The following is a 57,671-nucleotide window of genomic DNA, read 5'->3' on the forward strand; positions in this document are numbered from 1 at the left end:
ACAGTTCGAGCTGCAGCTTGTTGGAGAGCAGGTTCCGGTGCGTCAGCACCGCGCCCTTGGCAATGCCGGTCGTGCCACCGGTATATTGCAGAAAGGCGATGTCGCCCCCCGTCAGGCTTACAAGTTTGAAAGGTTGGCCGGCACCTTCCGCGAGCACCTGCTTGAAGGTCTTGTGCTGCGGAATAGACCATGAAGGAACGAGCTTCTTGACCCTGCGCACGAGCAGATTGACGATCAGCCCCTTGGCGCCCAGCATCTCGCCGAGCGACGTGACGACGACATGGCGCACATCGGTTTTGACCAGTACCTGCTCGACCGTTCGCGCGAAGTTTTCGAGCACGAAGATGGCCTTGGCGCCCGAGTCGCGCAGCTGATGTTCCAGTTCGCGGGGTGTGTAGAGCGGATTGACATTCACGACCACGAAGCCGGCCCGCAGGATCCCGTAAACGGCGACCGGATTCTGCAGAACGTTCGGCATCATGACGGCAACGCGGTCACCCTTCTCGAGGCCGATGCTCTGCAGCCACGCTGCAATCTTGCGGGTCTGGCTCTCAAGCTCGCCATAGGTCAGCGTCTTGCCCATGCTGGAAAAGGCGATGCGATTGGCATAGCGCGCGCAGGATTTCTCGAGCAGTTCCGCAAGCGATTCGTATTCCAGCGGTGGAAGCTCTGCCGGCACGCTGTTGGGATAGGTCGCAAGCCAGGGCTTTTCGGGCTTCGCACCGCCTGGATGGACGGAAATGCTGTTCATATGGTCTCTCTCCCTGTCGCTGCCGGCCGGTCCCACCGGCAAGCCGATTGGACGATCCTCCATCTTCCAACGCGGCAGCTTATGTCATCGCCTGAATGGTTCAAGCTGAGAATAGAGCTACACTAACCTTAACGTAAACGTCAATAATCATGTATTGGCGGTTGCTGTGAGTAAATTGGGAACATCGAGTGCGGGGCAGCGTTTTTTCTCCGTGGGCCAACCACGAGGAAACAAAAGGAGGTGCACCATGCTGCATCAGGACGCTGACAAAACCCGCCGTGACCCAAATGTGAAGGACACACCGACACTGATTGCCAGCGACCGCGTGGAAGGCACCCGCGTCTATGGAGCCGATGGCAAGCATATTGGCTCTATTGAACGATTGATCCTCGGCAAGCAGGATGGCCGCGTTGCCTATGCCGTACTCGAGTTCGGCGGCTTCTTGGGCATCGGCCACGATCACTATCCGCTGCCGTGGGAAAAGTTGACCTACGATACCCAGCTGGACGGCTATCGCATCGATCTGACGAAGGATCAGATCGAGGGCGCGCCGAGCTATGCGGACGATGACGACACCTGGTACAACGATAATGGCCGCCGAGTTTACGACTACTACGGCGTGCCTCCCTACTGGATGTAACGTCGTCCGCACACGCGCGGTCCCTTGATCGCGCGTAGATGCGCTGCGCCGCACTCTGCCCACTTGGCGCGCGGCGTGGTAAAACGACCTGGATGGGCCCCGTCGCAGACGGGGCCTTTTCAGTGTGTGGCGACGAGATCGTTGGCGGAGCGCAACACGGTGCCAATGCTGATGTCGCTTACCGACATCGCTTTTGCAGTCCGTAGCGCGAATATGTGACTTTCCCCCGGCAGCAGCGTTACCAGCATCGAATCGACGACGCCATCAGGATCGAGCCGGTCGGCCATCAGGCAAAGGTCCTTCAGCAGGGTCTCCGCTGTCACCTTCACCGCATATCCATCCGTCGTGGCAGTCAGCTCGATTGACGCCCGCGGTGCCGGGAGCTTCAAATCGATGTCCTCGACAAAATAATGGAATGCGCGCCGGTCGAGCATCTGCACGACGATCAGCTCGTCACCGGCATTGTCCGGCGTTGCGATATCCGCCGGCAGCGGAAACTCCCTCGCTTCGAAGCGGTCGCAGAGCAGCCGCCAGAACTCGAATTCGGCGAGCACCGTACCATCAAGCCGCAGGCGCTTGCCCGATATCTTCGCCCGCCAGAACAGCGTGCGCTCGTTGACGGCGACGGCTGCCAGCCCGCCATTGCGTGGCTGGATGGTCAGCAGTCTGGGATCGAATGCCTGTTGCATCGCATACCAGAGCGGTTTGCGCCGTCCTGCCGAGTCGAGCGCCGCCCATGAGGTCACTGGCCAGCAGTCGTTGAACTGCCAGACGACGGCGCCCTTGCAGATGGCGCGGTGCGAGCGCATGTGCTCGATCGCGAAGCGGATGGCGCGTGCCTGGTTGAGCTGCGTCGCGAAATGCCAGTCGTCCATCGTCCGTGGCACCGGCAGATGCCCGGCGAGACCGCGGATCAGCTTGTCGTTGCCCTGTGTCGCCTTCTGATGATGGAATACGCCGTTCGAAACAGGTGTCAGCGGCGTGTCATGGACGCTTTCCTCGATCGTCGCCCAGTTCGGAGGCGCCTGCCAGCCGAATTCCGAGCAGAAGCGAGGGATGTAGTTGCGATAGACCTCGTAGCCGACATCGTTCCAGACATCCCAGATATGCTTGCAGCCGTGCTCGTCCGCGTTCGGCTCGATCTCCATTGTCCCGGAGTAGGGGCTGCCCGGATAATACGGCCGATCTGGGTCCAGCTCGGCGCAGAGCTTTGGCAGAACATCGAGATAGTAGCCGAGCCCCCAGCTTACGCCCTCCTTGATGATCGGGCGCCAGCCCCATTCGTCGAAGCCCCAGATGTTCTCGTTGTTGCCGTTCCAGACAATCAGCGACGGATGTGGCATCAGGCGCACCACATTGTCGCGCACCTCCGCCTCGATCTCGCTGTGCAACGGTTCTTCTTCCGGATAGGAGGCGCAGGCAAACAGGAAGTCCTGCCAAACGAGCATCCCCGCGCGGTCGCAGGTCTCGTAGAACTCGTCTCGCTCGAAGATGCCGCCGCCCCAGACGCGCAGCAGATTGATGTTTGCAGCCTTCGCCTCCTCGATCTGGGAAGCATAACGCTCGGCGGTTACCCGTGGCGGAAAGCAGTCGTCCGGAATCCAGTTGGCGCCGCAGAGGAAAAGCGGCACGTCGTTGATGACGAAGGTAAAGGCGGAGCCGTGTTCATCGGGTGCTGTGTCGAGTCTGACGGAGCGGAAGCCGATCTGCTTAGAGTAGCTGTCGAGTAAGTCGTCGCTTACGCTATTCCGCAATTCGACCTGAAGCGGGTAGAGTGGCTGTGCGCCAAGATGATGCGGCCACCAGATCTGCGGCGCTGGAACAGTCAGCTGGAACTCGACCGCATCGGCTCCTTCCGCCAACTCGGCGACGTGGCTGACGCCGGCAATGCTCGCGACGATCTTCGCGCCAGCGCCGTCGCGGCGCTCGATACGAGCGCGAACCGTCACGAGCCCCTCGCCGCCTGCAAGCGTCGCCGAAACCCGCGTCTCCGCAAGCCGCGCCCGCTCCCAGCTTTCCAGCCGCACCGGGTTCCAGATCCCCGAGGTCACCAGCGTCGGACCCCAGTCCCAGCCGAAGTTGCAGGCCATCTTGCGCATCAGGTTGCCAGGGCCGGGATAGTTATTCGGCCGGTAACCGTAATGCGCCTCCATCTCGGCGCCGTAGGCATAAGGGGAGCGGAAGGTCACAACGAGTTCATTCGCGCCCTGCTTCAGCCGCTCCGACACGTCGAAGCGATAGGTGCGGTGCATGTTGAAGGTGCGGCCTAACTCTTCGCCGTTCAGCACGATCGTCGCGACCGTATCGAGGCCTTCAAACACCAGTCCCTGGACTTTTCCGGCATCCGGCGCTGCATCGAAGCTGCAGCGATAGGTCCAGTCTTCCTTGCCGATCCAGTCGTTGGTGATCTCGTTGACGTCGAGATAGGGGTCCGGGATCAGACGGTTGGCCAGAAGGTCGAGATGTACGCAACCCGGCACCTGTGCAGGAATTTCGGCCGGCAGGTCGCGTCGACCGGCAACGTTGCAGGAGAGCGTCCAGCCACGGTTCAATTCGGTCTTTTCAATCATGTGAAGCTCTTAGAGATAACGGCCGTGACGCTGCAGGACTTCGATCTTGTAGCCGTCGGGATCTGTGATGAAAAAGAACAGCGCCAGCAACTTGCCGTCGCGATTGAGCTCGACGATCTTGCCGGGGTTCAATCCCGCCTCCGTCAGACGCTTGTGCTCCATCTCCACTTCCTGAACCGAGAGGGCAAGATGCCCGTAGCCGTTGCCGAGGTCATAAGGCTCGATGCGCCCCTTATTGACCGTCAGCTCCAGCTCGAAGCCGGTCTCGTCATTGCTCATGTAAATCAGGGTGAAGGTGTCGAAATCGATACGATCGGCGACCTTGAGGCCGAAGACCTTGCCGTAGAACTCGACCGAGCGCGCCTCGTCGAGAACGCGGATCATGGAGTGGATCATCTTGGCCAAGGCTGCCTCCCATTGCCGATATCACGGCAGCCTTGGTAGCCGTCGCCTCATGCCGGGCGCAAGCCAATTCTTTCAGTGATGGCGTTTTCGATCAGCCCCATCGCATCATAGATCAACACCGCCATCAGGCCGACGATCAGGCCGCCTTGCAGGATGAAGGCGGTATTGTCGGAGATCAGCCCGGCAATGATGACTTCGCCCAAGCCCTTGGCGGCCACCGTCGAGCCGATCGTTGCCGTGCCGATGTTGATGACGGTCGCAACCTTCAGACCCTCGAGGATCAGCGGCAGGGCGAGCGGCAATTCCACCTGAAAGAGCCGCTGCGTGCCATTCATGCCCATGCCGTCGGCGGCATCCAGCACGGAGGGAGAGACTTGCTTGAGGCCGGAGACGGTGTTTTCGAAAATCGGCAGGAGGCCGTAGAGAAAGAGCGCGATCAACGTTGGCCCGGCGCCGAAGCCGGTTGCAGGCACGGCAAGGGCGAGCACTGCCACCGGCGGGAAGGTTTGGCCGGCATTGGCGATCGCCCGGGACAGCGGCAGGAAGTCCTCGCCGCTTTTGCGGGTGACGAATATGCCGCCGAGGATCGCGAGAACGGCGCTGCCGACGATCGAGATCGCCACGAGAAACAGATGCGAGGCGGCAAGATGCGGAAGGCTGTTTTGGGTATAGACCGCCGGCGCATTGTTGCTCGTCAATGGTAGGAGCAGGAAGGACAGCCACTCCGTCCGGAACAACAGGATCAGCAGCAGGACCAGTGCAGCAGCACGGAAGAGGTTCGCAAGGACGAGCTTCATGCCTTCCGGCCCAGTTCGAGCAATCGCGTCATCGAGATCGAGCCGACAGGCGCCTTGTCCGCATTCTGGACGGCGGCTTCGCCAACGCCCTGCCAGATCATCTCTGCCAGGGCATCTCGCAGGCTGAGCGACTGCGGCAATGCGTAAGCGAGGCCTGACTTTGCCGGCTCCATGCTTTCCTTCAGCGGCAGCAGCGACATCAGCTTCAGCGCCCGGTCGGAGGTGCCGGTCAATTGTTGCACGAAGGGATCGGCCGGCTCGGTCAGGATCTTTTCCGGTGTCGAGCATTGCAGCAGCTTGCCGGCGCTCATCACGGCGATCTGGTTGCCGAGATGGAAGGCCTCGTCCATGTCGTGCGTGACGAGGACGACGGTCGTACCGAACTGCTTCTGGATCGCCAGCAAATCGTCCTGCGCCTTGCCGCGGATGACGGGATCGAGCGCCCCGAACGGCTCGTCCATCAGCAGCAGTTCCGGCTCCGCGGCAAGCGCCCGCGCAACGCCGACTCGCTGCTGCTGCCCGCCGGAAAGCTGGTGCGGATACTTTTCGGCAAAGGTCGCGGGATCGAGGTTGAACAGGCCGAGCAGTTCCTCGACGCGGCGCTTGATTTTCGCCGTATCCCAGCCAAGAAGCTGCGGCACCGTCGCGATGTTTTGCGAAACGGTCCGATGCGGAAAGAGGCCGTGCCCCTGGATCGCGTAGCCGATCTTGCGGCGTAATTCTGTCACCGGCACGTCCATGATGTTCTGCCCGCCGACGAAGATCTCGCCCGATGTGATCGGCACGAGACGGTTGATCATCCGCATCAGCGTCGATTTGCCCGAGCCGGAGGTGCCGACAACAGCCGTGATCGAACCTTTCTCGACTTCCATTGAGACGTTGTCGACGACGGCCGCCGTGCCGTAGCGCTTGGTGACGTTCCTGATTTCGATCATGCTCATGCGGCGGATCCCCGTATGCTGTCGATGACCGCATCGAGGATGACGGCCGAAGAAAAGGCGAAGAAGACGGTCGGCACGGCGCCGAGCAGAACGAGGTCCATGGCTGTTTGACCGAGCCCTTGGAAGATAAAGATGCCGAAGCCGCCACCGCCGATCAGGGCCGCGACCGTCACCAAGCCGATCGCCTGTACCAGGACGATACGAATGCCCGTCAAAATGACGGGAAAGGCAAGCGGCAAGTCGATGCCGGTCAGAATTTGGCGACGCGTCAATCCCATGCCAGCAGCTGCATCACGTACCGAGGGATCGACTCCCTGCAGACCGACGACGGTGTTGGCCACGATCGGCAACAAAGAATAAAGGACAAGCGCGATCAGCGCCGGCGCGGCGCCGATGCCGCGAATGCCGATCGAGGCGGCGGCGGGCACGTGCGTCGCGAGATAGCCGAGCGGCAGCATCAGGATGCCGAAGAGCGCAAGGCTCGGGATCGTCTGGATGAGGCTGAGGCCCTGCAGGACGACGGCACGCAACTTTGGAACCCAGAAACACAGGATGCCGAGCGGTAGACCGATGACGACGGCGATCGCCAGTGAACCGAGTGCCAAGAGCAAATGGGCGACCGCTTCCGTCCAGAACTGCGCGGATCGGGTCGCGAATTCCTTCATGATCGAGAGATCGTCGAGCAGTCCGGAAGCAAGGAAGATGCCGAGCAATCCGGTGTAGACGACAAGGGCCGCAATACGCATCCACGGCGTAAGCTTGATCTTCACGAGCGCATCCGAGACGACGAGCCCGATCACCGCAAACAGCACCCAGAACCCACCACCCGGCGTCATGCGTGCGGCATTGCTGGCTGGTGGCGTGAAGGCCGATGCTGCAAATCCGATGGTCGCGAGCAGCGCCGCAAAACAAAGGGTGGCGATAACCAGCCGCAGCAGCGCGTTTTGAAGAAAAAGCACGGCAAAGGCCGTGGCCAGTAGGAGGATCGTCAGGATGAGGGCGGAAGGTTGATTGAGCAGCTGCGTCAGCAGCATGGGCTTTCCGGCGGCGATGCGGTTTGCCTTCACATAGATGAAAGGCAGGAGCGCAGTTGCGGCAACGCTTGTTGTCACCAGCACCACGCCGAGCCGGTCCAGTTTGCGGACCGCTAAGGTTTCTTCCATCGATCCATCCTGTCCGGTCGAAAGGCTGCTCCGCCCGCGAGCAGGCGGAGCATCGGGCAACGAGATTACTTCAGGAAGCCCTTTTCCTTCAGGTAGCCTTCGGCAACCGACTTGGCCGGTTCGCCATCCACCTGGATCTTGCCGTTCAGCTTGCGCAGTTCATCGGCGCTCAGGCTCTTAAAGATCGGTGCGAGCACTTCCTCGATCTTCGGGTTTGCCTTCAGTACTTCCTCGCGGATGATCGCGGTCGGCGCATAGACTTGTTGCACGTTCTTGTCATCCTCCAGAACCGTCAGTTCCGCGGCCTGGATCGCACCATCCGTACCATAGACCATGGCGGTGTTGGCGCCGTTTGTCTGGTCGGCTGCAGCCTTGATGGTGGCGGCGGTGTCACCGCCCGAAAGGACGATTTCCTGGTCTGGCTTCAGCGTGAAGCCGTAGGTCGTCTGGAATGCCGGAAGCGCGCCAGCCGAGTTGACGAACTCGGCGGATGCCACAAGCTTGGCAGCACCACCGCCTGCGACCCACTTGCCGAAGTCCGACATGGTCTTCAGGTTGTTCGGGCCGGCGACGTCGTTGCGGACCGCGAGCGCCCAGGTGTTGTTGGCGGGGGAAGGCGCCAGCCAGACAATCTTGTTGGCATCGTAATCGAGCTTTTTGGCCAGTTCGTAGCCCTGTTCGAGGTTCTTCCAGGCTGCATCGTCGGCCTTGTTGAAGAAGAAGCCGGCATTGCCGGTATATTCCGGATAGATGTCGATTTCGCCTGATGTGATTGCCTTGCGAAGAACCGGCGTCGTCCCAAGCGCAACACGGTCCTGCGTCTTGATGCCGTTTGCGTTGAGCGCGAGCACGATCACGTTGCCAAGCAGCGTGCCTTCAGTATCGATTTTCGATGAAACGACGACGTCTGCAGCATGGGCCGCCCCTGCCGCAAAGGCGGAAAGCGTGACGGCAAGAGCGAATTTCTTCAACATGGATTGTCCCCTTGATTTACACCGTTTGACCTCGTGGCGGGCCCTGGCGGGAGCCTTCCACGTATAAAATCACCGGCGAAAGCAGCCTGGCTGCGATCATGCCGGAAATACGTGCGTCATGGAAATAGCGTTCGCGTTCGAAAAATCGATGCAAGCCTCTCCAGTTTTGCGGTCGCGGCGCGATTATGGCGGTGAATGCAAATGCTTGCGTGAAAATGCATTTCCTTTTCCATCGCTGCCGCGATTTGTTTTTGTTCCCTTGCGTGTTTCCGCAGATGTCCGGTGCTCTTCAGTGCTTTTACTGTCCAACCCGGTTTTGTTCTTGGCGGGAACGATAGCCGCCGGATTCCCCGACAGGGATATCTTTTTTCGCGAACACATCATATCGTTCGATTTTTCATACTGTTACGGAGAAAGCGATTGCAGCTCGGCACGTTGTTTGTCGCCAGTCACGTGCTCACATCGGGTTCGGTCAGAGAGACGGCACGAAGCCTTTCGCTTGCAGCATCGACGGTCTCGACTGCAGTCCGCAATCTCGAAACGGAGCTTGCCCTGAAGCTGACAGAGCGCAGCTCCGGCGAGCTTGCGACGCTCCTCGCCAGCAACGACGTGCGCGAAAAGCTCGCCCCGATCGTGCGGGCAGCTGAAGAGCTCGCGAACTGGATGGGGACCAACGAACCGTCGCGTCTGCCGATCAAGATCACCACGATGGAGCGGTTCCTTGAGGTCGCTGACCAAGGCAGCATCAACCGGGCGGCGCGACGGCTGAAGCTCGGTCAGCCGCAGCTTTCGCTTCAGATCGCGACTTTGGAGAAGGCGCTCGGTCATCGCCTCTTCGAGCGGCAGGCTAATGGCTCCGCGCTGACGGAGCAGGGTAGCCGGATCTATGCAATCTTGCAGGCCATCACGCAGGAGTGGAATGATCTGAAAGCGTCCGCTGACGAACGCTATCAGCGCACGGCGCGGGCGCTGCGCATCGGTTCGATCATTCCGACAGGATCGGAAAGTTGGGTTGCACGATGCCTTGGCGCTCTCGTCGCCGAATGGAACGCCCGCCGCAGCAAGAATGCCCTGTCTCTGGTGTTGATGACGGCGGATGACTTGCGGGAAGCTTTGAAATCCGGCCGGATCGACGTTGCCATTCTCGACTCCGTTTTTGGTCTTGAGCGCTTCCAGCATCGCGAGTTGCTGAAGACCGAGATGGTCCTGATAGCACCGCTGCAAAGCCGAGAGCGGACAGTGGCCGAGCTTGTCGAGGGTCACGCGATCTGCACGCCGAGTTCGAGGACGGGGCTTGGACACGCCACGATGGCGCTAAGCCACGAGCGCACTGCCAATCGCAGGCACCGCAACCAGGATATCACTGCCGCCGACTCTCTGCCTGTGATCGTCGACCTTGTCGCCAACCATGGCTATATCTCGTTTCTTGGCCGCGTCAGCGCCATGCCCATTGCCGACAAGGTTCGCATCGTCGAACTTGAGGAGTCCATCCCGATGTCCTATCACGTCGCCTTCAACCATCGGAAAGCCTCGGCTGACGCAAGTGCCGTGATTGTCGCCGCCGTTGCCGAAATAATTGCCGAACCCGTCGCGCAAGAAAACGCTTTCGCTTAAATGGACGGCGCGGCGGACAAGGAGATTCGAGCGTGAGCGTTTTGCTGGAAGTGTGCGTGGACAGCCCGCAGGGGCTTGCGGCTGCAATTGCCGGCGGTGCGGGCCGTATCGAACTCTGCTCGGCGCTGGAGCTTGGCGGGCTGACGCCGGTCGCCGGGCTGATGAAAGCTGCCGCCGCTGCGCCCATTCCGGTCTATGCAATGATCCGCCCGCACGCCGGCCCTTTCGTGTTCGATGCGGCTGACGAAGAGGCGATGATGGCCGATATCGATGCCGTGCGCGCCTTCGGCCTTGCCGGCGTCGTCATCGGCGCCAATCGCCAGGACGGCAGGCTGGACATGCCTCTGATCAGCCGGCTAAGGGCGCGTGCCGCGGGACTTGGATCGACCCTCCACCGTGCCTTCGATCTCGTCCCTGATCCCGGTGCAGCACTGGAACAGGCGATCGAACTCGGCTGCGAGCGCATCCTGACGTCAGGCTGTGTGCCGAAGGCGATCGACGGCCTGGAAACGCTGAGCCGTCTCTCCCGCAAGGCGGCTCGCCGTATCTCGATCATGCCCGGCAGTGGCGTGCGTCCAGGCAACGTCGCTGAGATACTGCGGGCCACCGGCACAAGCGAGGTTCACGCCTCCTGCAGCTCACGGGTCGACAGCATCGACCCACGGGCGGTTACCTTCGGCTTCGAAGCAGCGACAACGAACCGGACGGATGCCGACGTCGTTCGCCAGATGCGGGCGGCGATCGACGCGCTTTAAGCGCCGACCTTGATGACCGCTTTGATCAGCCCGCTCTTTTCATGAGCCCAGCGTGCCAGGTCCCGTGGCGCATTCTCCAAAGTCGTACGGTGGGTGATCAACTGCTCGACCGGTACGAGGCCCTTGGCGATCGAATCCGCGACATGTTCGAAGTCCACGCGGGTCGCGTTGCGGCTGCCGATGACCATCATTTCGCGCTTGTGGAACTCCGGATCGGAGAAGAGAATATCGTCCTTCACGACGCTGACCAGCACCAGCGCGCCGCCATGGGCGACGAAGCCGAAGGCTTTCTCCATCGATGGGCCATAGCCGGTGGCATCGAAAACGACGTCAAAACCGTCGCCGCCAGTCATCGCCCTGACAGCATCGGCGGCACCTTCGCCTGCAACGATGCTAGAGGAAAAGCCGAACCGATCAACGGCCATCTGGAGCCGTTCCTGACTGGTGTCGAGCAATGTCACCTCATGCCCTGATATCCGCGAGAAGATTGCGGCCCCGAGCCCGATCGGGCCGGCACCGATGACGAGCGAGCGTGATCCGGTCGGCGCCATCGAACGGCGAACGGCATGGGCGCCGATTGCCAGAAACTCCGTTGTGGCTGCAGCTTCCAGGCTCACGCCCTTCATCGCATAGAGATTGCCGGCAGGCACCGTGATTTCGTCGCAGAAAGCACCGTCGGTATGAACGCCAAGCACCTTGATATTGGTGCAGCAATTCGGCTTGTCTTGGCGGCAAGCGACGCAGGTGCCACAAGAGAGATACGGGTTGACGACCACAGGCGTTCCGACCGCCATGGCAACGCCTTCGCCCGCTTCGACAACCGTCGCCGAGATCTCGTGCCCCATCACGCGGGGATATTCCAGGAACGGGTGCTTGCCCTCGAAAATGTGGTAGTCCGTGCCGCAGATTCCGACATGGCTCACCGCAAGCCGTACCCAGCCGGATTCAGGCGCGCCGGGTGAGGGACGTTCCACGAGTTCGAGGACGCCAGGTTCTTGGCAGAGCACTGCTTTCATAATGATCTCGCATTCCCTAGATGGAAGAAGCCGGCCTTTGGGCCGGCTCCCTATCTCGCTGCCGGCTTACGGCGTGCGGCGGCGGCGCAGCTGGTCGAAGTAGACGATGACGATGATCAGCAGGCCGGTGATGATGCGCTGCCAGAACGAATTGACGTTCAGCAGGTTCGCACCGTTGTTGATGGTCGCCAGAATGAAAGCGCCGATGAGCGGTCCGTGCACGGAGCCGATGGCGCCGAACAGGCTGGTGCCGCCGATAACGGACGAAGCGATCGCCTGCAGTTCCCATCCGTCGGCCTGTGTGGCGTTGCCGATCGCGATACGGGAGGCAAGCAGAACACCGACGAAGGCGGCAAATGTCGCCGATAGAATATAGGCGAGATAGATGATGCCGTTCACCCGGACACCCGACAGACGGGCCGCTTCGCGGTTCGAACCGACGGCGAAGAGATAGCGACCCCACCGGCTCAAGTGCAGGAAGACGTAAGACGGGACGGCGACAAGAATAACCATCCAGAACAGGCTCGGCACGCCAAGGAAGTCGGCGCGGGCAAAGTTCGTGAAGGGCTCGTTGACGATGTTGATCGTCGAACCATTGGTGATCAAAAGTCCGATGCCGCGCAGCGAGGTCAGCGTTGCCAGCGTGATAATGAAGGGCGGCAGTCCCATCTTGACGATGCCGAAGCCGTGGAATACCCCGATGCCGACGCCGATCAGCAGTGTGATCAGGATGGACGCCCAGACCGGCACGCCTGCTTGCAGCAGCCAAGCCAGGATAACGGTGCAGAATCCGACGATCGCGCCGACCGAAAGGTCGATGCCCGCGGTGATGATTACGAACGTCTGGCCGAGCGCCAGAATGGCCGTCATTGCGCCCTGCCGCAGCAGGTTGGAAATGTTCAGCGGCGTCCAGAAGCTCGCTGTGACGAAGCCGAGTACGATCCAGAGGAAGGCCAGGAGACCGATGAGGGTCAGGCCAAATAGGATGTTGACTTTTCGGCGCGGCGGCGGCGCGGCGATATCGGTGGGGGTTACGGTCATTGGTTCTCTCTCCCTCTTATTCTTTTAGACACCGATCGCTTCGCTGAGCACTTCTTCATGTGTTGCCGCGTGGAAGTCGTGGCTTGCAACAAGCTGGCCGCGGCGGAAGACGTGCAGCCTGTCGGCGAGCTCATAAACCTCAGGCAGATAGGAGGAGATCAGGATGATACCCGCGCCTTGCTTGAGAAGCTTTGCAAACAGCCGGTAGATTTCCGCCTTCGTACCGACGTCGACGCCCACCGTCGGCTCATCGAAGATGAAGAGGCGAGCGCCGTAGCTCAGCCACTTGCCGATGACGACTTTCTGCTGGTTCCCGCCCGACATGGCCGAAACCAGGACACGCCGGCTCGGCGTCTTGATCGCCAGGTCACGGATCTGTTGGTCGGCATTCTGCGATTCCTCGCTGTGGCTGATGACAGGACCCTTGCTCAGCCGTTTGAAGACCGGAAGATTGATATTCAACCCGATCGGCAGGTTGAGGCAAAGTCCCTGGTCGCGGCGGCTTTCCGGCGCCAGCGCGATCCCGAGTTCCATTGCAGTGCGCTCGTTGGTGATGTCGACCTTCTTGCCCATCCAGTGGATCTCGCCGGCCGTGGTCTTTTCCCGCCCGAACAGGCCGAGCGCGAATTCGCTGCGCCCTGCGCCGATCAGGCCATAGAGGCCCACGATCTGGCCGGCCTTGACCGAGAGCGAGACGCTCTCGAAGCCCGGTCCGGAAAGCCCGCGCACGTCAAGGATAGTGTCTCCAATCGGGATCTCTTCCTTGTGATAGATCTGCTCGATCGAGCGGTTGATCATCAGCGCGATCAGCTCGGCTTCATTCGTCTCGCCGATGGTGCGTGTGCCGACATGCGTGCCGTCGCGCAGCACCGAAACGCGGTCCGCGAGTTCGAACACTTCTTCCATGCGATGACTGATGTAGACGATCGTGACGCCTTCGCTTTGAAGGCGGCGGATCAGCTTGAAAAGCTGCGCCGATTCCTGGCGGGTCAGGTAGGCTGTTGGCTCGTCGAAGATCAGGAATTGCGTGCCGCGCATGGCCGCGCGCGCAGTCGCAACGAGTTGTTGTTGGCCGATCGTCAAATCGGCGAGAGGCACGCCGGCAGGCAGTCCGAAGCCGAGATCGTCGAGGACGGCCTGCGCCATCTTCTCCATCTCTTTCTTGCGCATCAGCCCGTATTGATTGACCTCGTCGCCGAGAAAGAGGTTGGCCGCTACCGTCAAGTGCGGGCAGAGAACGACTTCCTGGTGGACGGCGTTGATGCCGCGCGCGATCGCTTCGTTGGGCGTTGCCAGGGCGACGGGGTGGCCGCACCAGAGAATCTCGCCCGCCGTTCTGGCAATCACACCGGTCAGAAGCTTGATCAGGGTCGACTTGCCAGCCCCATTCTCGCCGACGATCGCATGTATCTCGCCGGCCAGGAACGTCATCGTCGCCGGCTTCAGCGCCTGGACGTAGCCGTAATTCTTTTGAAGTCCTTTAAGTTCGAGGATCGGGGCGCCCGCAGGAATGCGGCTTGCCTCCGTCAGCGTGGCGCTGTCATCGTGGCGATGACTGACCTCTTCCAGGCTCATGGGCGTCTCCTCCTCGCGAATTGCCGTCTCTCCACCAGCAGTCCGCGCTCCTCATGCGGACGATAACACAGGTGAAGGAAAGGCCGCGCGGGATTTCTCTCGCGCGGCCACGTCGTGTGATTTACTTGATCTTGGGGTTCAGCAGAGCGTCGATCTTCGGGTCGCTCATGTTGGCCTTGGTGACCAGGTTTGCGCCGGTGTCGACGTTGGCCTCGACCTTCTCGCCCTTGGATACGGCGAGCGCCGTCTTCACGCCGTCATAGCCCATGCGGTAGGGATCCTGCACGACGAGACCTGCGAGCGAGCCGTCCTTGAGGAAGCCGACCGTCTTGTCGTCGCTATCGAAAGCGATGACCTTGATCTTTTCGCCGAGCTTGTTCTCCGCGATTGCCTGGCCGACGCCCTGTCCCAAGATGAGGTTCGAGGCGAAGGCGCCAACAAGGTTCGGGTTAGCCGTGATCAGATCGGTCATCATGTTGAGACCGGTCGTGGCCTGGCCGTCGCCGTACTTGTCAGCAATGACCTTAAGGCCGGGATGCTTCGTCTTGATCTGATCCAGGAAACCTTCACGGCGCTGCTCGAGCGAGCCGACGCCCGGCAGGTTGGTGAGGATGACGACTTCGCCCTCCTCCTTGCCGGTCATTTCCTTAATGGCGGCAGCAAGGCCGTCAGCCGCGATCCGGCCGCCCTGGACGTTGTCAGTCGTCAGGAACGACTTGAAAGCCTTGGAATCGGCGGCCGAGTCGATGCCGACGATCGGAACGGACTTTGCAGCTTCGTCGATCGGTTTGCCAAGCGCCTTGAACTCGGTCGGCGAGATCACGATTGCAGCCGGCTTACCGGCAACGGCGTTTTCAAGAATGCTGATCTGGCCGTTGATGTCGGATTCGGCCTGTGCGCCGAGTTCCGGAACGTTGACACCTAGATCCTTACCGGCAGCGCGGGCGCCGGCCAGAACGATCTGCCAGTAGAAAGAGGTCGTGTCCTTGACGATGATCGGAATCGTCACGTCAGCTGCAAACGACGTTACCGGCATTGCGGTGGCGATAGCGGCAGCACCCGCGAGAGCCGTGAAGGCTCGGCGCGACAAAATGGATTTCATGCGCATGTAGTTCTCCTCCTAGGTGCGTTCTCCTCCAAGAAACCGTACCGCTGAACGCAGGCGGGCGATTTTTATCGATAAAAAACAGTTACCACGAGAAGCTAGCCGAGCGAAAGTCAAATTGCAAGTACTGCAAGAGGCTCGCTCATTGTTTCTTTATCTATCGCAAGTAATTGTTTTTCCAATCGTTCAGTCGCAGTCTAAAGTGGTGTCAGCCGCGATAGACTTCGTCCGGGCGAACAACACCTTTCTTCAAAATCAGGTTACCGTACAGCCGGAATTCTGTCGTCGCGACAATATAGGCGGCCGTGCGGGCACGCTCATAAAAGGCGAAGCGTTCGAGGGATGCGATCTTGAAGTCGCCGGCGCGCCTCGAAACGATTTCCTGAAATTCGGCGCAAACGTCGGGCACTGCGGTCGGGTCGCCGACAACTTGCATGCGCCACGCCGTTTCCGGCACGAACGTATCGAGCGGAAAATGCGTCAGGATCGCCTCGGCCATGTCGGTGGCGCTGACGCCATCGGCACGAATGACTTCCGGACCCATCGTGCTCGAGGGAAAGTTGGCGTCGGCGATGACGATATCGTCGCCGTGCCCCATGCGGGAGATCGCACGCAGCAGGTCGGGATTGAGGATGGGGTGGATACCTCTAAGCATGGTCCGTCCTTATACACGCACGGCGTCTTCGCCGAGCGGCGGTGCGACGAGCGTCAGAGAGTCGAATTCCGGGAAGATCGAGTCCGGCAAGGCTGGCTCGAAAAGCTCCATGTTGCGTGTCAGGCTCGAAGCCTTGGCCGTGCCGATCAGTACCGAGGAGACGAGCGGATCGCGGAGCGGGAACTGGAGCGCCGGGGCAGCCAGCGACACGCCATGTTTGGTAGCGATCTTCTCCATGCCCCCGACCTTGGCGAGGACATCATCTGTCGCCGGCATGTAGTCGAAATGCGAGCCGGGCACGGGGCCCGTCGCAAGGATGCCGGAATTGAAGACGCCGCCAACAACGAGCGAGGTGCCTTTCTTCCTGCAAAGCGGCAGCAGTTCGGCAACCGCTGACCGGTCGAGCAGCGTATAGCGCCCGGCCATCAGGATGCAGTCGATGTCGGCATTGCGCATCACGTCGAGGCAGACCGGAATCTCGTTGACACCGAGGCCGAAGGCCTTGATCGCGCCGGAAGACTTCAGTTCCTCAAGCGCCTTGATGCCGGTGTCCAGGAACTGCTTCTGCAGGACAGCGTTCTTCGCCGCGCCGTGGGTGTATCCGCCAAGGTCGTGAACGTAGAGGATGTCGATCCGGTTCAGTCCGAGACGGGCATAGCTGAATTCCACCGAGCGCATGATGCCATCGTAGGAATAGTCGTAGTCGGCATCAAAGGAGAGCGGGTTGACATAGCTATAGTCGGGAACGGTTCCCGTCGGCACCGGGCGCAGCAGCCGACCAACTTTGGTCGAGAGCACCCACTCCTTTTCCGGCTTGTCGCGCAGGAAGTCGCCGAAACGACGCTCGGCGAGACCGAGGCCATACCACGGCGCGACATCGAAATAGCGAATGCCGCTGTCCCATGCAGCCTCAAGCGTCTCCATAGCCTGTTCGCGCGGGCAGGCGCGATACAGGCCACCGAGCGCGGCGCCGCCGAAGCTTACTTCGGTCACCTCCAGCGCCGTGCTGCCGATCCTCCTCGTCTTCATTATTCCTCCCCTGAAGACTTGATATGCGTCTGATCTAGAGTGTCGCACCCAAATGCCACGGCACAAACTCATTGTCGCCGTAGCCGAATTCCTCGCTCTTCGTCTTCTTGCCGGATGCCGTGTCGATGATCAGGTCGAAGATCTCGCGGCCCTTGGCGCTGATCGTCGCATCGCCTGTCGCGATCGTGCCGCAGTCGATGTCCATGTCCTCTTCCATCGAGGCATAGAGAGCCGAATTGCTGGAAAGCTTGATCGAGGGCGCCGGGCGGCAGCCGAAGCAGCTGCCGCGGCCGGTGGTGAAGGCGATCATGTTCGCGCCGCCGGCTACCTGACCAGTTGCGGAGACGGGGTCGTAACCGGGGGTGTCCATGAAGACGAGGCCTGGCGCGCTGACGCGCTCGGCATAACCATAGACGGCTGTCAGAGGCGAGCGTCCGCCCTTGGCGACGGCTCCGAGTGATTTTTCAAGGATCGTCGTCAGGCCCCCACGCTTGTTGCCGGGCGACGGATTATTGTCGAGCGATGCCCCGTGCATCGCCACGTACTTCTCCCACCAGGCGATCTTGTCGTCGAGCTTGCGGGCAACCTCGTCGCTGACGGCGCGGCTGCGCAGAAGGTGCTCGGCACCGTAGATCTCGGAGGTTTCGGAGAGGATCGCCGTGCCGCCGGCAGCTGCCAGCAGGTCGGCTGCAACGCCGAGCGCGGGGTTGGCGGTGATGCCGGAAAAGCCGTCGGAGCCGCCGCACTGCAGGCCGATGATGATATCGCTGATCGGCAGCGCCACGCGCTTTTCCTTGCCGACATCCTGCGCAATTTCGCGCAGCATTCCCATGGCGCGCTCGACGGCGCGTCGCGAGCCACCGGCATCCTGAATGTTGAAGTGACGCTTGGAATTGCCTGCGCCGCTTTGGCCGTAGAGTGTCAGCTGGTTGACTTCGCAACCGAGGCCGATCATCAGCACGCCGCCGAAGTTCACATGCCTGGTATAGCCGGCAAGGGTCCGGTGCAACACGGCCATGCCGTCACCTGTGGAACTCATGCCGCAACCCTGGTCATGGACGATCGGCACGAAACCGTCGATACCGTCGAAATGCGGCAGGATCGTCTTGTTGGCCTCGTCGGCGATCGCCCGACAAACCGTGGTGGAACAGTTCACGCTGGCAATGATACCGATGTAGTTGCGCGTCGCCGAGCGGCCGTCGGCACGACGATAGCCCATGAACGTGCGCGCACGATCCGCTGCAGTTGCTTCCTCAGGCGCCGAGTTGGCGGTCGCGGCAAGACGGTCGTTCTCGAAGTGCAGATTGTGACTGTGAATATGGTCGCCGGCCTTCACGTCCGCCGTCGTCCGCCCGATCGCCTGCCCGTATTTGATGATGGGCTGGCCAAGCGGAATATCGGCGAGTGCGATCTTGTGACCGGGGTCGATCTTCTCGCGGGTCTGGATGCCGGCGACCGTCGCGCCGGATGGGATCGCCGCCGTCGCAACCGCAACGTTGTCGCCGGCAGACAGGATGATCCAGGGGTCCTTGGTCAACATTCTTCTCCCTAGGGGAAACACTCGCTTCGTCGGCGAATGCTCATTGATTTTGTTTTTTATCTACAATAAACATTTTCAAGTCAACGGGATTATTCATCCTGTGGACGAGGGAGGCAAACAGCCGCATGCAATCCAAAATAAGATAAGGATTGCTGACAGATAAGCTTCTGCCACGCTTCGCGCCGCAACTTCGTGGCCGTCCGATCCGTGTTGCCGAGGCAAAAGGGCGGGGTGTGCATGGCAAGGCAGAATACAGTCTTCAAGGAAGCGTACAACCGCTATGCCGCCGCTTTGCGGACGGATGCGGCATTGCCCTCGGAGCCCGAAATAGCGGCGCAGCTCGGCATCAGTCGCAGCACTGCGCGCGCGATTCTGACACGGCTCAGCGATGCCGGCATTATTCGTTGGAACAAGCGTCAGAAGATCGTCCTCAGGCAGCCGACCGAAGCCGATTTCTTTCCATCAGAAGAGACCAACTCACTTCACGACATCATCGAGCGAAGCTTCATGCAGCGCATCTTGTCGGATGATGCCGCACCGGGCATGCAGATCAACGAATTGGAGCTCGCGCGCGAGATCGGTACCGGCACCACGAGTGTCCGCGAATTCTTGATCCGCTTCTCGCGGTTTGGCTTGATCGAGAAACGGCCGAACAGCCACTGGATTCTCAAGGGCTTCACACGCGATTTTGCGCTTGAGCTCGCAGACGTGCGCGAGATGTTCGAGCTGCATTCGGCGGCGGAATTCGGCAAACTTCCGCCAGAGAGCGACGCGTGGTGCGCGCTGTCTGACATCAAGGCGGATCATCAGGCGATGCTGCGTGATCTCGACACGCGCTACAAGGATTTCTCCACTCTCGACGAGCGCTTCCATCTGCTCATCCACGCGGCTTCGCGGAACCGCTTCATTGCCGATTTCTACGATGCTATCGCGATCATCTTTCACTATCACTACCAGTGGAACAAGGCTTTCGCTCGCGAGCGCAACGAACGTGCCATTCATGAGCATCTGGATTATATCGCCGCGCTGGAGTCTCGTGATCAGGCAGCGATCGATTCCGCCTGCCGTCTGCACTTGCGCTCGGCGCGCCAGACCCTGCTGCAATCAATTCCACTGACGCCCTCCGACGAGGTTCTGGCGGAAGGCCAATCTTGAGAGAAAACCCGGCCGGAACCGGGCTAATTCCTATTTCACGCCTGCTTTCTATCAGGCGCGACTTTTGCTCCCTCTACCGGCGAAGGGGAGCGCACGTTCCGCAGGCAGTCATTTGCGTCGTCAGCGACAAAATCCTCCTCTTCACCTCGATAGAGGCAATTCCTTCGCGTGTTATTTTGGGGCTTAGAAAGGCCTGCTCACCATTCAACGTTATCGGCAGCGGCGTACTGTCTTGGTGACCTCATCGCCATCGTCGGTCATCGTTCTGACGGTCTTGGTGTAGCAGCCATCGCGATAATAGCGGTCACGATCGCGAACCGCGCCAACTCGGATGCCGTGCTCGTTGATGGTAATTCCGGGACGCACACGATCTTACTCGTCGTCGTAGCTCCGTTCGCGCATTATGGACACGCTGTCAGCCATTGCGGGAGCGACGAACGAACAGAGCGCCATAGCTGCAGCAGTGCAATTCATAAGGGTCCTTCGCATCTCAATTCTCCTTCCCTGCTGAAAGACAAACGAAGGAGAACAGACCTGGTTCCTTAAGAAATGACGCGCAGGTTGGCCTGACGATCCTCTTTCGAGCATCACATGTGGTCCAGGTTGAAGGTTTAGTGCGACGCTTCGGTGGCGGCTGACGTCACCGATGCCCGGCCTTGCTCGCGTCCCACAGGAATGAGCCAGGCCGACAGGAACGTGAGAACGGCAACCACCGCCACGCCCCAGAACGTCCAGTGAAGCGAGGCATCGAAGACGGTGCGGATTGCGGGATCGGCGGCCAATTCGGAAAGCCCGGTTGGCTGGTTCAGAACATCATGCAGCGAGCTTGCTGCGTCCCCGGCGGCATAGTGGCTGATGCCGGCGTTGAGAATGGCACCGAGCACGGTTGCTCCGAGGGTATTGCCGAGGCTGCGGGCGAAGATGATCGACGCTGTGGCGCTGCCGCGCATCGACCATTCGACACTGTCCTGTACAAGCGCGATACTGGTGAGGCTGATCAGCCCCATGCCGAAGCCCATGAAGAACGAGCCTGCTCCCGCGAGCGCGGGGTGGCTGTCCGGTGTCAGGAAGAGCAGGAAGGAAGCACCGAAGGGAAACATCAGGCTTCCAACCCGTAGCGTGCGTCGGATGCCGAACGCCCTGAACAAGCGGCTGGAGAGCATCACAGCCAGTGGCCACCCGACGACCAGCATCGTCAACGTGAAGCCCGCGACGATCGACGACCGTCCGAGGACGCCCTGGACGTACATGGGCAATACGGTCGAAAGCCCGATCAGCGCCATGCCGGCAAGCAGTGTTGCGGCGTTGCTGGTCGCGACCAGCCGGCGGCTCCAGAGAGCAATGGAAATGATCGGCTCGGCCGCCCGCTTCTCCTGCAGCAGGAAAAGGACGGCGGCGACGGCGAACACCAGGGCGAGCAACGCCAATACCCACGCCTTGGCATCCGCGGCTTCAGTCAGGATGACGAGCAGCGCAATGACGGCGATCGAAAACAGGATGGCGCCGAGATAATCGATCTTCGCCTGCTTGTGCGCGACCGATTCCTTGAGGAAGAGGGAGAAAGCGGCGATCGACACGATTCCGATCGGCAGGTTGATCCAGAAAATCCAGGCCCAGGAGATGGTATCGACGATCACACCCCCGGCGAGCGGCCCGACAACCGCCGATGTGGCCCACACTGTCGCCATGACACCCTGCACGCGGCCTCGCTCCTCGAGCGTGAAGAGGTCGCCGATGATTGTCATTGTTACCGGCTGGATAGCCCCGGCGCCAAGCCCTTGCAGCAGGCGGAAAACGATCAGCGAAGCCATCGACCATGCCAGCCCGCAGAGTAGGGAACCGAAGAGAAAGATCAGGATGCCCGAAATCAGCACCGGTTTGCGCCCGAAGATGTCCGAAAGCTTGCCGTAAATGACGGTTGTCGTCGACTGGGCCAGAAGAAAAGCCGAGAAGACCCAGCTGTAATAGGTAAAGCCACCCAACTGCCCAACGATCTTCGGCATGGCGGTCGCGACGATCGTGGCCTCGATCGCGACCATGAAAGTCGCGAGCATGATAATGGCGACGACGAGCGCGCGGTTCGAGCGCAGAGCTGTATGGGACATGAGATCTTCTCCGGGTGCTCCGCGAAGTGCCAAAAAATGACCGGCAAGTCGGCTAGGCGGGCTGGCGCGGAGTGTAGCACCGGTTCTAGGCCGCCGACCGGAAGGCGTCAATTATTATCCGTTTGGTTACGAGTGCGGCTTCCGCGCGGGAGTCGCATCTGGATGGCGCACGCTTAGGGCGAGTTGGGCGTCAAGAAAGCAAGACGACACATGCGGTATGCGCGGCGCCTCTGCCACCTCAATTGGCTTGAAGTTCAATTACCGGATGTTAATAGTCTCTCTATCGGTTGCAATAATATATACCCCTATTGTTGTAATAAACTCGCGTAATTTTACATTTTACAACAAGAAAGCGCATGCTATTCTTAGAATCTCTAGTTTAGGGACACGTGGCGAGACTATTCTCGGCACGGCGTGCATTTTCAGCGCTGTTTGGTGCTTGAAAGGCCAAATGAGCGCTTTTGGCTTGTGATCGGCATCGGCCGAGCAAGTTGAGGACAAAAAGACTCAATCTTGAGGAGGCATCCGATGTTTCATAAAGAGCCTTGGCTTTTCATCGGCTTCTCTTGAGGCCGCTGAGGGCGTGAAGCCGACAGGCAAGTGGCTGGGAACCACCTTCGACCGCATGGTCGGACCGGGATCAAGGTAGCCTGAAAACACTCATGAGGCGAATGCGCGGCAATGGTGCCGCAGTAGGCGATATCGAGCGGCAGCGTTCTGAAACGACGCGGCCGGGCCTAAAAATCTTGGAAATTCGCCAAGCGTTGGAGTGGGTCCGATGATCAATAGCTTTGGTGAAGACACTTACTTGCCTTTGGTACAACTAATCTACGAAACCGTTGTAAGCCCTCCCGAATGGGAGAAGGTCATAGCGGAGCTGATCAATGCCACCAAGGCTGCCGCCGGGGCAGTCGTGGGCTTCAAGGGGGCGGAGGATCGGCGCGCGAGCGTGTTTGCAAAGGGCGTCCCGAAAGCCGCGCTCTGCAATCCGCAGATGATCGCTGCACTGCACGCGGCGACGCTCACCTTGGGACAGGGGGCGTTCCTGACGATCGACCTGAAGGCCAAGCTCAATCCGCAATGGGACAAGCCCGTGCACGAGTGCTTTGGTGTCGAGGGCAGCCTTCTGATACTCGTTCTCGTCAAGGAAGGCGGACGCAGGATTGCATTGATGCTTCATTTCGATCGCCCGGGTCGGAGTGAAACAGATAGAGCGGCCGAAGCGCTGATGAAATTGCTGCCGCACTTTCAGACGGCCTTTGCAATCCAGAAGACCACGCTCTTGGAGCGTGAGAAATCCGCACATATGGAGAGCGCCTTCTTCAGTTCGTCTGCACCCTCTGCGATTATTACGGAAGACTATCAGGTTCGCCTGGCGAATGGGAGCTTCGAGAAATTTGTCGAAGCGTCGCATCTGCTAGTCGAATATAGCGACTCCGTGATCGATTTCGTCGACACGGCACTTCAGGACGAGGTTGCACGGCTGATCGGTATGGCGTCGTCGCATGGACGTGTTCGACACGTTGCCTGGGTTGAGGACAAGGTGAAGAACGTTAAATGGCTCATCAGCGTCGATGCGCTGTCGGGGCGTGTCGGCCTCGGCTCGCAGTTCAAGAACGTCTTTGCGACCAACGAGCGCGTTTACATGCTCACGATACGCGAGCTCGGCGGAAACAGCCTGCTGGCGCCTGACACCATCAAGTCAATCTTCGGCCTGACACCGACGGAGGCCGATCTTGCCTATTGCCTCTTGCGGGGAGAAACGGCATCCGAAATAGCGCGGCAACGCGGTGTCTCGAAAAATACAGTCCATAATCAGCTTGCCTCCGCGATGGCACGCGTGGGCGTGAACCGGCAGACGCAGTTTCTGCACTGCCTTTCCATGCTCTCCGCGATGTGCTGATCGTGCTGCTTAGAACCGCCAGGTAACGCTGACGGAGACGTTGTAATCGATGGCATGACTCATGCCTATCGTGGGCGATACGCCGCCCGCATCTGCGACATAGTTGATCGTCGGTACCTTGTTAATGTAGTTCACGCCGGCGTCCAGGCCGACCTGCAGATTCTCCGTGGGCGCGTAGCGCAGCCCGGCGCCAACGCCGGCAAGCAAGCTGGCGTCGTCGCGCGTCTGGGAGACAAAGTCGAAGGCGCCCGTCGATACGCTCGGCAGAACTGCGGAATAATGGCTTCGATAGTGGGAATGCAGGTAGGCCCCGCCAAATCTCGCATCGAACGAGACGCTGAGATCCGGCTGCAATGCCTTGGCGACCGAGAGCTCAGCCAACGCCCCGACATAGCGTGCATCGAGTTCGTCGTCCTGCGCGACGCTGACCTGCGGAACCACGACACCCGGGTAGTTCGCGGTAATTTGGAGCGTCCGACGAAAATCCACGTCGCGATCGATGGACCTATACATCGGGCCAAACTTGGGCGTAATCGTCCAGCCGCCTTGAAGGTCGATCGGAGCGCCAAGCAGTAGTGTCTGATCGATGACCGTGGCGTCCTCGCTGCGCTCATCGACGATTGAGCTGTTACTGAGGTCGCCGGTAGCTCGAAGGGTCATCCCAGTGTTGTCGGCATAGGCAGCATAGGCCGCGGCGCTTTGTGTATCGCCGTTCGTGAGGAGCGCGGCAAAGGTGCCGCCGGTTATCGCGCTATTCGAGGCAAACTGAGTCACACGTCCGCCCACCGGTGAGGAGCTTGAAATAAGTGTGCCGACTGTCCCGCCTGCGCTGTCGTTGACTGTAACATCAACCGTTGCAACCGCTGGTAGGGTGCCGGCAGGTGACGCGAATAGCGTGCTGATGTTGCCGTTTGCGGAATTACCATAGACCAGGTTCAGGGAATTTTGCCCGGAAAGGCTCGTACGGTCCGTGGAATTGGAAGAAAGGTCCGAGATGCTGCCGTTCCACTCCAGGACTAGCGGCTGCGATCCTATCTGGCCGAGCGGCAAATCCAGGTCGATGCCAAGGCTAAGGCCGTCGTCAACGACCCTGCTGTCCCCGCTTCCGAAGAAATCGGGTCGACGCGAGCCCCAGCTTGGCAAGCTCAGCCAGTTGATGCCGGCCCCGATCTGCAAGGTTAGTGCAGTTTCCTCGTTCTGCGCTACGGGCGCAGGCTTGGTGTCATCCGCAGCCGCAATGGATGTCGTAGTTGCAAGGTTTGCCAAGGCCACAGCGAGGACAGCAGGCAGCTTGTGCGTCCGAACAGCCAGGCAGATCCCCATTCCCTCGTCACCCCAAGATAGCCGCTAACACACGCCGACGCGAAGCACCGAGGTCTATTACTATTATAATTTAGTGTACAATCAATTAGCGGCCGTTTTGCGTGCGGGGAAGATCGCACCGACGGTGCATAAATGTCACGGCACCGACACCACGCAGAGCTTCTCGCCATTCGGACCATAGACAGTCAGGCGGGCGCTCCATCCGTTTGGCGACACGGAGACCGTTGACCGCGAAAGCGCGAGCCGTCCCGGGTCATCCTTCTGGAAATCGCCGCCTTGAACGTTGCTTGAGGTGTTACCATTGGAATTCGAGAAAATCTCGAACTGATAGCTACCTTGGCCACGGCCGTCGCTTTCGATCGTCGGGACGAGGGTCATGGCGCCCCCTTTCTCATGATGCTCGATGATGCAGTGAACGGGTGGCAGGGCAGCAATCATTGTGGGACTCCAGAGCAAAAGAGGTCAGCGGCACCGCCGCTGACCTTCAAGGATACTCGACTAATGCTGGATGGTCACAGAGTTGTTGCCAACGCCGGACTGATAGGTCTGCGAGTTGTTTCCGCGGCCAAACTGCAGCGTACCAGAGACGTTTCCTAGGCCCTGTTGTACGGTAAGCGAGTCATTGCGGCGACCGAATTGGGCCGTGCCGGATTCATTGAATGCGCCATGTTGAATGGTCGTCGAGCTGTTTCGAATGCCGACTTGGCCGGTGCCGCTGAAGTTACGGAAGCCACTCTGGAACGTGCCGGCGCTGTTGCCCCAACCGGTTTGATCCGTGATGGCTTCATTATCCGCAGCGAATACGCCGGAGATCGACGAAAGAGCAAACACGGTTGCAATTACTAGGCCCTTGATTTTCATTGTATCTCTCCTCTTCCTCCCGCCGGAATTGACGGTTGAGAGACACTACCGCATCGCCATTCGCGCGAGGGTTTCAAAGCTTGCCTAACGGAATGGGGAATTTCCCTGCTTCAGCCAAGGAACATGGTGTCGCTTAGTGATGTGGGAGGTGGCAAGTGTATTTGTAGCTATGTCAATAGTGATACTTGCCAGAAAAATAGGTTGGAGAACTATAGTTCCGAAGAGGTTCGGCTCGTGCGACAAATCGCGCGACGACATACGCTTTACAATGGTTCGATATAAGCGATTTGTAAAGAACGGCACGGATGCGAGATCCTCCATCTCTTCCATCCGACAGTTGCTGCCTCCGCCAGGCGGTTGGTGAAGGCGATGATCTCGGGGTTGTGTGTGGCTTTTGCATTTTTCCAATCCTTTCAAGCCAGGGTCATGCCGCCGTCGACGTGAAGCTCGATCCCATTGACGAAGCTTCCTGCATCGGATGCGAGAAACAGTGCGGCGCGCGCCAGCTCCTCCGTCCGCCCCAGCCGGCCTGCCGGAATAAGGGAGGCCATGTAGTCTTCGAATGCCGGGCGCTCTGCTTCCGATACGCCGAGCTTGCCGAGGATTTCGGTCTCGACCGGCCCCGGGCTCAGGATGTTGACGCGGATCCGCCGCGACTTGAATTCGATCGCCCAGTTCCTGGCAAAGGCGGCGACGGCGGCCTTCGACCCGGCATAGACCGTATGATTTCGCAGGATCTTCGTGGCCGCGAGCGAGCTCGTCACGATGATGCTGCCGCCGTCGTGGATCAGCGGCGAGATTGTCTGCACGCCGAAGAATACGCCGCGCGTATTGATGGCGAAGTGCCGGTCATAGTCTTCGGGCGTGACATCGGCAGACGCGGTAAGGTTGATAACACCGGCATTGGCCACGTAGATGTCGATTCCGCCGAAGCTCCTGTTCACGATATCTGCCAACTTGCGGTGATCTTCGAGGTCGGCAACATCGCCCACGAAACCAACGGCTGAATGGCCGATGTCCTGCACGGCCCGATCGACGACATCCTGCCTCCGGCCAGTGATGATGACCTGCGCTCCCTCTTCCGCGAAGAGCTGTGCGATCGCTTTGCCGATGCCGCTATTGCCGCCGGTGATGATGGCGACCTTGTCTTTAAGGTGTTGCATTGCTTATCTCCTTTTCAACAAGAGATGAGATAGACGTTGCCTCCCGGCGTCATTAGATCATGGGCGGGCACATGATCTGTGCCGCGGAGGTGCAAGTGGCAAACCTGCTGAACGAGACGTCGGGATTGATGGCTTTCGTACGGACCGTGGAGGCTGGCTCGTTCAGCGCCGCCGCGCGTGACCTGGCCACGACGCCGTCCGCGGTGTCGAAGAGCGTGGCGCGGCTGGAAAAGAAGATCGGCGCGCGCCTATTCCTGCGCTCCACCCGTGCCCTCACGCTGACCCAGGACGGTCAGGTTTTCTTCGACCGCGTTGCGCCGCTATTGCGGGATCTGGATTCGAGTGACGAGGCGATCAGGTCCGATGCCTCGCCGTCGGGCCGCTTGCGCATCAGCATGCCGAGCGAACTGGCGCCTCTTCTGCTCCCGCGTCTCTTTTCGAGCTTTGCCGCCGACCATCCGAACCTTCATCTCGATATCGGTCTCACGGATCGGTTTGTCGATCTGATCAGGGAGGACTATGACGTCGTGCTGCGTGCAGGTAGACCCTTGGAGGGTGATCTGATCGTGCGCCATCTCGCCGACCTGCGGATGGCGATCGTCGCATCTCCGGCTTTTCTTGAAGCCTGGGGCAATCCCACCAGCGACGAAGCCCTGGCATCGATGCCTTTTGCCCGATATGCGCCGGGCGGCGTGATACAGCCTTTGCCCCTGGCGGATGGGAAGAGCTTTACTCCGTCAGGGCGCGTGGATTGCGACTCGGGAGCGGCGCTCATTCAAGCTGCGCTCGGCGGGTTGGGGGCCGCCTATGTTCTGCGATGCCTGGTCGCCAAAGAACTAGAATCCGGTGCGCTTGTCGCCGTCGCATCGGGGATGGGGTTTCCCAAGCTTCCATTCAACGCGCTGCACGCGTTTGGCCGCACGGTGCCGCTGCGCGTAAGGTTATTCTGTGACTTCATGGCCCGCGAGGCAAAAGCCATCGAAGCTATCTAACCAATGGCGCATCATCGCCAATGCCGGCATCTGTTCAGCCAACTCAAAATTTCGAGCCGCCAGCCTCCCGCATCGCTGTCGGCAACGTTTCCCATGCCCTGATCAGTTCTCCGATGGAGCCGGCCCCCATCTTGCGCATGACATTGGCGCGATGCAGCTTCACGGTCACCTCGCTGATGCTGAGGTCGAAGGCGATCTGCTTGTTCAGGCGCCCACGTGCGACTTCGCGCAGGATTTCGCGCTCCCGGTGCGTCAGTGTCTCCAAGCGCTCGAGATTGCGCTTGACGACAACAGCCTCCGCGCGCCGCGCCACATCGAGCTCAATCCCGGCGATCACCGCATCGAGCAGCGTCTGATCCCGCACCGGTTTGGTGAGAAAGTCCACCGCGCCGGCCTTCATGGCCTGCACCGTCATCGGGATGTCGCCGTGTCCGGTGAGGAAAATGATTGGCTTGAGATTGCCGTTTTGCGCCAGATGGTGCTGCAGATGAAGCCCGCTTGCTCCCGGCATGCGCACATCGAGGATCAGGCAACCTGGGCTGTCCAATATGTCGGCGTCGAGCACTTCTTGGGTTGAGGCGAAGTCGACTGACCGGAAACCCGCCGAAAGAATCAACTCAGACAAAGCCTCGCGGACAGCCGCGTCGTCATCGACGATGATGACGATTGGCTGCTCGGCATCATTCTTGTGCTGTGGTAACAGCGGCGCCGATTTCCGCGGCAGTTGTTCAACTCTCATGTCACCCTCCATTTTTCGATTTTTGCAGAGCGTCTGCGATGGCTACGAGCAGGGCAGGGGCGTCGAAAGGCTTGCGGAAAAAACCGCTGATGCCTTGGGCGCGGCCGTGGTCCGCGATTTCATGGCGGCCGGTGATCAGGAAAACCGGCAGTTCCGGACGCACCTTCTTCACGATGTCGCGAAGTTCGAAACCGTCCGTACCGGGCATGCCGATGTCTGTTATGAGAAGGTCGAGGTCCGAGAGTCCGCGAACGAGCAAGTGCCCGGCCGAGCGGAAGCAGCAAGCCGTATAGCCGGCGGATTCCAGCAGTTCCTCCAGCGATTCGAGCAGCCTCGGATCGTCATCGATGACCGCGATGGTCGGTCTTGTTCTCTCCATGACTAATTTCCTCCCGCGCGGCGCGAGTGGGTGACAGGTATCTCCAACCTCTCCGCAATACGCACGAGATCGGCGAGCGATGCTGTTCCCATTTTCTGCATTACATTCCTTCGATGAATTTGCAGCGTGACTTCGCTGATCCCCAGTTCCGATGCTGCCTGCTTGTTGAGGAGACCACTGACCACGAGCGGCAGCACCTCGCGCTCCCGTGGGGTCAGCTCCAGGTATCGCTGTCTGAGCTGGCTCAGTTCGGCCCGCTCCGACCGCTTTTCCCGATCCTGGGAAATCGCCGTGTGGACCGCTGCCATGAGGTCCGCATCGCTGAAGGGCTTGGTGAGGAAGTCCACCGCGCCATGCTTGATCGCCCGCACCGAAGACGGAATATCGCCGTGCCCGGTGATGAAAACGATCGGCGGATGATCGCCTTCGGCGATCTGCCGCTGCAGTTCGAGGCCGTTGATATCGGGGAGTTCGACGTCGAGGATAAGGCAGGCAGGAACATCCGGTTTCTTACCGCCGACATATTCGCCCGCCGACCCGAAGGCGATGGTGTGTATGCCGTGGGTCTCGAGGAGTTCGCCGAGCGCCTCCCGAATGCTTTCATCATCGTCCACGATGAAAACAACATGGTCGTCCGTCGTCATGAGGTCTCTTTCGCTGCAATTGGTAAGGTGAAAATGAACCGCGCGCCGCACGGTTCATTCTTCTCGGTCCACAAACGCCCGCCATGCGCCTCGACGATCGATCGACTGATGGCCAGTCCCATACCCATCCCGTGCTGCTTCGTCGTGAAGAAGGGTTCGAACACACGATCGGGAGATTCGACGCCGCGTCCACGATCGCTGATTTCCGTCTGAACCTCGCTACCCGCGCGATGCGCATGCACCTCAAGGACTTTTTCGCCTTCAACGAGATCCATCGCATCCATGCCGTTGCGGAAGAGATTGATGAGGACCTGTTGAATTTGGATGGAATCCAGTGTGACGGCAGGAAGGTCGGCATCGACATGAAACTCCATGCGAATGCGGCGTCGGGCGGCCTCCTCGGCCATCAGGCCACGCGCTTCGGCTATGACGCTCGAGAGCGTCGCGCGGCTCCTCGTCTCCGTGGATTGCTTGAACAGGGCCCGAATGCGGCTCACGACATCGGCGGCGGCGTTCGCGTCACGGATCAGGCGCTCGATCACGGTGTTGGCGCGTGCCACGTTCGGAGGCTCGAACGACAGCCAGCGATGGCAGGCATGCGAGTTGGCGACGATGGCGGCCAGCGGTTGGTTCACCTCATGGGCGATCGATGCCGAGAGCTCCGCAAGGCTTGCCGCCTGCGAAGCGACCGCCAGCCTCTCCTGCGTCCGGCGCAATTCCTCCTGGGTGCGCACGTCGTCATCGATGTCGAAGCTCACGCCGTACCACTGCAATATGCTGCCGTTCGCATCGCGAAGCGGCTCGGCGCGCCCGTTGATCCAGCGATAGACGCCGTCGGCCCGTCGTTGCCGGTATTTCAGGGCGAAGGTGCTGCCTGTTGTAAACGAATGTAACAAAGCCTGCCCGACAGCGGGGGCATCATCCGGATGGACGGAATTCTGGATCGCCATCTGCAACCGGGTGGCTTCAGGAGAACTGAGATCGGTCAATGTCAGGCCGACATACTCGGCCAATCGCCTGTTCAGGTAAGACGGCTCGCCATCGGCCGCCGCTGCCCAGATCTGTACCGGGAGGGCATCCACGAGCCGTCTCAGCTGCGACTCGCTCTCCCGAAGAGCTTCCTGTGCCCGCATCTCATCTTCGATATCGATCGAAACCTGGTACCATTGCACGATCGCGCCAGACGCATCGCGCAAAGGCTGCGCGCGGGCCTCGATCCAGGGATAGGCGCCGTCCTTGGTACGCCGCCGAAAACGATTCACGAAAGGTGTTCCTGTCGCAAAGCCATCCAACGCCCTCCGCAGTATGACCGGGAGATCGTCAGGGTGAGCCAGATGCCGGGCCAGCCCCTCAAAATCCGTGACGTGATCCGGCACCGCTCCAACATTGTCCAGATATCGCTTGCTGGCGGAGGTGAGCTTGCCCTCGGGATCGTAGCTCAGGATGTTGATGGGCACTGCGTCGATCATCTGCTCCAGTTGCCGCTTGCTGTTGCGCAGCGCCTCTTCACTCTGCAACTGATCATCGATGTCGTGGCAGAGACCGTACCATTGGGCGATGCTACCGTCCTGATCTCGCATCGCTTCGGCGCTTGTCGCCATCCACCGATACGTGCCGTCAGCTCGACGCATCCGCCATTTCATGGAGAGTGGCTCACCACTCGCCAGGGAGCGTTGGAACGCGTCCGCAACCTCAACGGCATCATCGGGATGAATCGCGGTCTCGATAAATGCGTCGAGCCGGCTGATGTCCGGCTTGTCCAGGCCCGCGACATCCAGGCCCAGGTAGTCGACAAGTCTTTTGTTGAAAAAGACGGGCTGGCCGTCTGGTGAGATCCGCCAGAGATAACTCGGGACCATGTCCACGAGGAGCGACAGTTCCTGTTCCCGGCCGCGTAATGCAGCTTCCGCACGCTTGTGTTCGGTCAGATCGAGAATGTACGCAACCCCTTGTCGAGACTGCCCTTCGAAGCAGGCCGCCCCGATCAAGACCGGCACTCGACTGCCATCCTTCCTGAAATACTCCTTCTCCCGGGCTTGCATCTTGCCCGTCGCCGCAAGTTCTTCCGCCTCTTCGCGGGCATGCACGGTCTGCCATTTGGGAGGCGTTATATCGAACCACCGAAGGCCGGCCTGCACATCCTCCCGTTCGTACTGGATCATACGGAGAAACGCGTCATTGGCGTCGATGACTGTTCCGTCCAGATCCCATATGACGATCCCGATAATGTCTGAATCTATCAGTCGCCGGATTCTGGCTTCGCGCTCGGCTATGTCGCTGTAGAGGCGCGTCTGATCGTCTATGTCGTGTGAAAGGCCGTACCACTGGATGATCTGTCCCTTTTCGTCCCGCATCGGCTCGGCCCGGCCTGACATCCATCGATAGACGCCGTCTGCGCGACGCAGGCGGTAGTCCATCGCGAAATGGTTGCCGGTCGCAAGGCTGTCACTGAGTGACTTGGCGAGCCCGGGTGCGTCATCGGGGTGGATAGCGGCGTTGAGGATCTCTGCCATCTGGCTCGTATCCAGCTTGCCGGCGTCGGGCCTATCCACACCGAGGAAATCCATCATGCGCTTGTTGAAGAAACTCGGCTCGCCGCTTGGATTAAGTCTCCAAAGCAGGCTCGGCACCATGTCGACGAGCTGCGAGAGCTCCCGTTCCCGGTCGCGCAATGCCTCTCGCGCGGTCACCAGATCATGTATGTCGACGCTTACCGCGTACCAAGCGAGGATGGCGCCTGACTCGTCGCGCAAAGGCTCTGCGCGACTCTCTGTCCAGCGATAGGAGCCGTCGCGCCGTATGTGGCGATAGTGCACAAAATAGGGCGTGCCGGTCTCGAATGCGTGGGTGCGCACCTGCGCCCTCATGGCCCTGTCGTCCGGATGGATGACGTTTAAAGGGAACGCCGGCGTCCCGCCGTTGGCGGTAAAGTCCTCAAGAGTGGCGCCAGTTACGTCCGTGTACCACTTGTTGAGGTAGGTCGGCGTTCCTTCAGGGGTCGTGGTCCAAATCATGGCGGGCACGGCGTCGATCAGCTGCTGCAGCTGCCGCTCCCTGTGCCGCAACGCGTCTTGGGCGCGCACTTCGTCGTCGATGTCGATGGAGATGGCGAACCATTGCACAATCGCGCCGTTTTCGTCGCGTAGCGGTTCTGCTCGGCCATCGACCCAGCGATAGACGCCATCCGCACGGCGCATGCGATACTTCAAGGAATAGGGCTCTCCGGTGGCGACGGAACGACGGACCGCTTGCAGTAGGACGGGTGCATCATCCTCGTGGACCAGGGTTTCTATGTTCGTCGCCAGCCGGCTCGTGCCCGGCTTGTTCAACTGATCCAGGTCAATCCCGAAAAAATCCACCAGACGCTTGTTGAAGAAGGTCGGTTCGCCTTCCGGCGTCAGCCGCCTGATGTGGACCGGGACCATGTTCACGATTTGCAAGAGCTCCCGCTCCCGGTCGCGCAGGCGCTGTAGCGTCAGCTGATGCTGCCGGGATATGGCAGCAACGATGAGCGCGGAAAATGCCGAGATCGCCAGGAAGAGCTGCAGCATGATCTGGTTGTGGCGCTGGGTCTCGGCATCGCCGGCAAATTGGATAGCGCCGGATATCGTGAATGTCGCCGTGATCAGTGCAAGAAGGGCCAGCGTAACGGCGGCACCCTTGAATTCGAAGCGCACCGAGGCCCAAAGAAGTGGCGGCATGATGATGTAGGCGAAGGGCAGAAAGCCACTCAGCGAAAGGGTGGCGACGCCGAGCAGGATTACCCCCAGAACGCAAGCCTCCGCCCACCGCGCTGCCGAAAACTCGGCCTTGCCACCCCAACTCTGGAACATGACAAGTGCGAGCGGCGCCACGATCAGGACCCCGGTGGCATCCCCGATCCACCACAGAGCCCAGGCGTCCAGGAAGGTTTGCGAAGACATGCCGAACCAGACCAGCGTGGCACTTCCGACCGCCGCGCTCAGCATCGGCGCAATCCCTGCGCCGACGACGACGAATGCGACAACCTCCTGCAAGGTTTCCAATCGAACCGACCGCTTCAGAGTACGGTTCACGAGCCATGCACCGATGGTGGCTTCGAGCGCGTTGCCGGAATAGATAAGGAGGGCTACGGGCAAGGGACTATGGAACCATAGGATATTGCCAAGCAGTTCCGCCAGACCGCCCGCCAGCACCCACCACGGCCAGCTCCACATGGGAGCGAGGATTAGAGTCGCAATGAACAGTCCGCTTGGAGGCCAGATGGAGATGCCCGTTCCGGGCACGATTGCGAGCGCCTGAGCGAATCCGCAGCCCAGGACATAAGCCAGAATAAAGAGGCCGAGATGCAGGAGTTGCGGGCGATACGACCAGACGCGCGTCATTGGGGCTCCTGCAAGGTACAATAGTCCGGGATCGTCAGCCTTTCGTATTGAACTTGTTGTCAATCCCGGTGCTGGCGAAGCTATGCCGCACCCTAATCGCGCCACCGCACCGCCGCAACTTATGGAAATCCATATGTTGGTGGCGATGCTGCCGCAGAGCCGAAGGAGACCAGGTCCAGAAGAATGCGCAAGACGTGAGGGCCGGCAGCAAGATGTGCCAGCCGAGCCCCCCAGGCAAATCCTATGCGGGAAGGAAATGCCGCATCGAAAACCCTGTAACGGTTCCGGTCTCAGTCCAGAAGTGGGAGGGGAGTGGTCGGCTCGTCGAAGTCCGTCGACCGGCTGATCTTGTCCCAATAGAGAGCGGCTGCGGATCGAACCGCATCGCTTTGGGCAATCCGTCCCAGGGCATCGCTTCCGAGGACGAGTTGTTCTGGCAGATCATCCTGGCGCGAAAGATCGAAGATGACGACGGCCACCTTGTCCGGGTCGCCGGGCTCGGTGCCGGCATAGCCTTCAGTCATCCTCATGATCGCGCCGATGGTCGGTTCGTATTCCGGCAACAGCGGCGGGACGTGCCCACGGGCAACCCGCGTCCAGTTCGTGCGGATGCTGCCAGGTTCGATGGCGATGGCCTTGACGCCGAACGGCTTGACCTCCTTGGCAAGCGAAGCGGTGAAACCGCTCACCGCCCATTTGGCGGCAGTATAGGCGGTCGACCCAGGACTGCCGAAGCGCGCCGAGCTGGACGAAATATTGATGATATGCCCTGATTTTTGACGGCGCATCACGGGGAGCGCCGCGCGCGTGAGATTGACCACACCGTAGAAATTGGTGTCGATCTCCGCCTTGAAATCATCTTCCGAAACCTGTTCGAAGGGACTGAGATGCGCATAGCCGGCATTGTTCAGCAGCACGTCGAGGCGACCGAACCGTTCCATCGCGGTGTCGACTACGCGGCGTGCTGCCGGCGCATCCGTCACATCGAGTTCGATGAGTTCCACCTGCTGGCTGTAGCGGCGCGCAAGGTTGAGAAGGCGGTCGACGTTTCGGGCCGTCGCAACGAGGTTTTCGCCGCGCGCGAGGACGAGTTCGGCCGTGCTCAGGCCGATCCCGCTGGCGCTGCCGGTTATGAGCCAGGTCTTCGACATGTTGGATTTCCTTAAAGGGCGATGATGGAAAGGGCTTGAATGGAAATGGCGCGGCCTTGCCGCGCCACCGATGGTCCAAGTTACGAGCGTCAGGCCTTGAGGAAGGCGAGCAGGTCGGCGTTGACCTGGTCCTGATGTGTGGCGGTGATGCCGTGCGGCGCGCCGGGATAGTAAATGTCCTTGGCGCCCTTGATCAGCCGGGCGGACTTGACGGCGGAATCCTTGACCGGAACGATCTGATCATCCTCCCCGTGCAGGACGAGCGTCGGCACGTCGAACTTCTTCAGGTCTTCGGTGAAGTCGGTTTCCGAGAATGCCTTGACGCATTCATAGGCGTTCAGCAGGCCAGCCTGCATGCTCCAGAGCCAGAACTGGTCGAGTGTGCCCTGGGAGACGTTTGAGCCCGGTCGATTGGCGCCATAAAATTGCGGGGCAAGGTCGCGGTAGAATTGCGAGCGATCCTTGACGAGGCCGGCGCGGATCGCGTCGAACGCTTCAATCGGCAGGCCTTCCGGATTGGCCTCTGATTTCACCATGACCGGCGGCACGGCGGCGATGAGCACAGCCTTGGCGACACGCTTCGTGCCGTGCCGGCCGATATAGCGGGCGACTTCGCCGCCGCCGGTGGAGTGGCCGACCAGCGTCACGTCCTTGAGGTCAAGCGCCTCGATCAGGGCGGCCAGATCGTCGGCGTATCCGTTCATATCGTTTCCGGATGTCGGCTGGCTGGATCGTCCGTGGCCGCGGCGATCGTGCGCCACGACGCGGAAGCCGTGCTGGGCGAGAAAGAGCATCTGGCCGTCCCAGGCGTCGGAGTTCAACGGCCAGCCATGCGAGAAGGTGACGACTGGACCGGTGCCCCAATCCTTGTAGTAGATTTCCGTGCCGTCCTTGGTGGTGATCGTGCTCATGGCTTGCTTTCCGTGGTTGCTGGTGGCGGGGAGAGGCTGCTTCGGCGTCTTTGCGGAGGCAACCGCCGGCAAGCCCACGGCGATCCCGGCGGTGAGGCTGCCGAGCAGGGCGTCGCGACGTGAGACACTGACAGTCGATGGGTTTGAAATATTGCGCATTTTCTATCCTTCGCGGTGATTGATATGCGACGGAGGATGGCGATTGGCGGCCCGGAAAACCATTGGGCGGAAGCATCTGGGGACTGTGCGAAAGTCTAGGTCACCGCATCGAACGATTAGGGCGGTTGCTCGCACCGAGGCGTTCACGACGCAAAACACGCGCTGATGAAGCGCGCGTTTTCTTGCTTGTCTATGTGCGGTGTGGGTTACCGATAGGGGGCCAGCGATGTAGTGGTGAGTGCAGGCCCTTGCAGCTCTTCCTGTTCGAAGTGCACGTCCATCGCATCGAACATGGCGATCATTCATCGAAGGGCGCATTTGCCACCAGATCGACCGAGGAGGTCGGCACTCTATAGCCAGGAACCAGGCGCTCCCCGAAATCCCGCGCGAAGTTGTCGTAAGTCGTTTCCGGCTGTGTCGCGGCGATGTGGCAAAAGCACTGGGTCATCTGCCGCTTCATCCCAAGCCGCGGAAATTCGGCGACGATCGCCTTCATCTCAGCCGAGGGAATGGAACTGTATTGCAGGCCGACGACGTCGAGGCAGATGCCGGCGGTGCAGAGTGCGACCTCGGCTTCCTTGTAGAGGCCGATCGACGGCGTCGAGTTGAGAGCGACGCAATCCCAGATCTGTTGGGCTCGATACTTGTCGAGCCCGGCTTCCGTCGCAAATCCGCGCGCCAGATCCGCGGCCTCCACCTCGAAGCGCCGCGGCCCCGCAAATCTCTCGTTGAGCGTTATGTCGTGCAGCAGCGTGCCGACGGCCAAGACTTCCGCGTCGTGCTCGATGGCATGAAGCTGCCCGATCCGCTCGGCAAACAGCCAGGAGCGGACAACGTGGTTGAAGAGGTACGGCTCGCATGCCTGGCGCGCATGCTCCAGCGCGCGCTCGACGAGCGGCGTCTGGGGGACCGAAATTCCGGCAAGTGTTCGCATTGCTGTCGCGCTCATGGGCCCAAGCCTTGTTGATCTGAGTCTCTCGAAATATCGGCGGGTGAGGGCTGCGATGTCAGGCATTGGCCGGGCATCGCAGAGGTTTGTCTCACTTGTCGTCGATCGTTATGTTCTTCTCGTCGGTATCGACGACGAAGACCGCAAGCAGGCGCGCCGGCTCGGTCTTGCTTGCATTCTCGCTGACGGCGTGGTGATCGCCCGGAAACTCCGAGAAGCTTTCGCCGGCATGGTAGGTCGTGACCGGGCCGCTATTGACCTGACTGCGGATTGCGCCTTCGAGGACCGTTGCATAGATGAAGGCTGAGTTCGGATGCGTGTGGGCAGGCGAGGTGCCGCCCGGCGCATACTCGACCAGCACGCCCTTCATGCTCTTGCCGGGCACGTTGGGAAGCTTCTGGTCGTAAACGATGGTGACTTTCGCGTCACCGGAGGAAGTGTCATGCGCGACGGCGGCGCCGCCGAGGACGGCCGTCAATGCGGTTGCCGCCATAAAGGTCCGGAACATGCTGGTTCTCCTGTCGTGATTGTGCATGGAAGGGGCAGCCTGGGTCTTGCCGGATGCGCCGCGCCCCTCCGAAGGGGTTACGTTCTCGGCTGGTAGTGGCTGAGCCAGTCCTGGAAGCTGACGCGGCCAAGCCGGGCGTCGCCGATCGGCACGAGCGAGCCCTCGGCGAGCTCGGTGCCGAAATAAGGCGCATGCGGATCAGCGACGACCTGGCGGGAATCGCCGGTTGACTTCAGGAACTGCGCCGCGATCTCGTTGAGGCGAAATTTCTCCGGACCGGCAATCTCGATGATGCCATTCAGGGGTCTACCGAGGGCCACGTCGGCCATGGCGTCGGCGACATCCTCCGACGAGATCGGCTGCACATAGGCGGAGGACAGATGCACCGTCTGGTCGACCGTGCCTGACTGGACGATGCCCGGAATGAATTCCAGGAACTGCGTCGAATGCACGATCGTGTAGGGAATGCCAGAAGCACGGATCAGCGCTTCCTGGGCCATCTTGGCGCGCATGTAGCCGCTGCCCTCGAGCCGCTCCACGCCGACAATGGAAAGGGCGATATGATGTTCGATGCCTGCCACGGCGGCTGCCTTGAGGAGGTTACGTCCCGCGGTCTGGAAGAATTCCATCACCGCCTTGTCCTCGAACGAGGGCGAATTGGCGAGGTCGATCACCACCTTCGCGCCAGCCAGCGCGTCGTCCAGGCCCTTGCCGGTCAGAGTGTCGACACCCGTATTTGGGGATGCTGCGAGGACGTCGTGGCCCTTTTTCCGCAGCCGTTCGACGGTCTTCGAGCCGATCAGTCCGGTGCCGCCAATGACAACGATTTTCATGCCTAGTCTCCTTCTTGGGTCATGTGCCCGGATCTTGATTGAAACCCGCCAGTGTCAGCATTCCGTGTGTGGGATCAGCGAAAGCCACGCCCGGATGCGGCTCCGATGGCGGGACAATGCGTTGGATCCCCGTCTTGAACCATTCTACCGGGGACGCGCTCATCTCCTGCCGAAGTATAGGAAGGGGTGTCCCGAACGGTGGAAGGCCTGATCGATCGGCGGGCGTCTGCTGAATTCCGCGTTAGGCCGGGCGCATCGACCGGCCAGATGGATGGTCCACGATGTCGGGGATACCTCCTGTCCGGGCGCAACGTCCCGATCACTCATGTCACGGAGAGCATGATGACCAAGCGTTTGGCCAGGAAGAACGGAGGCATAGAAGGCCTCGTTGCCGTGGAGGCCTGGATTGCCAAGAGCTTCGATCCCACGCTGATGGAGCTCGCCAAGGTGCGCGGGTCGCAGATAAACGGATGCGCCAATTGCCTGCACATGCATCGTCAGGACGCGTTGAAGCTGGGCGAGACACAAGAGCGGATGCTCTTGTTAAACGCCTGGCATGAATCGGAGCTCTATACGGATCGCGAACGGGCGGCACTGACATGGGCCGAGGCGCTGACCAAGGTCGCTGAAGGCCATGCGCCGGATTCGGACTATGAGGTCGCTCAAAACGCCTTCTCGAGGGATGAACTCGTGGCTCTCTCGATCGGCATCGCAATGATCAATGCCTGGAACCGCCTGGCGATCGGCTTTCGGCTGCAGCATCCAGCGGATCGCAAGCGCGCCGCCTGACCCAAGCGTTCGCCGGGCAAATCCGTTCGCCCGGCGACTGCGCGTCCGCGCCGCCATGCAACCCAACTTCTTGTGCGCGTTACCGACGGGTCGCTGCGTCTTTCAACGCGGGCGTAGAGCGAATGACGAGTTTTTCGATCTCCACGACGAGGAAGAAGGCGAGCCCGCCCGAGATGAGCCAGAGCCAGACTGAAGGGGGCAAGACCTCGGTGTCGAACACGGCGTGGAGCGGCGGTGCATAAGTGAAGAGGATCTGCAGCACCACGACCGCGGCTATGCCGTACCAAAGATAGGGATTGGCCAGATGGGCACGCACGGACAAAGACGAATCGAGCAGGTAACGGCTGTTGAAAGGTAGTAGAGCTGCCCGAGCGTGATCGCGTTGACGGCAGCCGTGCGCGCCATCTGGTCCGAAGCGCCTTGCCCCTTCATCCAGAAGAAGACCACCAGCGTATAAAGGACAAGCGCCGCGCCCACGAAGAGAATGCGCCAGATACCGAAACCGGTGACGATCGGCCGGTCGATCGAGCGGGGAGGGCGCGTCATCACGTCCGCCTCATGGGGCTCGAACGAAATGACAAGACCGAGCGCGACCGACGTGACCATGTTCACCCACAGCACCTGTGGCGCCGTGATCGGCAGCGTGAAGGCGAACAGGATTGCGATCGCGATCACCGCGCCCTTGGCGAGGTGGGCAGCAGGAAGAGCATCGCCTTCTCGATGTTGTTGTAGACCGTGCGGCCCTCCTTTACGGCCGCCGAGATCGAGGCGAAATTGTCGTCGGCGAGGATCATCTCCGCGGCCTCTTTCGTCACCTCCGTGCCCTTGATGCCCATCGCCACTCCAATATCGGCCTTCTTCAGCGCCGGCGCATCGTTGACGCCGTCTCCGGTCATGGCGACGATCTGACGATTGGCTTGGATTGCCTTCACGAGCCTGAGCTTGTGCTCGGGGCTGGCGCGGGCGAAGACATCCAAACACCCACGCTCCCAGCATCCAGAAGGCTATCCAGATCAAGGCTAAAGCGCCGACGACGAGGAGGAAGGCGAATATCATGCTGGGGATCTCGAAGCGGTTCCCGGCTCTTCCTCACTGCGTATTGCCCGAACAGCATTTCCCCGCCATTCGCTCCACACACGGAGCACTTCAACCGAGGTTGGATCTCATCAATATACGCCTGCCTCAATCGATCCGGCAGGCCTGTTTCTGTCGAATGGTCGCCTGTGTCCCGCAGCCATGGCACTTTACCTGAATATCGACGTGGTACGGGGCGTAGTGGAGAGATCCGGGGTTCTATCCCCCTGGAGTCACGGCATCCTGGTCGATTTCGATAACAGCTCGGATAAGAGCATTGAGGGCGCGCGGTCGAAGCAAATTCGCCTTGAGCCCCAACCGCACACCCCATTGCTCTGGAGGGGCTGGGGTCCTGGCTCCAAAAGCAACGTGCCGGAAGCTAAGAGTTCAGGGTTAATTTAGTATTTAGGAATGACTAATATTAAAGAAAAGGGCCCCACTGCTGGTTCGACACTCAGCGAAGACCCTGGGGCCGTGCTGGTGGGCTGCCATAAACCTCAGGGCCACCGCCGAGCCACCCGCCAGTGTACGCTCCCACGGGAACACGATTATCATACGCCCGCCGCGGGACGGTTGCCAGTTGATCTTCGGTCAGCCGACGTCGTCCGCGAACTTAATGCTTTGCAGGGTAGCGGGTCATTCCGAGTGTTTGCCGCGATATGTGGTCGGCGGAGGAAGCGCCTCGTGAGCTTGAGCAAGCGTTTCGAGCCACGAGGCCAAGCCAGCTGGAACTTCAGCGTTCCCGGCCTCCAGCGCTTCCACCCATGAAAGGTCGCATTGCAGGGCCGATGCCAGATTGATCGGCGTCCACCGGATATGAAGAAGGCATTCCGTGAAACGGGCAGGGGTCATTGCTCACATCCTCGTAAAGCACCGACAAACATGGCCTATGATGTACTGCCAGTTCGGCAGGTCAACTATATCTTCAGCCTCCTCGGTCTGGCAGTGCGTCAACCTCCGCCGTCACTGCCGTAGGAGTCGTCCTTCACGCACCTCAGAAACTTGTTTCAATTATTTCCGGGATCGCTAATGTTCCCGCATGGCAAACCGAACGGTGCGGCTTAAACAGGGCGCAGCGGGGACCGAGCATCCTGTACAGGACGAAATCTCGAATGCCAGAGGGAGAGAAGCTTAGCTCTTCGGAGGCAACGCCTGAGCTTCTCTCCCGATCCTGCGGCTTCGGCCCAGCTATGCCGCCGATTTGAGGCCAGCTAGACCATTGTTGGTTCTGGATCTGGATCAATCTCGTCAAGGCGTCGGGCGTGTCGTTCCTCGGCAAGCCGACCTTTCTGCCGACGGGCCACATCTTCATGACTCCGGCCGGAAAGGGCTTCATAAGGTCGACGGGATCGGGTTCCGGCGGTGCGGGGATCGGCGGGCAAGCCGATTTGCTCGGCCTCAACCTCCGTGAGCTGTGCCCAAGTCTTTGCGTCTTCGAGGCGGCTGTATGTCTTGGAGAGTGGGGCGCAGCCCTGAACGCGGACCTGCACCTGATACTTTCCATTGCGCCTACGGATGGTCGCCATTGCAAAACCTCATGCTGTGACCGTGGTGTGACAGTGATGAATTGCAACGGGCTTGGTGGAGCGCGACCCTTGATAACTATTTGATTTATCAAGGAAAGAATGGTGCCGCTTACGTGACTCGAACACGTGACCCCATCATTACGAATGATGTGCTCTACCGACTGAGCTAAAGCGGCAATCCCTGCGGCCGAACCATGCGGCCCGCGATTTGCATGGGCTGATACAGGCATTGTTTGAAGATTTCAAGCGCCCTGTCGGCTCATCGGCAAAAAAGAACGGTGCTGTGGAAATCCGCCGCCGATCTCTAGAGTGACAGCCGCGTCCGGGCAGCCGCATATTCGGCTTCCAGCCGGTCGACGAGCTTGCCGACTGGTTCGATCGCCTTGATGACGCCGATGCCTTGTCCGCTGCCCCAAATGTCCTTCCATGCCTTGGCACCGCCGACGGCCTGTTCGAAATCCATTTTCGAGGGATCGGCGACCGGCAGATTGTCGGGGTCGAGGCCGACGGCCTTCACCGACGGTTTGAGATAATTGCCATGCACGCCGGTGAAGTAGTTGGAATAGACGATGTCGTTCGCCATGCCGTCGACAATCGCCTGCTTGTAGGCGTCTGAGGCGCGGGCCTCTTCGGTCGCGATGAAGGGCGTGCCGATATAGGCCATGTCGGCGCCCATCGCTTGCGCCGCGAGGATGGCACCGCCATTGGCTATCGCGCCGGCAAGCAGCAGCGGCCCGTCGAACCATTCGCGGATTTCCTGGACAAGCGCGAACGGCGAAAGCGTGCCGGCATGGCCGCCGGCACCGGCTGCGACTGCAATCAGCCCGTCCGCGCCCTTGCGGATGGCTGAGTTCGCATGGCGATTGTTGATGACGTCGTGAAGCACGATGCCGCCGTAGGAGTGCACCGCGGCGTTCACTTCCGGCACGGCGCCGAGTGACGAGATGACAACCGGCACCTTATATTTGACGCAGAGCCTCAGATCGTGCTCCAGCCGCTTGTTCGACATATGGACGATCTGGTTGACGGCAAACGGAGCCGCTGGCCGTTCGGGGTTCGCGGCGTTGTGCGCGGCGAGATCCTCGGTGATAATGGCGAGCCATTCGTCGAGCTGGCTTTCCGGCCGCGCATTCAGGGCCGGGAAGGCGCCAACGATCCCAGCCTTGCACTGCGCCAGCGTCAGTGCCGGGTGCGAAATGATGAAGAGCGGGGAGGCGACGACCGGCAATCTGAGATTCTGGGTCAGGATCGGAGGTAGGGCCATGGGACACCGTAGGAATTGACGTTTACGAAAACGTCAATGTGATAGCAGAGACTTTGACAGAGGAAAAGTGCGCTCTATCGATTCCTCAAATATCGGCTATTGTTGCAAGGACATAGGACGGTCAGGGTCTCCTGCGTTATCCCCTGCCGATGCGAACCCGGACACCGGGTGAGGCTTGCGATTTGCGGCGGCAGCGGCTACCGCATTTACGAATTGTTAAGTACAAAGCCCAGTCTCAGAGTAAAGGACCGGACGTGAGCGGATTAGAAACGGCTATCAAAACGGCGCTCAGCAATGCCGATCGCGACAATCCCGAAGTCCGTGCAAAGATTTATCAGTCCGCGCGTCAGGCTCTTGAAGCCGGTCTCCGCAAGCAGGACATCACCGAGACGGAAGCGGTCGCCTATCATCGCCACAGGCTCGAAACGACGATCCATATGATCGAAGCGGAGGAGCGCGAACGCCTTCATCCGCGCCAGGGGCCGCCGGAAGTTGCTGTTCCCCCCGTGGTGGAAGTACCAAGGCCGGCTGATCATGTGGCAGAGGAAGAAGTCGCGAACGTTTCGATTGGCGGCGAAACCCGTGAGCATTCGGTTACCGACCCACGCTTCGACGATGAATCCAGCCTCGCCGGCGTCCATGCCGGGAGCGGCAATCATCTTGGCGCCGAGCCGGTCGCTGAATCGCCAGCGGCGGAGCGAAAGCCCGCGCAGATGGATTTCCGGCCGGAGCGCGCCGCGGTTCGACGCAAGCCGCGCAAGTTTTTCTCCCGACTGCTTGTCGCCTGCGTGCTCCTGGCCTTCATCGGCATGGGTGCGTGGTGGGTATACACCTCGGGCGTGCTTAAGACCGCTGCGGAACGAGATACAAGCGTTGCCAATCCGCCGGCGAGCACTCAGCCGGAAGACTTCGACGGCGCGGACAACAGTGGCGACAGCGGTGCCGCAGGCGGCAATGCGGCGCCGGTTGCGATCGACCCGCAGAACTCCTTCTCCGCGGACTGGATTGAGGTTTTCAAGCCGTCCAATGCGGACAAGATCAAGACCGGTGCACGGGCGGAAATTCAGAATGTTGCGGAAAACGAGGGCACCGCGGTCCGCCTGATCTCGCAGAGCAACGACAGCGACGGCAATATCAGCATCAGCGTTCCCGCCGATGTCCTTCAGCAGTTGGCCGGCAAGTCCTCGACGATTGCAATCACGCTGCAATCGACGTCCGACGAACCAACTCAGGTTACAGTGGAATGCGATTTCCAGTCGCTCGGCGACTGCGCCCGTCACCGTTTCTCGGTCACCCGGCAGAAGTCGGATGTGCTTCTCCAGGTCCGCTTCGATCGCTCGCTGGCGCCGAACGCCGCCGGAAGTCTGATCATCAACAGCGATGTTGACGGCAAGGCGCGCGGCATCAACCTCTACGCTATCCGAATCCTGCCGGGGCAATAGGTTATTTCAGGAAATGCGGACCCGAGCCGATGATCTTGTCATCGAGTTTGCCGATGGCATCCTTGTCCTTGCCGTCATAATCCATCGTCTTCAGCATGTGCCGGATCAGGTTTAACCGGGCGCGACGCTTGTCATTGGCACGAATGACCGTCCAGGGCGCGAATTCCGTATGTGTCTCTTTCAGCATCCGGTCGCGTTTCTCGCTGTAGTCGCCCCATTTCGTCAGCGCTGCGATGTCCATCGACGACAGTTTCCAGACCTTGAGCGGGTCGTTGCGCCGATCGTGGAAGCGCTTCAGTTGCATCTCGCGGCCGATATCGAGATAGAACTTGAAGAAGAAGATACCCTCGTGCGCGATGACCTTCTCAAGCTGAGGCGCCTGGTTCAGGAAATCTTCGTATTGCTTGTGCGTGCAGAAGCCCATGACGGGCTCGACGCCGGCACGATTGTACCAGGACCGGTCGAAGAGCACGAACTCGCCCGCGGTCGGGAATTGCGCGACATAGCGCTGGAAATACCATTGCCCGGCCTCACGATCGGTGGGCTTGGCCAATGCGACCGCCCGGGCAAGGCGGGGATTCATGTGCGCCGATGAGGCGGAAATCGCGCCGCCCTTGCCCGCCGCATCCCGTCCCTCGAAAAGCGCCATGACCCGCTTGCCGGTGGCCTGCAGCCAGAACTGCACCTTGACCAACTCGATCTGCAGCTTTTTGAGTTCTTCAAGGTATTGTTCTTCCTTGAGGTGTTTGTCGTATGGATAGCCGCCGGATTCCAAAGCCGCCTTGTCAACCCAGTCCGGCAGCACGGCATTGTCGACATCAAAGACGCGCTTCTCTCCGCGGATGTCCAGTTCGACGGCTCTGCTTTCGACATCATCGGCCATGGCTTCTTCTCCGGTGAACTTCGTCGCATACAGGCGACCATATTTCCTGTTGAAAATCAAATGTCTTGCGGATCGTGGAAATTTCTGTGTGTTCGCACCAAAGCTTTTCCGCGTGTCGTGTGCAGGCGAAAACTTCTGTCATGAATCACGGCTATCAGGCAGAGTTTGAAGATAAGAGTACGAGCCGAAACCGCGAGGGGCAGTTGGAAGACAAAGCGCCATGGACACGAAGCCTGATTGCACGCATTCGGCAGGAGCGTCCCGTCCTGCTCGTGGCTCTGCTGATCGCCCTGATTGTTCTGGCTGCAGGCGCAAACAAGTGGGTCGTGCTCGGTCTTCTGTTGCTAATGATCATCACGGCGTTGTGGCACGCGGTTCCGGCGGCCCTCCCGAAAGTCCAGCTGGAACCAGTTCCCGAGACTATCGAAGCGCCCGGGAACCGCTTGGCCGAGGTTGCCGCGACGCTTGCCGCGCTCGACATCCCCGTCATGGTGCTTTCCGGTGATGCCTCGGTGCTTTACCAGAACCGCGCGGCCGAAAAGGCTTTCGGCGAGGCCGCCATTGGTGCGCATATTTCCGCTCGCCTGCGCTCGCCTGGCATCCTCGACATGGTCAGCGAAACGATTGCAACCAACGCGCCGAACCAGATCGAGCACTCTGAACGCCTGCCATCCGAGCGCGTTTACATCGTCCGCAGCGCCCCCGTGGAGTTTGACGAACAGCAGCCGGCTGATGAGCGTTTCTTCGTGCTCTCCTTCCGGGACATTTCCGAGGTTCGCCGCATCGACCGCATGCGCTCCGATTTCGTCGCCAATGCCAGCCACGAGTTGCGCACGCCACTCGCGTCCCTGCGCGGCTTCATAGAGACTATCCAGGGCCCGGCGAAGAATGACGGCAAGGCGCAGGAGCGCTTTCTCGGCATCATGCTGGATCAGGCCACTCGTATGAGCCGTCTTGTCGACGACCTCCTGTCCTTGTCGCGGCTGGAACTCAAGTCACATATCGCCCCGGATCAGAAGGTCGATCTCGTTCCACTTCTCGGCCATGTGAGGGACTCGCTGGCACCACTCGCAAACGATGTCGGCGTTGAGATCGTGCTGCATCTTCCGCTGGGCAAGGCAGAGGTGCTTGGCGACCGCGACGAACTGGTCCAGGTTTTTGAAAACCTGATGGAAAATGCCTGCAAGTATGGGCAGGAGGGCAAGACCGTCGATGTGTTCCTGAAGAATGCACCGGGCGAGCCGGTGGAGGTCACGGTTGTCGACAAGGGACCGGGAATTCCGGCCGAGCATGTGCCGCGACTGACCGAGCGTTTCTACCGTGTGAGCATCGAGGACAGCCGCTCGAAGAAAGGCACGGGGTTGGGCCTTGCCATCGTCAAGCATATCCTGACGCGGCACCGCGCGCGCTTGATCGTCAAGTCGGAAGTCGGCAAGGGAACGAGCTTCACCGTGCGGTTTTGACATAAAACTGAGATCAATCGTGCGGGATCGCATTCTTTGTATAATGATTTCATATATTTAATCTGTCACAAATGTTTCGTGAAAATGACATAAAAGCTCTGGGCATCAGGGGCTAAAGAGAGCGGGCCGCTGATGAAGACGGCACTGCAAAGGCCGCTCAAGGCCGCACTCAGACCGCTATATGCCCGGGAGATTGTTATGAACGCTTTTAAACTCACGGTCGCAGCACTTGCCGCTTCCGCCGCTTTCGCTGGCGCGGCCGTTGCTCGCGACCAGGTTCAGGTTGCTGGCTCGTCCACCGTCCTGCCTTACGCCAAAATCGTAGCCGAAACCTTCGGCGAAACCTTCAAGGACTTCAAGACGCCGGTCGTTGAATCCGGCGGCACGGGCGCTGGCCTCAAGGAATTCTGCAAGGGCGTCGGCCCGGACACCATCGACGTTGCCAACGCTTCGCGTCCGATCAACGCCAAGGAACTGGACGCCTGCAAGGCAGCCGGCGTCACCGACATCCAGGAAGTGAAGATCGGCTATGACGGCATCGTCTTCGCGACCGACTCGTCCAACCCTGATGCCGCCTACGTCCCGGCCGACATCTATAAGGCTCTGGCTGCCCAGGTCGTTGTTGACGGCAAGCTCGTCGCCAACCCTTACAAGAAGTGGTCGGAAGTCAACCCGGCACTCCCGGCTGTTGACATTGCTGCCTACATCCCGGGCGAAAAGCACGGCACGCGCGAAGTCTTCGAACAGAACGTTCTTGCTGCTGGCTGCAAGGCTTCCGGCGCTCTCGACATCATCAAGGCTTCGATCTCTGACGCCGCCGCTCAGACCAAGGCTTGCGTCGCAGTCCGCAAGGACGGCGCTGCTGTCGACATCGACGGTGACTATCCAGAAACGCTGGCACGCATCGCTGCCAACAAGACCGGCGTTGGCGTCTTCGGCCTTTCCTTCTATGAAAACAACGCCGACAAGCTGAAGGTTGCGACCGTCAACGGTATCGTTCCGTCGACCGAAACCATCTCCGACGGCACGTACCCGGTTTCCCGTCCGCTGTTCTTCTACGTCAAGAAGGCACACCTCGGCGTCATCCCGGGCCTGAAGGAATACGTCAACTTCTTCGTATCCGAACAGATGATCGGACCGGACAGCCCGCTCGTCGAGTACGGCCTCGTTGCCGCTCCGGACGGTGAGCGCGACGCGATCCGCAAGGGCGTTGAAGACGGCAAGACTATGTAAGGACTTTGCCGGCGCGATCACCAGATCGCGCCGGCTTTGCCTTGTTCCGCCAAGTCGGGACGGGGTCTGAACTTCTGCAAGTTTGAGAGCCGGATCGGTCCGCCTGCCGTTTCCGCTTTTGGGGTCAAAGGGCCTGGGACCTAAACGAATGGGTACATCCATCATACTCTTGTGTCTCGTGGTGCTTGGCGCCGTTGCTTTCATCGCAGCGCGCAGCCGTGCTACGGCACTTGCCGGGGGCAAGTCCTCCGCGCTGCATTCGCGACCGGGCTACTATGGCGCCTATGCCGCCATCTGGGCGGTGCTGCCGGCACTTATCGTGCTGTGCGCCTGGCTGCTGATCAGCCCTTCGATCATTGAGTCTTCCGTCCGTGGCACTTTCCCGGATGACGTCAAGGCGCAGCCGGCCGCGCAGCAGAACCTGAATTACGGGATGGTCAGCGCGATTGCGCGCGGCTTGCCGCTCCTCACCCCGGAGAAGATCAGCGGTGCAGCCAGCGATCCGGCTGGCCTCCAGGCAAAGCTTGCTGCAAAGGGCGTTCCGCTGGCCGGCCAGCCGCAGCCATACATGATCGACGCAGCGCAAAAGCTGAACGAAGAATCGGCTTCCAGCCGCCTCGTCATGACGGCGGTCGTCCTCATCCTTGCCGTTGCCGGCGCATTCTATGCGCTTCGTGAAGTCGCTCCGCGATTCCGTGCACGCAACCGCGTCGAACGTGTCATGCTTTGGGGCCTGCTCCTGGCGTCCTCGATCGCCATCCTGACGACGATCGGTATCGTTCTGTCAATGCTGACGGAAGCCGCGCATTTCTTCGCGGTCGTTCCTGCTGCAGACTTCTTCTTCGGTACGGTCTGGGATCCGCGCTTTGCTGGTGCCGGCGGCTCGTCCTTCGGGCAATTCGGCCTGATACCGCTGCTGCTAGGCACGCTTTACATCGGCTTCGTTGCGATGCTGGTGGCGGTGCCTGTCGGCCTGTTCGCGGCGATCTACATGGCGGAATACGCGGCCCCCGCGGTGCGATCGATCGCAAAGCCGCTGCTCGAAGTGCTCGCTGGTATTCCGACGATTGTTTACGGCTTTTTCGCCCTCGTCACGGTCGGCCCCTTCCTCCGCGACCTGTCTTCGCAGGTAAACGGCCTCCTTACCGGCAATTATGCGAACTTTATTCAGGCACAGAGCGTTCTGACAGCGGGTATCGTCATGGGCATCATGCTGATCCCATACGTTTCGTCGCTCTCCGACGATATCATCACCGCTGTGCCGCGTGCGCTCCGCGATGGTTCGCTCGGTCTCGGTGCGACGCGTTCGGAGACAATCAAGAAGGTGGTGCTTCCCGCGGCGCTGCCCGGCATCGTCGGCGCGCTTCTGATGACTGCATCGCGCGCCATCGGCGAAACCATGATCGTGGTGCTGGCGGCGGGTGTCGCAGCGCGCATCCAGATCAACCCGTTCGAGCCAATGACGACAGTCACTGTCAAGATAGTCAATCAGCTCACTGGTGATCTGGAGTTCACCTCGCCGCAGACGCTGGTTGCCTTCGCGCTTGGTATCACGCTGTTCTTCATCACGCTTTGCCTCAACATCTACGCGCTCTATATCGTGCGCAAATACCGGGAGCAGTACGAATGACGGATATTGTTTCTCCGGGTCAGGGCGTTGTCGTTTCGAAGGCGCCTGAACGTCGCGACATCGGCCTCAAGCGCCGCTATGCCGCCGAGCGCCGGTTCCGCATCTATGGCATCGCTGCGATCTCCTTTGGCTTGATCTTCCTGGCGGTTTTGCTGACGAGCGTCGTCAGCAAGGGCTACACGGCCTTCCTGCAGACGGCGATCACGCTGCCGATCGAGTTCAGCGAGAAAACCATCGACCCGAACAACAAGCGCGCAACGGATCCGTCCGTGCTGATCGCGGCCAATTATTCGGTTCTCATCCGCGACGCGATGGTCAAGACGCTGAACCTCAATGCATCGAGCCGTCCCGAGGTGCGTGACGCGACCGCTATGATCTCCAAGGGCGCGCCGATCCAGCTGCGCGACATGGTCGTTGCCGATCCGTCGCTCATCGGCAGGACAGTCAACATCACCCTGCTTGCAGACGCCAACGTTGACTCCGCCAACAAGGGTCAGATTGACCTCAAGGTCGACGAGAAGAACCGCAAGGTGAACGACAGGCAGGTTGGCTGGATGAACCAGCTGGCGGAAACCGGTGCGCTGCACAAGAAATTCAACACCGGGCTCTTCGTCAACGGCAACTCCAGCCGTCCCGAGGCCGCCGGTCTTGGTGTCGCCCTGGTTGGCTCGCTTTATCTGATGTTGATCGTGCTCGTCCTTTCCCTGCCGATCGGCGTTGCCGCTTCGATTTACCTCGAGGAATTTGCACCGAAGAACAAGCTGACGGACCTGATCGAGGTCAACATCAACAACCTCGCGGCGGTTCCCTCCATCGTCTACGGTCTGCTCGGTCTTGCTGTTTTCATCAACTTCGCCGGCCTGCCGCGTTCAGCGTCGCTGGTTGGTGGTCTGGTACTGACCCTGATGACCTTGCCCACGATCATCATCGCGACCCGCGCAGCGCTTCGCGCCGTCCCGCCATCGATCCGCTCGGCCGCGCTCGGCCTCGGCGCCTCCAAGATGCAGATGGTCTTCCACCACGTCCTGCCGCTTGCGATGCCCGGTATCCTGACCGGCACGATTATCGGTCTGGCGCACGCGCTCGGGGAGACGGCGCCGCTGCTTTTGATCGGCATGGTCGCTTTCGTCGCGAATGCTCCGGCGACGCCCATGGAGCCTTCGACGGCCCTGCCGGTGCAGGTCTACATGTGGGCCAATGAAGCCGAGCGCGCCTTCGTCGAGCGGACCTCCGGCGCCATTATCGTCCTGCTCCTATTCCTGATCCTCATGAACCTCGGAGCCATCCTCTTGCGTCGTCGCTTTGAGCGCCGCTGGTAAACGGAGTAAACATTATGAACATGTTGACGGAAGCAGCAGTTGAGAAAGCGGTTGATCAGAAGATGAACACCATTCCCTACAAGATGATCGGCCAGGACGTCTCCGTTTACTACGGCGAGAAGCGCGCGCTGTTCGACGTGAAGCTGAACATCCGTGAAAACACGGTGACCGCCCTGATTGGCCCATCCGGTTGCGGCAAGTCCACCTTCCTGCGCAGCCTGAACCGCATGAACGACACGATCGACGGTTGCCGCGTCACTGGCAAGATCACGCTCGATGGCGAAGATATCTACGATCCGGATATCGACGTTGTGGAGCTTCGCGCGCGTGTAGGCATGGTGTTCCAGAAGCCCAACCCGTTCCCGAAGACGATCTACGAAAACGTCGCCTACGGTCCGCGTATCCATGGGCTCGCCAAGTCGAAGGCCGACATGGACCAGATCGTCGAACACAGCCTGCAGCGCGCCGGCCTCTGGAATGAGGTGAAGGATCGCGTTCACGAAGCCGGCACCGGTCTTTCCGGTGGTCAGCAGCAGCGCCTCTGCATCGCCCGCGCCGTCGCCGTCAGCCCCGAAGTCATCCTGATGGACGAGCCATGCTCGGCACTCGATCCGATTGCAACGGCCAAGGTCGAGGAGCTCATCCACGAGCTCCGCGAGAACTACACGATTGTCATCGTGACGCACTCGATGCAGCAGGCCGCCCGTGTTTCGCAGCGCACAGCCATGTTCCACCTTGGCAACCTCGTCGAGGAGAATGACACCGACAAGATGTTCACCAACCCGGACGATCCGCGCACCCAGGACTACATCATGGGCCGCTTCGGTTGATCGGCCGTCTCGGTAGCACTTACGATATTCAAGGATGAGCCCTATGGCATCGACACATATCTTTTCTGCCTACGACGATGATTTGAAGTTCCTGTCCCGCCGTATCTCGGAAATGGGCGGCTTGGCCGAGCAGATGGTCTCGGATGCCGTACGCGCGCTCGTAAACGGCGATACGGCTCTTGCCCAGAAGGTCATCTCGGACGATGTGATCCTCGACCACGCGGAGCGCGAGATCGGCGACAAGGCGATCGTCACGATCGCCCGCCGCCAGCCGATGGCGGCCGATCTTCGCGAGATCATGGGCTCCATCCGCATCGCGGCAGACCTGGAGCGCGTCGGCGACCTGGGCAAGAACACTGCCAAGCGCGTCATTGCCGTACAGAGCGCCGGCGTGCCGCGCAAGCTCGCCCGCGGCCTCGAGCACCTGTCCGAGCTCGCCCTCGTCCAACTCAAGGAAGTCCTCGACGTCTACACGAGCCGTGCTGCCGACAAAGCAAAATCGGTCCGTGAGCGCGACGAGGAAATCGACGCGATGTACACCTCGCTGTTCCGTGAAATGCTCACCTACATGATGGAAGATCCGCGCAACATCACCAGCTGCACGCATCTTCTGTTCTGCGCCAAGAACATCGAGCGCATCGGCGACCACGCCACCAACATTGCCGAAACGATCTACTACATGGCCACCGGTGCCCAGCCGGAAGGCGAACGTCCGAAGGACGATACCGCCAACACCGTCGGCGCAGTCACTGAATAGTCATTCCGCGACCGCGCCCCCAGGAGACCGAAACGAATGATCCCTAAAGTAGCTGTCGTTGAAGACGAAGAAGCGCTGAGCGTGCTTCTCCGCTATAACCTTGAGGCCGAAGGCTTTGAGGTCGATACCATCCTGCGCGGCGACGAGGCCGAGATCCGGCTTCAGGAACGCACGCCGGACCTTCTCATCCTCGATTGGATGTTGCCGGGCGTGTCTGGCATCGAGCTCTGCCGCCGCCTGCGCATGCGGCCGGAAACCGAGCGCCTGCCGATCATCATGCTGACCGCCCGTGGCGAGGAAAGCGAACGGGTTCGCGGCCTCTCGACCGGTGCTGACGATTACGTCGTCAAGCCGTTCTCGACGCCGGAGCTTGTCGCTCGCGTCAAGGCGATGCTGCGTCGTGCCAAGCCCGAGGTGCTCTCGACGCTGCTGAAGTGCGGCGATATCGAGCTGGATCGCGAGACGCACCGCGTTCACCGCAAGAGCCGCGAAGTCCGCCTCGGCCCGACCGAATTCCGCCTTCTCGAGTTCTTGATGGCATCGCCCGGCCGCGTCTTCTCGCGCTCGCAGTTGCTCGATGGCGTCTGGGGTCACGACATCTATGTCGACGAGCGTACTGTTGACGTCCATGTCGGCCGCCTGCGCAAGGCTTTGAACTTTTCCAACATGCAGGACGTCATCCGCACCGTGCGCGGTGCCGGCTATTCGATGGAAGCCTGATCCTTTCAGGCGAGAGCCTGAGAGGTCTTTCCCTTACAACGAAAAACGGGCCCGCGAGGGCCCGTTTTCTTTATTCCTTATCCGGCTTCCGGGTCAGGCGACCCGGTTAGCGGCCTTGCGGCGCTCGTTGACCGGCTGGTAGGCCATGCGCTGATGATACGTGCAATACGGGGAAGAGTCCGGGGACTCGCAACCGCAGAAGTGGAAGTCGTCATTGAGCGGATCGCCGACCGGCCACTTGCAGGTGCGCTCGGTGAGCTCGGTGAGGCCAAGGCGGCGAGAAATCGGAACGATTACATTTGCGGCCGGACGGAAGCGGACTTCCTCCACCGTATCGATTTCGATCTCTTCCTTGAGCATCGTCGCGCCCTGTTGGCGGGTAACGGTGCGTGTGGTGATCCGCGAGGCGTAGTTCGTGGCGCGGGGCGCCGAAGTCGTGCGCTTGGGGGTTCTGACGGTGGTCGTCGAACCGCCGGCCTTGGCACGGCCGGGCAGACTCAAACGATGGACTTTACCAATGACGGCGTTACGACTTACACCGCCAAGTTGTGCTGCGATCTGGCTGGCGCTCAGGCCTTCGGACCACAGCTTCTTCAGTTTTTCAACGCGCTCGTCTGTCCAGTTCATGCCCCTGTCTCCGCCTTATTAGCGTTGGTGTAGGCAGAATCCTTCACCGTTGCCACGGACGTATCCGAGGCAAGAAACGCTTACTCAAATTTTGGTGACTAGTTCCGCCGCATGCAGCCTAGTAATTGAGTTTTAACCTAGTGTGAGGCCGACTCCGTGACAAGAGTCGGTTGAATCTCGGGGAATCGATTTTCAAGTTTTCCCCAACTTGCTGGGCGTGAGAGTCATTTATGCAACATAGTTGTTGATAGGTCGAGCGCCTCGGGATGGCTGCTTGACGCATGCAGCGAAACCTCAGTTTTGTTGACATTGCAGTGCGAAAAGTAAATAGTGCTGCTCGCCGCCGAAAGGCGGCATTTTTAATTTTCCGGACCTGCTTTCCTTAGCCGGAGTCCGGCTGCTGATGATTGCTGATAGGAGATCGCGCCATGGCTGAAGCCGCGCTTTACGACACCTACTCTCGTGCCCCGCTGCGGTTCGAGCGAGGAGAAGGCGTGTGGCTGATCAGCGAAACGGGCGAGCGATATCTTGATTTCGGCGCGGGCGTTGCCGTCACCTCCGTTGGCCACAGCCATCCGCATGTGGTTGGCGCGCTGAAGGAGCAGGCCGACAAGGTCTGGCATCTGTCCAACATCTATGAGATCCCGGGTCAGGAAACACTGGCAAAGCGGCTGACCGATGCGACCTTCGCCGATAAGGTGTTCTTCACGAACTCCGGCGCGGAAGCCTTGGAATGCGCGATCAAGACCGCGCGCCGCTATCAGTTTTCCAAGGGCCATCCCGAGCGGTTCCATATTATCACCTTTGAAGGCGCCTTCCATGGCCGTACGCTGGCGACGATTGCCGCCGGTGGCCAGGAGAAATACCTCGAAGGCTTCGGTCCCAAGGCGCCTGGCTTCGATCAGGTGCCGTTCGGTGATCTCGATGCACTCCGCAGCGCCATCACAAATGAAACGGCCGCGATCCTCATCGAACCTATTCAGGGGGAAGGCGGCGTCCGCCCGGCGACGAACGAGTTCCTGAAGGCACTTCGCGCGATCTGCGACGAGCATGGTCTGCTGCTGATTTTCGATGAAGTGCAGACCGGCATGGGCCGCACGGGCAAGCTCTTTGCGCATGAGTGGTCAGGCGCTACCCCCGATATCATGGCGGTTGCCAAGGGCATCGGCGGCGGCTTCCCGCTCGGAGCCTGCCTTGCCACGGCAGAGGCCGCTTCCGGCATGAAGGCCGGCACGCATGGCTCCACTTATGGCGGCAATCCGCTCGCCATGGCAGTTGGCAGTGCCGTGCTCGACGTGATCCTCGCGGAGGGCTTCCTGCAGCAGGTGCGTGACGTCTCGCTGGTATTCCGCCAAGGGCTGGCCTCGCTCAAGGATCGCTATCCTGATATCATCGAGGATATCAAGGGCGAGGGGCTGCTGCTCGGCGTCAAGGCCGCCGTGCCGTCCTCCGAACTGCTGCAGGCGATCCGTGACGCCCATCTGCTCGGCGTACCCGCTGGCGACAATGTCATTCGTCTTCTGCCGCCTCTGGTCGTCACTGCTGACGAAGCCCGCGAGGGCCTTGCCCGCCTCGAACGCGCCGCCGAAAGCGTGCGCGCTGCGAAGGTCAAGAAGACGGCTTAATGAATAGTGCCTGTCGGAAGGCGGGCGTGATAGGTAACGATAATGGCTTCCCCCAAACACTTCCTCGATCTCTCCGCCGTCGCGGCATCCGACCTACGGCTCATCATGGATGACGCAATCTCGCGCAAACAGGCCTTCAAGGCCGGGCAGGGCGACAAGCCGCTATCAGGCAAGATGCTGGCGATGATCTTCGAAAAGCCCTCGACGCGCACCCGCGTGTCCTTCGACGTTGGCATGCGCCAGCTCGGGGGCGAGACGCTGTTCCTGTCGGGCACAGAAATGCAGCTTGGCCGCGCCGAGACGATCGGTGACACGGCCAAGGTGCTGTCGCGCTATGTCGACGCGATCATGATCCGCACGACTGATCATGCCCGCATGCTGGAGCTCGCCGAGCATGCAACCGTTCCTGTCATCAACGCATTGACGGATGATACGCACCCCTGCCAGATCATGGCTGATGTCATGACCTTCGAAGAGCACCGCGGCCCGATCAAGGGCAAGACGATCGCCTGGACCGGCGACGGCAACAACGTGCTGCATTCGTTGGTCGAAGGAGCCGCGCGTTTTGGCTACCGCATGAATATGGCGGTGCCCCTTGGTTCCGAGCCAAAGGATCACTATCTGAACTGGGCCCGCAATGAGGGCGCCGAAATCATGCTTTACCATGATGCAGACCGTGCGGTCGCCGGCGTCGATTGTGTGGTGACCGATACCTGGGTCTCCATGAATCAGGAACATCGGGCCCGTGGTCACAACGTATTCCAGCCTTATCAGGTCAATTCGGCTTTGATGGCGCAGGCCGACAAGGATGCATTGTTCATGCATTGCCTGCCCGCCCATCGTGGTGAGGAAGTTACGGACGAGGTGATCGACGGCCCGCAATCCGTGGTCTTCGATGAAGCGGAAAACCGTCTTCATGCGCAGAAGTCGATTCTTGCTTGGTGCCTGGGCGCGATCTGAACCATACTGGACGCCACGTTTGGCCGGAAGGCCCGGTGGCCGTGCGAGCGGATGGACACCCTTGTCTGCCGCTCTCAGACTAGGAGAAGACCATGGCAGAACCTGCAGCCACCCTCGGCGAATTCAATTTCGCCGGCGATGATCATGTCGTTCCGTTTCAGGTTGAGGGACTGGATGTGCGCGGTCGCGCCGTCCAGCTCGGGCCGATGCTGGACGCGATCCTCGAGCGCCATCGCTATCCTGCGCCCGTCGCGCGGCTTCTTGCCGAAGTCGTTGTGCTGACGGTGCTGCTCGGCACGTCGCTGAAATTTGAAGGCAAGTTCACGGTCCAGACCAAGGGCGACGGCCCGGTGGACCTGCTTGTTTGCGATTTCTCGACGCCTGAGAACGTGCGTGCCTACGCACGCTTCAACCAGGGCCTCCTCGACAGGGCCGTTGCGGCAGGGCAGATCGAGCCCGAACAGCTTCTCGGCAAGGGCATGCTGGCCTTTACGATCGATCAGGGCAAGTTTTCCCAACCCTACCAGGGTATCGTTGCGCTCGACGGTGCGACCCTTGAAGAGATTGCCGGCACCTATTTCCGCCAGTCTGAGCAGATCCCGACGCGGGTGCGTCTTGCTGCTGCCGAACTCTTCGATCGCGACGACGCGGGCAAGCCGCGCCACCGCTGGCGGGCTGGCGGTCTTGTCGCCCAGTTCCTGCCGGAAGCGCCGGAGCGCATGCGCCAGCCGGATCTTCACGGCGGCGACGGCGATAGGACTGGCGGCACCCACAAGGAAGACGATGCCTGGATGGAAGCCCGCTCGCTCGTCGACACGA

At 60.3% G+C, this 57,671-nt stretch carries 51 protein-coding genes, 1 tRNA gene and 3 pseudogenes (2 of these 55 running past the window's edge); 18 read left to right on the forward strand and 37 right to left on the reverse strand.

Going from position 1 to position 57,671, the window contains the following annotated elements:
- A protein-coding gene (locus tag AC1DPR_RS05220; protein ID WP_113470586.1) for a long-chain fatty acid--CoA ligase crosses the window boundary here: on the reverse strand, positions 1–751 show its 5' end (the start). 950 nt of this gene lie to the left of the window's left edge; only the first 751 of its 1,701 coding nucleotides appear in the window; the start codon lies at positions 749–751; its stop codon lies off the left edge, out of view.
- 247 nt (positions 752–998) lie between these two features.
- On the opposite strand from AC1DPR_RS05220, the gene AC1DPR_RS05225 reads away from it, so the two are divergent.
- Positions 999–1,391 carry a PRC-barrel domain-containing protein gene (locus tag AC1DPR_RS05225; protein WP_018857676.1) on the forward strand — a complete coding sequence of 131 codons (393 nt, stop codon included), beginning with the start codon at positions 999–1,001 and terminating at the stop codon, positions 1,389–1,391.
- Between the two features lie 119 nt (positions 1,392–1,510).
- Here the strand turns inward: AC1DPR_RS05225 and AC1DPR_RS05230 are convergent, their stop codons facing one another.
- The 6 genes from AC1DPR_RS05230 to osmF form a co-directional block, all read right to left on the reverse strand.
- Positions 1,511–3,961 carry a glycoside hydrolase family 2 protein gene (locus AC1DPR_RS05230; RefSeq protein WP_113470587.1) on the reverse strand — a complete coding sequence of 817 codons (2,451 nt, stop codon included), beginning with the start codon at positions 3,959–3,961 and terminating at the stop codon, positions 1,511–1,513.
- Between the two features lie 9 nt (positions 3,962–3,970).
- Positions 3,971–4,366: a VOC family protein gene (locus tag AC1DPR_RS05235; protein ID WP_025658774.1), complete on the reverse strand. Its 396-nt coding sequence runs from the start codon at positions 4,364–4,366 to the stop codon at positions 3,971–3,973.
- Between the two features lie 47 nt (positions 4,367–4,413).
- A complete protein-coding gene (locus AC1DPR_RS05240; protein WP_018857673.1) occupies positions 4,414–5,163 on the reverse strand; it encodes an ABC transporter permease in 750 nt (249 codons plus the stop codon).
- The gene (locus AC1DPR_RS05245; protein WP_113470588.1) at positions 5,160–6,104 is read right to left on the reverse strand and encodes an ABC transporter ATP-binding protein; all 945 of its coding nucleotides are present in this window, start codon (positions 6,102–6,104) and stop codon (positions 5,160–5,162) included. The genes AC1DPR_RS05240 and AC1DPR_RS05245 overlap by 4 nt, the downstream gene beginning before the upstream one ends.
- The gene (locus AC1DPR_RS05250) at positions 6,101–7,267 is read right to left on the reverse strand and encodes an ABC transporter permease (protein ID WP_113470589.1); all 1,167 of its coding nucleotides are present in this window, start codon (positions 7,265–7,267) and stop codon (positions 6,101–6,103) included. Before AC1DPR_RS05250 ends, AC1DPR_RS05245 begins: the two co-directional genes overlap by 4 nt.
- A gap of 65 nt (positions 7,268–7,332) precedes the next feature.
- Positions 7,333–8,241, reverse strand: coding sequence for a glycine betaine ABC transporter substrate-binding protein OsmF (gene osmF / locus AC1DPR_RS05255; RefSeq protein WP_018857670.1), 909 nt, complete (start codon positions 8,239–8,241; stop codon positions 7,333–7,335).
- A 420-nt stretch (positions 8,242–8,661) separates the two neighbouring features.
- Here osmF and AC1DPR_RS05260 point away from each other — a divergent pair, with 420 nt between their 5' ends.
- Together AC1DPR_RS05260 and AC1DPR_RS05265 are read left to right on the forward strand one after the other, a co-directional pair.
- Positions 8,662–9,855 (forward strand): LysR family transcriptional regulator, encoded by a 1,194-nt coding sequence (locus AC1DPR_RS05260; RefSeq protein ID WP_025658779.1) that lies wholly within the window; start codon positions 8,662–8,664, stop codon positions 9,853–9,855.
- A gap of 32 nt (positions 9,856–9,887) precedes the next feature.
- Positions 9,888–10,610: a copper homeostasis protein CutC gene (locus AC1DPR_RS05265; RefSeq protein WP_113470590.1), complete on the forward strand. Its 723-nt coding sequence runs from the start codon at positions 9,888–9,890 to the stop codon at positions 10,608–10,610.
- On the opposite strand, the gene AC1DPR_RS05270 is transcribed toward AC1DPR_RS05265, so the two are convergent.
- From AC1DPR_RS05270 to AC1DPR_RS05300, 7 genes are all read right to left on the reverse strand, one after another.
- On the reverse strand, positions 10,607–11,626 hold the full coding sequence (locus tag AC1DPR_RS05270; RefSeq protein WP_113470591.1) for a zinc-binding alcohol dehydrogenase family protein: 1,020 nt from the start codon (positions 11,624–11,626) through the stop codon (positions 10,607–10,609). The two genes, AC1DPR_RS05265 and AC1DPR_RS05270, sit on opposite strands and share 4 nt — an antisense overlap.
- Positions 11,627–11,692: 66 nt before the next feature.
- Complete coding sequence (locus tag AC1DPR_RS05275) at positions 11,693–12,667, reverse strand: ABC transporter permease (RefSeq protein WP_018857666.1); 975 nt, start codon at positions 12,665–12,667, stop codon at positions 11,693–11,695.
- Positions 12,668–12,691: 24 nt separating this feature from the next.
- A complete protein-coding gene (locus tag AC1DPR_RS05280) occupies positions 12,692–14,242 on the reverse strand; it encodes a sugar ABC transporter ATP-binding protein (protein WP_018857665.1) in 1,551 nt (516 codons plus the stop codon).
- 121 nt (positions 14,243–14,363) lie between these two features.
- Complete coding sequence (locus AC1DPR_RS05285; protein WP_018857664.1) at positions 14,364–15,350, reverse strand: ABC transporter substrate-binding protein; 987 nt, start codon at positions 15,348–15,350, stop codon at positions 14,364–14,366.
- Positions 15,351–15,555: 205 nt separating this feature from the next.
- Positions 15,556–16,002, reverse strand: a complete 447-nt coding sequence (locus tag AC1DPR_RS05290) for an RbsD/FucU domain-containing protein (RefSeq protein WP_113470593.1) — start codon at positions 16,000–16,002, stop codon at positions 15,556–15,558.
- A 9-nt stretch (positions 16,003–16,011) separates the two neighbouring features.
- Entirely contained in the window at positions 16,012–17,031 is a 1,020-nt protein-coding gene (locus tag AC1DPR_RS05295; RefSeq protein WP_113470594.1) for an aldo/keto reductase, read from the reverse strand.
- Between the two features lie 34 nt (positions 17,032–17,065).
- The gene (locus AC1DPR_RS05300; RefSeq protein WP_025658786.1) at positions 17,066–18,568 is read right to left on the reverse strand and encodes a UxaA family hydrolase; all 1,503 of its coding nucleotides are present in this window, start codon (positions 18,566–18,568) and stop codon (positions 17,066–17,068) included.
- A gap of 240 nt (positions 18,569–18,808) precedes the next feature.
- On the opposite strand from AC1DPR_RS05300, the gene AC1DPR_RS05305 reads away from it, so the two are divergent.
- Positions 18,809–19,726 (forward strand): GntR family transcriptional regulator, encoded by a 918-nt coding sequence (locus AC1DPR_RS05305; RefSeq protein ID WP_113470595.1) that lies wholly within the window; start codon positions 18,809–18,811, stop codon positions 19,724–19,726.
- 210 nt (positions 19,727–19,936) lie between these two features.
- On the opposite strand, the pseudogene AC1DPR_RS05310 reads toward AC1DPR_RS05305, so the two are convergent.
- Both AC1DPR_RS05310 and AC1DPR_RS05315 read right to left on the reverse strand, forming a co-directional pair.
- Positions 19,937–20,215: pseudogene (locus AC1DPR_RS05310) on the reverse strand (hypothetical protein).
- A gap of 122 nt (positions 20,216–20,337) precedes the next feature.
- Entirely contained in the window at positions 20,338–21,831 is a 1,494-nt protein-coding gene (locus AC1DPR_RS05315) for an MDR family MFS transporter (protein WP_192240357.1), read from the reverse strand.
- 778 nt (positions 21,832–22,609) lie between these two features.
- Here AC1DPR_RS05315 and AC1DPR_RS05320 point away from each other — a divergent pair.
- Positions 22,610–23,734: a helix-turn-helix transcriptional regulator gene (locus tag AC1DPR_RS05320; RefSeq protein WP_062373418.1), complete on the forward strand. Its 1,125-nt coding sequence runs from the start codon at positions 22,610–22,612 to the stop codon at positions 23,732–23,734.
- 9 nt (positions 23,735–23,743) lie between these two features.
- Here AC1DPR_RS05320 and AC1DPR_RS05325 read toward each other — a convergent pair whose 3' ends face one another.
- The 4 genes from AC1DPR_RS05325 to AC1DPR_RS05340 all read right to left on the reverse strand — a co-directional run bounded on the left by AC1DPR_RS05325 (position 23,744) and on the right by AC1DPR_RS05340 (position 27,081).
- Entirely contained in the window at positions 23,744–25,057 is a 1,314-nt protein-coding gene (locus AC1DPR_RS05325; protein ID WP_018857655.1) for a hypothetical protein, read from the reverse strand.
- Between the two features lie 135 nt (positions 25,058–25,192).
- Complete coding sequence (gene csgH, locus AC1DPR_RS05330) at positions 25,193–25,495, reverse strand: curli-like amyloid fiber formation chaperone CsgH (RefSeq protein WP_018857654.1); 303 nt, start codon at positions 25,493–25,495, stop codon at positions 25,193–25,195.
- 60 nt (positions 25,496–25,555) lie between these two features.
- A complete protein-coding gene (locus AC1DPR_RS05335; protein WP_018857653.1) occupies positions 25,556–25,918 on the reverse strand; it encodes a hypothetical protein in 363 nt (120 codons plus the stop codon).
- A gap of 413 nt (positions 25,919–26,331) precedes the next feature.
- Positions 26,332–27,081 carry a glucose 1-dehydrogenase gene (locus tag AC1DPR_RS05340; protein ID WP_113470597.1) on the reverse strand — a complete coding sequence of 250 codons (750 nt, stop codon included), beginning with the start codon at positions 27,079–27,081 and terminating at the stop codon, positions 26,332–26,334.
- 59 nt (positions 27,082–27,140) lie between these two features.
- Between AC1DPR_RS05340 and AC1DPR_RS05345 the strand changes: the two genes are divergently transcribed.
- Positions 27,141–28,073 (forward strand): LysR family transcriptional regulator, encoded by a 933-nt coding sequence (locus AC1DPR_RS05345; protein ID WP_113470598.1) that lies wholly within the window; start codon positions 27,141–27,143, stop codon positions 28,071–28,073.
- A gap of 43 nt (positions 28,074–28,116) precedes the next feature.
- On the opposite strand, the gene AC1DPR_RS05350 is transcribed toward AC1DPR_RS05345, so the two are convergent.
- The 9 genes from AC1DPR_RS05350 to AC1DPR_RS05390 form a co-directional block, all read right to left on the reverse strand.
- Positions 28,117–28,812, reverse strand: coding sequence for a response regulator transcription factor (locus AC1DPR_RS05350; protein ID WP_018857650.1), 696 nt, complete (start codon positions 28,810–28,812; stop codon positions 28,117–28,119).
- Position 28,813: 1 nt separating this feature from the next.
- A complete protein-coding gene (locus tag AC1DPR_RS05355; RefSeq protein WP_018857649.1) occupies positions 28,814–29,191 on the reverse strand; it encodes a response regulator in 378 nt (125 codons plus the stop codon).
- Between the two features lie 2 nt (positions 29,192–29,193).
- Positions 29,194–29,835, reverse strand: a complete 642-nt coding sequence (locus tag AC1DPR_RS05360; RefSeq protein WP_018857648.1) for a response regulator transcription factor — start codon at positions 29,833–29,835, stop codon at positions 29,194–29,196.
- A complete protein-coding gene (locus tag AC1DPR_RS05365; protein ID WP_477815823.1) occupies positions 29,832–34,199 on the reverse strand; it encodes a PAS domain-containing protein in 4,368 nt (1,455 codons plus the stop codon). The genes AC1DPR_RS05360 and AC1DPR_RS05365 overlap by 4 nt, the downstream gene beginning before the upstream one ends.
- 290 nt (positions 34,200–34,489) lie before the next feature.
- Entirely contained in the window at positions 34,490–35,350 is an 861-nt protein-coding gene (locus AC1DPR_RS05370; protein ID WP_113470600.1) for an SDR family oxidoreductase, read from the reverse strand.
- An 89-nt stretch (positions 35,351–35,439) separates the two neighbouring features.
- Positions 35,440–36,420: an alpha/beta fold hydrolase gene (locus AC1DPR_RS05375; protein WP_113470601.1), complete on the reverse strand. Its 981-nt coding sequence runs from the start codon at positions 36,418–36,420 to the stop codon at positions 35,440–35,442.
- 298 nt (positions 36,421–36,718) lie between these two features.
- Entirely contained in the window at positions 36,719–37,369 is a 651-nt protein-coding gene (locus AC1DPR_RS05380; RefSeq protein WP_113470602.1) for an HD domain-containing protein, read from the reverse strand.
- 91 nt (positions 37,370–37,460) lie between these two features.
- Positions 37,461–37,877 (reverse strand): cupin domain-containing protein, encoded by a 417-nt coding sequence (locus AC1DPR_RS05385; protein WP_018857642.1) that lies wholly within the window; start codon positions 37,875–37,877, stop codon positions 37,461–37,463.
- A gap of 77 nt (positions 37,878–37,954) precedes the next feature.
- Positions 37,955–38,710, reverse strand: coding sequence for an SDR family oxidoreductase (locus AC1DPR_RS05390; RefSeq protein ID WP_113470603.1), 756 nt, complete (start codon positions 38,708–38,710; stop codon positions 37,955–37,957).
- Positions 38,711–39,052: 342 nt separating this feature from the next.
- Here AC1DPR_RS05390 and AC1DPR_RS05395 point away from each other — a divergent pair, with 342 nt between their 5' ends.
- Positions 39,053–39,499 carry a carboxymuconolactone decarboxylase family protein gene (locus AC1DPR_RS05395; protein ID WP_113470604.1) on the forward strand — a complete coding sequence of 149 codons (447 nt, stop codon included), beginning with the start codon at positions 39,053–39,055 and terminating at the stop codon, positions 39,497–39,499.
- A 79-nt stretch (positions 39,500–39,578) separates the two neighbouring features.
- Here AC1DPR_RS05395 and AC1DPR_RS05400 read toward each other — a convergent pair.
- The 6 genes and pseudogenes from AC1DPR_RS05400 to AC1DPR_RS05425 form a co-directional block, all read right to left on the reverse strand.
- A pseudogene (locus tag AC1DPR_RS05400) lies at positions 39,579–40,105 on the reverse strand (cation transporting ATPase C-terminal domain-containing protein).
- A gap of 65 nt (positions 40,106–40,170) precedes the next feature.
- A complete protein-coding gene (locus AC1DPR_RS05405) occupies positions 40,171–40,476 on the reverse strand; it encodes an HAD-IC family P-type ATPase (protein WP_477815824.1) in 306 nt (101 codons plus the stop codon).
- A 733-nt stretch (positions 40,477–41,209) separates the two neighbouring features.
- Positions 41,210–41,425 (reverse strand): hypothetical protein, encoded by a 216-nt coding sequence (locus AC1DPR_RS05410; protein WP_018857635.1) that lies wholly within the window; start codon positions 41,423–41,425, stop codon positions 41,210–41,212.
- Between the two features lie 359 nt (positions 41,426–41,784).
- Positions 41,785–41,933: pseudogene (locus AC1DPR_RS05415) on the reverse strand (SOS response-associated peptidase); the annotation flags it as partial.
- 266 nt (positions 41,934–42,199) lie between these two features.
- Positions 42,200–42,275 (reverse strand) — tRNA-Thr (locus AC1DPR_RS05420).
- A 128-nt stretch (positions 42,276–42,403) separates the two neighbouring features.
- Positions 42,404–43,363, reverse strand: a complete 960-nt coding sequence (locus tag AC1DPR_RS05425; RefSeq protein ID WP_112665862.1) for an NAD(P)H-dependent flavin oxidoreductase — start codon at positions 43,361–43,363, stop codon at positions 42,404–42,406.
- Between the two features lie 254 nt (positions 43,364–43,617).
- On the opposite strand from AC1DPR_RS05425, the gene AC1DPR_RS05430 reads away from it, so the two are divergent.
- Complete coding sequence (locus tag AC1DPR_RS05430) at positions 43,618–44,805, forward strand: hypothetical protein (protein ID WP_113470606.1); 1,188 nt, start codon at positions 43,618–43,620, stop codon at positions 44,803–44,805.
- 1 nt (position 44,806) lies between these two features.
- Here the strand turns inward: AC1DPR_RS05430 and ppk2 are convergent, their stop codons facing one another.
- Positions 44,807–45,688: a polyphosphate kinase 2 gene (ppk2, locus tag AC1DPR_RS05435; RefSeq protein WP_018857632.1), complete on the reverse strand. Its 882-nt coding sequence runs from the start codon at positions 45,686–45,688 to the stop codon at positions 44,807–44,809.
- Between the two features lie 236 nt (positions 45,689–45,924).
- Between ppk2 and phoR the strand changes: the two genes are divergently transcribed.
- From phoR to phoB, 7 genes are all read left to right on the forward strand, one after another.
- Complete coding sequence (gene phoR / locus AC1DPR_RS05440) at positions 45,925–47,151, forward strand: phosphate regulon sensor histidine kinase PhoR (protein WP_026371830.1); 1,227 nt, start codon at positions 45,925–45,927, stop codon at positions 47,149–47,151.
- Between the two features lie 198 nt (positions 47,152–47,349).
- On the forward strand, positions 47,350–48,384 hold the full coding sequence (locus AC1DPR_RS05445) for a substrate-binding domain-containing protein (protein WP_113470607.1): 1,035 nt from the start codon (positions 47,350–47,352) through the stop codon (positions 48,382–48,384).
- 148 nt (positions 48,385–48,532) lie between these two features.
- Complete coding sequence (gene pstC, locus AC1DPR_RS05450; RefSeq protein ID WP_113470608.1) at positions 48,533–50,014, forward strand: phosphate ABC transporter permease subunit PstC; 1,482 nt, start codon at positions 48,533–48,535, stop codon at positions 50,012–50,014.
- A complete protein-coding gene (pstA, locus tag AC1DPR_RS05455) occupies positions 50,011–51,333 on the forward strand; it encodes a phosphate ABC transporter permease PstA (protein ID WP_018857628.1) in 1,323 nt (440 codons plus the stop codon). The genes pstC and pstA overlap by 4 nt, the downstream gene beginning before the upstream one ends.
- A gap of 14 nt (positions 51,334–51,347) precedes the next feature.
- Positions 51,348–52,163, forward strand: a complete 816-nt coding sequence (gene pstB / locus AC1DPR_RS05460) for a phosphate ABC transporter ATP-binding protein PstB (RefSeq protein WP_062373337.1) — start codon at positions 51,348–51,350, stop codon at positions 52,161–52,163.
- Between the two features lie 43 nt (positions 52,164–52,206).
- Positions 52,207–52,920, forward strand: a complete 714-nt coding sequence (gene phoU, locus AC1DPR_RS05465) for a phosphate signaling complex protein PhoU (RefSeq protein WP_025658811.1) — start codon at positions 52,207–52,209, stop codon at positions 52,918–52,920.
- A gap of 36 nt (positions 52,921–52,956) precedes the next feature.
- Positions 52,957–53,640, forward strand: coding sequence for a phosphate regulon transcriptional regulator PhoB (gene phoB, locus AC1DPR_RS05470; protein WP_007529789.1), 684 nt, complete (start codon positions 52,957–52,959; stop codon positions 53,638–53,640).
- Between the two features lie 93 nt (positions 53,641–53,733).
- Here the strand turns inward: phoB and AC1DPR_RS05475 are convergent, their stop codons facing one another.
- A complete protein-coding gene (locus AC1DPR_RS05475) occupies positions 53,734–54,267 on the reverse strand; it encodes a GcrA family cell cycle regulator (protein WP_018857625.1) in 534 nt (177 codons plus the stop codon).
- A gap of 428 nt (positions 54,268–54,695) precedes the next feature.
- Between AC1DPR_RS05475 and AC1DPR_RS05480 the strand changes: the two genes are divergently transcribed.
- From AC1DPR_RS05480 to AC1DPR_RS05490, 3 genes are all read left to right on the forward strand, one after another.
- On the forward strand, positions 54,696–55,892 hold the full coding sequence (locus tag AC1DPR_RS05480) for an aspartate aminotransferase family protein (RefSeq protein WP_018857624.1): 1,197 nt from the start codon (positions 54,696–54,698) through the stop codon (positions 55,890–55,892).
- 42 nt (positions 55,893–55,934) lie between these two features.
- Positions 55,935–56,852, forward strand: coding sequence for an ornithine carbamoyltransferase (gene argF, locus AC1DPR_RS05485; protein ID WP_025660384.1), 918 nt, complete (start codon positions 55,935–55,937; stop codon positions 56,850–56,852).
- Between the two features lie 92 nt (positions 56,853–56,944).
- On the forward strand, positions 56,945–57,671 hold the 5' portion of the coding sequence (locus tag AC1DPR_RS05490) for an Hsp33 family molecular chaperone (protein WP_018857622.1). The gene runs 269 nt beyond the window's last position; the window shows 727 of its 996 coding nt (coding positions 1–727); the start codon lies at positions 56,945–56,947; its stop codon lies beyond the right edge, outside the window.

This window comes from Rhizobium sp. 01T417 (assembly GCF_056398905.1).

Coding starts and splice junctions, on each gene's coding strand:
- AC1DPR_RS05225 (WP_018857676.1), top strand. CDS start 999: ATGCTGCATCAGGACGCTGACAAAACCCGCCGTGACCCAAATGTGAAG.
- AC1DPR_RS05230 (WP_113470587.1), bottom strand. CDS start 3,961: ATGATTGAAAAGACCGAATTGAACCGTGGCTGGACGCTCTCCTGCAAC.
- AC1DPR_RS05240 (WP_018857673.1), bottom strand. CDS start 5,163: ATGAAGCTCGTCCTTGCGAACCTCTTCCGTGCTGCTGCACTGGTCCTG.
- AC1DPR_RS05245 (WP_113470588.1), bottom strand. CDS start 6,104: ATGAGCATGATCGAAATCAGGAACGTCACCAAGCGCTACGGCACGGCG.
- AC1DPR_RS05250 (WP_113470589.1), bottom strand. CDS start 7,267: ATGGAAGAAACCTTAGCGGTCCGCAAACTGGACCGGCTCGGCGTGGTG.
- osmF (WP_018857670.1), bottom strand. CDS start 8,241: ATGTTGAAGAAATTCGCTCTTGCCGTCACGCTTTCCGCCTTTGCGGCA.
- AC1DPR_RS05270 (WP_113470591.1), bottom strand. CDS start 11,626: ATGAAAGCAGTGCTCTGCCAAGAACCTGGCGTCCTCGAACTCGTGGAA.
- AC1DPR_RS05275 (WP_018857666.1), bottom strand. CDS start 12,667: ATGACCGTAACCCCCACCGATATCGCCGCGCCGCCGCCGCGCCGAAAA.
- AC1DPR_RS05280 (WP_018857665.1), bottom strand. CDS start 14,242: ATGAGCCTGGAAGAGGTCAGTCATCGCCACGATGACAGCGCCACGCTG.
- AC1DPR_RS05285 (WP_018857664.1), bottom strand. CDS start 15,350: ATGCGCATGAAATCCATTTTGTCGCGCCGAGCCTTCACGGCTCTCGCG.
- AC1DPR_RS05290 (WP_113470593.1), bottom strand. CDS start 16,002: ATGCTTAGAGGTATCCACCCCATCCTCAATCCCGACCTGCTGCGTGCG.
- AC1DPR_RS05295 (WP_113470594.1), bottom strand. CDS start 17,031: ATGAAGACGAGGAGGATCGGCAGCACGGCGCTGGAGGTGACCGAAGTA.
- AC1DPR_RS05305 (WP_113470595.1), top strand. CDS start 18,809: ATGGCAAGGCAGAATACAGTCTTCAAGGAAGCGTACAACCGCTATGCC.
- AC1DPR_RS05315 (WP_192240357.1), bottom strand. CDS start 21,831: ATGTCCCATACAGCTCTGCGCTCGAACCGCGCGCTCGTCGTCGCCATT.
- AC1DPR_RS05320 (WP_062373418.1), top strand. CDS start 22,610: ATGATCAATAGCTTTGGTGAAGACACTTACTTGCCTTTGGTACAACTA.
- AC1DPR_RS05325 (WP_018857655.1), bottom strand. CDS start 25,057: ATGGGGATCTGCCTGGCTGTTCGGACGCACAAGCTGCCTGCTGTCCTC.
- csgH (WP_018857654.1), bottom strand. CDS start 25,495: ATGATTGCTGCCCTGCCACCCGTTCACTGCATCATCGAGCATCATGAG.
- AC1DPR_RS05335 (WP_018857653.1), bottom strand. CDS start 25,918: ATGAAAATCAAGGGCCTAGTAATTGCAACCGTGTTTGCTCTTTCGTCG.
- AC1DPR_RS05340 (WP_113470597.1), bottom strand. CDS start 27,081: ATGCAACACCTTAAAGACAAGGTCGCCATCATCACCGGCGGCAATAGC.
- AC1DPR_RS05345 (WP_113470598.1), top strand. CDS start 27,141: ATGGGCGGGCACATGATCTGTGCCGCGGAGGTGCAAGTGGCAAACCTG.
- AC1DPR_RS05350 (WP_018857650.1), bottom strand. CDS start 28,812: ATGAGAGTTGAACAACTGCCGCGGAAATCGGCGCCGCTGTTACCACAG.
- AC1DPR_RS05355 (WP_018857649.1), bottom strand. CDS start 29,191: ATGGAGAGAACAAGACCGACCATCGCGGTCATCGATGACGATCCGAGG.
- AC1DPR_RS05360 (WP_018857648.1), bottom strand. CDS start 29,835: ATGACGACGGACGACCATGTTGTTTTCATCGTGGACGATGATGAAAGC.
- AC1DPR_RS05365 (WP_477815823.1), bottom strand. CDS start 34,199: ATGACGCGCGTCTGGTCGTATCGCCCGCAACTCCTGCATCTCGGCCTC.
- AC1DPR_RS05370 (WP_113470600.1), bottom strand. CDS start 35,350: ATGTCGAAGACCTGGCTCATAACCGGCAGCGCCAGCGGGATCGGCCTG.
- AC1DPR_RS05375 (WP_113470601.1), bottom strand. CDS start 36,420: ATGCGCAATATTTCAAACCCATCGACTGTCAGTGTCTCACGTCGCGAC.
- AC1DPR_RS05380 (WP_113470602.1), bottom strand. CDS start 37,369: ATGAGCGCGACAGCAATGCGAACACTTGCCGGAATTTCGGTCCCCCAG.
- AC1DPR_RS05385 (WP_018857642.1), bottom strand. CDS start 37,877: ATGTTCCGGACCTTTATGGCGGCAACCGCATTGACGGCCGTCCTCGGC.
- AC1DPR_RS05390 (WP_113470603.1), bottom strand. CDS start 38,710: ATGAAAATCGTTGTCATTGGCGGCACCGGACTGATCGGCTCGAAGACC.
- AC1DPR_RS05395 (WP_113470604.1), top strand. CDS start 39,053: ATGACCAAGCGTTTGGCCAGGAAGAACGGAGGCATAGAAGGCCTCGTT.
- AC1DPR_RS05410 (WP_018857635.1), bottom strand. CDS start 41,425: ATGACCCCTGCCCGTTTCACGGAATGCCTTCTTCATATCCGGTGGACG.
- AC1DPR_RS05425 (WP_112665862.1), bottom strand. CDS start 43,363: ATGGCCCTACCTCCGATCCTGACCCAGAATCTCAGATTGCCGGTCGTC.
- ppk2 (WP_018857632.1), bottom strand. CDS start 45,688: ATGGCCGATGATGTCGAAAGCAGAGCCGTCGAACTGGACATCCGCGGA.
- AC1DPR_RS05445 (WP_113470607.1), top strand. CDS start 47,350: ATGAACGCTTTTAAACTCACGGTCGCAGCACTTGCCGCTTCCGCCGCT.
- pstC (WP_113470608.1), top strand. CDS start 48,533: ATGGGTACATCCATCATACTCTTGTGTCTCGTGGTGCTTGGCGCCGTT.
- pstA (WP_018857628.1), top strand. CDS start 50,011: ATGACGGATATTGTTTCTCCGGGTCAGGGCGTTGTCGTTTCGAAGGCG.
- pstB (WP_062373337.1), top strand. CDS start 51,348: ATGAACATGTTGACGGAAGCAGCAGTTGAGAAAGCGGTTGATCAGAAG.
- phoU (WP_025658811.1), top strand. CDS start 52,207: ATGGCATCGACACATATCTTTTCTGCCTACGACGATGATTTGAAGTTC.
- phoB (WP_007529789.1), top strand. CDS start 52,957: ATGATCCCTAAAGTAGCTGTCGTTGAAGACGAAGAAGCGCTGAGCGTG.
- AC1DPR_RS05475 (WP_018857625.1), bottom strand. CDS start 54,267: ATGAACTGGACAGACGAGCGCGTTGAAAAACTGAAGAAGCTGTGGTCC.
- AC1DPR_RS05480 (WP_018857624.1), top strand. CDS start 54,696: ATGGCTGAAGCCGCGCTTTACGACACCTACTCTCGTGCCCCGCTGCGG.
- argF (WP_025660384.1), top strand. CDS start 55,935: ATGGCTTCCCCCAAACACTTCCTCGATCTCTCCGCCGTCGCGGCATCC.